This window comes from Erwinia sp. 009765445 (assembly GCF_058137865.1).
In genome coordinates this window covers 1-56,670 of the sequence record NZ_JBYUWC010000025.1, presented here as the reverse complement: position 1 = coordinate 56,670, position 56,670 = coordinate 1, and the positions used below count along the sequence as shown (strand labels likewise).

The window sequence follows — 56,670 nt, the reverse complement described above, 5'->3', positions numbered from 1 at the left end:
TGACAGACCCAATACCTTCACATCAGTTTCATTGGTCAAATAGGAAATTACTTCCAGAAGCTTTTTGCGCTTGAGGTGGGCCTCATCGATGATCAGCAGGTCGATGTTATCCGGGAATTTGCGGCGGATAAGCGTATCTGCTGATGCAATCTGGATCAGGCAATTAGGGTTGTATGATGGGTGATCGCACCAGACGTAACTGATTTCTTCAGCGGGCAGGCCGTACTCAATGAAACGCTTTGCGGTCTGGTCCAACAGGACGGTATACGGGGCAACAAACATTACGCGCATCTGCCGCGTGACAAATCCATGTGCTATCAGCGCTGCAATTGCAGTTTTCCCGAAACCAACCGGCGCATACATCATGAATGAACCGTATTGTTTCCAGGCCGCTCGTAACATGTTCAATGCGACGACCTGCTTTTCGCGTGGTTGAATACTGAGCATTGCCCCTCCTGAAATGATTATTTTTATTTAGCCGTCTAAACGTCTGTCGGCGGTCACTCAATGGTGATCCCTTTAAGATCACCTTCTCTGGAAAAGCTGTTCCTGCCCCCACACCCCAACCCGATCTCCCCCCTTACCCCCCTCTTACCCTTCCCCTCTCCCCCATTCAAAAAAACATCTGGCCGTCTAAACGTCTGGCCGTTTAAGTTCGAATTACCGTACTGTTGGCGGTTTTACTGTGTATCCCCGGATCGCCGGGCTGTAACGCTGGCAAAACTCCCGTAGCCGCTTGTTTGCCGTTCTCCGCGCTGCGTTCTCCTGTCGGAATGAAACCAGCTCTGCATCGAACGCCTCCTGGTACGCCTGCGCATACGCTGATGCGATTTTTCCCCGCATGCCCAGGGGGAGCTGTGCGAGTTGTTCCTGTATCCATGCCCTGTCCTCACGAGCAAATGCTGTGGGCATGACTGTGTTTGCATACTCTTCTGAATGCATGTGTAACCCTCATGGCACTTACGACACGTTATGGGCCTCCTGAGAACACTGGCTGCCGCGTCACTTGATGGGCTTCCGCGTACGTCCAAACACAGCCAGAATCGCCTTAACCTCTTCGTCACGTGCAGCAAGATGCTTGCGGTGATAACGAGCAATTTCACTGGCTTCAGCGTCGTCAATTACCCCATCTTCCATCGCCTGCTGAATGACCTGATCAACATGCCCACGCATCGCCGCTGTCTTCACGGCTTTGCTGAAAAGCTCGACTTGATCCAGGTCTTCGAATTTCGGTACATCCACCAGCAATGCACCGCGTCGACGGGCGAAGTAATCTGCCAACAGGTTTGTGTCAGAGAGGTCTTCCATCGCTTCAAGTTCATGGATTTCAAAGAACCGGCAGCCGTTTTTCTCGTACAGGTTGTTTCTGAATGTGGTAAGAGTCATTCCAAGCGCACCAGCCATCGCTCCCTGACCTCCGGGAATCGCCTTGCACATGGCGTTCACTACTGCTTTGATGTCTGTCATCACTTTGTAATCCTTGAGTTCAGGGCTATCATTTGCCGATTGGTGAGAACAGGAATTCCCGAACATGCAAAATCCACTTTCTAAGCTTGCTCTTGACCACTGGTACAAGGTTCTTATCGCCCTCGGCAGCTTCGTTTTCCTTCTCGCTGGCGCAGGCTTGTTTCCCGCTTACCCGGCTAAGGCAACAGGCCTCATCGCACTTGGATGTGTCTCTGTCGGAATAGGAGAGTGGATTAATCACCCTCTTAAAACGGCCATCTACCAAGAAAATGTGTTTAGGGAACGAGTTTTCACTTTCAGGATGAGAACAGTTAAACCCGCTGGTCGTTTCTTCAATCTGCTTGGCACTGTTCTGCTTCTGACCGGGTTCATTAAATTCTTCTAACGTCCAGCCAATTAGCGTCACCGTCGAATTATCGCGATCAATTTTCACTGACCCCGGAACCTGTCGGTTTAAACGCTCAAAAAACTCGTAATTCATGTACCTACCTCTTTGTTTTTTCTTTGGTAGTTTTGGTTACGCCTTAGAATGGGTATTCTTGGCGTAAATTTCGGGGCGGAATATCAATTTGCCATTTGTGCGTAATGCAGCCTCTGCTGCTTTACCTTTCGGGATTAGGCCACCAGGCCTTTTTCTCCATTGATAAAAAGCCTCCGGCGAAACGCCAAAAAATTCGGCGGCCTTATTCGGCGTACCAAAAAACTGTTCAAGCTCAGTCGTAGTCATGCACGTTTCTCCTAAATTTTTTTAGATACTATTACCTAACTTAATTTTGGTCAATAAAAACTAAAATAATTTAGGTTTATTACAAGGGAAGATGATTGTGGGTTCATTTGGTTCGCGCTTGCTGGCGCTGAGAAAAGAGCGAAAACTTACACAAGTTCAGTTGGCAAAACTGGTAGGTGTATCTGACGTAACGATCGGTTATTGGGAGAAGGATCAGAACAAACCTGGGGGATTGTCTCTCACTAAGCTTGCTCGATATTTCGGCGTAAGTGAAAACTACCTGCTCACTGGCAAAGAGGACGCTTCAAATGTGTCACCGTCTTCTTTAGGGGCAATGCAAGTGCCAATCATCAGTTGGGTGCAGGCAGGTTTATGGACCAGCGAAAGCGAGGCTCAGACGCCGGAAGGCACCACAGAATATCTTTTGACGACCGAACTTCATTCAATGGGTACTTTCGCTTTGAAAGTCAGAGGTAAATCTATGGAGCCTGAGTTCAAAGAAGGTGACACTATTGTTGTCGACCCTGACTTGGCACCTAACCCTGGCGATTTCGTAATAGCTTCGAACGGTTCAGATCAAGCAACATTCAAGAAATTTAGGTCACGAGGACGATCTCAGGAAGGTGAAGATGTTTTTGAATTAATCCCGTTGAACGCAGATTATGAAACGTTACATTCCGCACTTGAACCCATATCTATCATCGGTGTAGTTGTTGAACACCGCCGCAATATGCGTAACTAACCCACTCCTTCCTAACCCTCCTTTCGCGGAAAATCTAAAATTATTTAGGTTTTCTTCTTGATTATTATTCTAAGTTAATTTAGATTTTAACCATCAGTCGAACGGCGCGACTCTAAACCATGCGTCGGAACCGTGGCGGACCAGAACATCGGCAATACGGCATACGTAATGATTACGGAGGAAAAAACTATGTGTTTGGCGGTGTGCACATCAGAGAAGAATTTTGCGATGGCGCGAATTGCAGCGTGAAAAAGCGCAACTGCGGAGATCAGCGGCGCAGCGCGTCATCACCAAATTCCGTTTAAACAAAAGACAACCATTTACGAGGAAGTGAAGCATGAAAATTAGTCAAGAAGATGCCTCAGCGTTAGAGGGGAGGAAATTTGATAACCGCTTTGTTGAGCTCAGGGTTAACGGTGCTCTCATTCAATGCATGAATACCGACAGCGCCGTTGCAGCTGACTATTTAAATTTTGTCGTCGTAATCCTCATCTGGAAATTCTTCAGCGAAAGTTTGAATAATTCCATGCCGGATATCTTTTTCAGTAAGACCACAACCGGTATTTAAAAGGCACTGAGTTAATACTTCTGAGCGCGTCATGAAGCTCCATTTCCGTTTTGCTGTTGGGGTCACTCATATTAACCGAATCCTTGTTGTTGGGGAATAACAGGGGCCACCTCGCCTGATGTGGTTAAAAGCAGGCAGCAATCACTAAATCGATAATGATTGCGGCAACAGGAAGGGTTCTGTGTGCTGGCGAGGGTATAGCTCAGCAGCACGTTCAGGCAGTGCCCTTCTAATTGCCTCACCAGGGTAACGCTGGCCCGGCGTAATGGGCAATCATCCATGACTGTGTGTAGTTTTGGCGGTTATCCGGTCTTCAAACCAATCCAACAGGAGGAGTGAAGATAATGTTCTGACGGGTAACCGCCCTTTTTTATGTGTCCGATCAGGTGATGCGCTGGCCTCTCCAGCCCGTGTGCGGGTTCGATTCCTGCCGGACGCCTTTTTACGGAGACCTACCATGTTCAAATCAAACCCGACCTTTACCGACCTCATGCGCGTTACACGTGGTGTGCAGGCCGTTCGTAAACCCAAAATCATTACAGTTTTGCGTAAGAGCTGGATTGGCAGGCTCCTGACGCAGAAAGGTAATCCACTCTGAAAAGGAAACTCCATGTCTGAAAATAAATGCACTCCATTCAGCCAGCAACTGGCTTATATCAACCGTGGCACTCTTGACGCTGAATTAACTGAAGCTCTGGCAGAAGTAATTAAGGCCGTGCGTGAGACGGGTAAAAAAGGCGCGGTAACGTTAACGCTGAACTGCGCAATGCTGAATACACGTGATGAAAACACGATGAAGTTAACGCCGAAAGTTTCACGAACTATCCCGGAACTGGACCGCGCAGACACGATTATGTTTTCCAACGCTGACGGCGATTTGTTACGCGACGATCCGAGCCAGACTCAACTTGATTTGCGCGTTATCGATAAACCAGCCCAGGCAGCACCCATCAAATTGCAAACCAGCCAGTAATTCCCAAACAAAATTTTTTCAACAACCTGAAAGGAATATTCAATGAAAGATATTGAAAGCACTGTCGTGTCAGAAATTCGTGATCTGACAGCGATCAGCCTTGTGCCAAAAACAGAAATCCCTGCAATTGCTTTACCAGAAAACTATTGCGTTGAATCATTGGAGGGCCACCAGCTCTCGCCCTCCCGTATTCGTCAACGTGTGCGTCTTATCTCTCCATCTTCCCTGATCGCCTACATCACAAAATTCAAAGACGAGCGTTCAGTGGTCTTTGCTGACAAAGAAAACACCAAAATCGTCGCCGTTCTGGATTACCACGAATCAGCCGCAGCGGCGAACTGGGGAGATCATAAAGCTGTCTATGACTGCCCCTTATCCGAAGACTGGAAAGAGTGGGCTGGACGCGACAAAAAAGCGATGGGGCAGACTGACTTTGCTGAGTTTCTTGAAAACCATATCCAGAATATTGCACCTGTCAGCGACGATTACCCAGGTCCTTCTGGTACAGCGCTGCTTGAAATGGTCCTCGCGTTTCAGGAAACACGCAAAGCTGAGTTCAAATCAGTGCGTCGCCTGCAGGATGGTACTTTCCAGATGTCCTACAGCGACGAAAAATCAGGTGCGGGCAATACCTCCATGCCGGAAAAAATTAGCCTGGCAATTGCGCCATTCCATAACGGCGAACCCTATCAGGTTGATGCACGTATTCGATACCGCCTGCGTGATGGTCAGCTGGCGCTTTGGTTTGAGCTGATCGAACCATCAAAAATTGTTGAGCACGCATTTCAGGAAATCGTCACTGATTTAGAAAACCAGTTATCTGACGTTCCGGTCTTTGAAGGCTCAGTCTGATCCACCAGCTGAGTGTTGTTTTATGCGCCGCCTGAGGTGGCGCATAGCAAAGCATTTATTTTCAGGAGAAAGACAATGGCAAGCTTAGGCCAGCTTTATAACAATAAAGATTCAGGGCTCACGACTAAAAAAACATTCATGGTTCCCCTCGCGGAAATATATGCCGAGGAAGGTTACAACGTTCGTGAGTTAAACCAGCCCCACGTTGAAGAATTCCGCGACGCTTTTATCGCCGGAGAATATCTCCCCCCTTTAGCCGTTGAAGTTACGGAACGAGGGGTGAAAGTCATTGACGGACACCATCGTTATTATGGGGCGCTGGCGGCCGTTGAGATGGGGCACGAAATTATTCGACTTGAGTGTAAGGATTTTGTTGGTAGCGAAGCCGATAAAATCGCATTCATGATCACCAGCTCCCAGGGGCTTGCACTTACCCCGCTGGAGCGCGGCATGGGTTATATGCGCATGCAGAATCAGGGATTCACTAACGCGGAAATAGCCAAAAAGGTCAAACGCTCAGAATCCGATGTTCTCCAGCATATCCAGCTTAATGAGTGTTCTCCCTATCTAAAAAGCCTGGTGCGCTCTGGCTCACTGAATTATGCGCTGGCAATAAATATCTCACGCGAACACGGTGTTTATGCTGATCGCGAAGCCGCCCGGTTAATGAAAAAGGCTGAAGATGCCGGGAAAACGAAAATTACAAAGAGTATCGCTAAACCTCAGTTCAACGCAGGTAAAGCCCGGCGTGTGCTGGAACTGCTATGTGACTCGATTTTCAGCAGCAGCAACGGCGATTGCCTGATCCTGACAGCTGGCACCGCTGAAGAGATTAATCGCATCCTGGCCGAATACCGTCAGGGAATAAAAGCCGATACAGAGGTCAAATAAATGAGCTGGATCACCACAATCACAGGCAAACATTTTAATTTCCGCGACATTCAGCCGGAATCCATCTGCATCGAAGACATAGCCACCGCATTGTCGAATATTTGCCGCTTCACCGGCCATGTGCCGGAATTTTACAGCGTTGCTCAGCATTCAGTGCTGGTTAGTGAACTGGTGCCGCCTGAATATGCGCTGGAGGCCCTTCTCCATGACGCGGCTGAAGCATACTGCAGCGACATCAATTCACCGCTGAAATCTCTTCTGCCAGATTACCGGGCCATTATCAGCAACGTAGAGATGGTGATTGCCTGGAAGTTTAATCTTCCACCAGCTATGTCTGAACCTGTTAAGCATGCCGATCTGGTCATGCTGGCGACAGAACGCCGGGAATTTGGTCTTGATGATGGCACACCCTGGCCGATCCTTGATGGTATTGACCCAGCCCCAATGTTTATTGCCCCTCTTTCGCCACGTCAGGCGCTGGTCAGGTTCATGCAACGCTTTAACGAACTCCGCGCCGGTGAGGTGTCAAAATGAAAAAGTTTGAACTTGTAGCAGAATTATCAAAAGAGTTTTTCGGCAGAAAGTTATTCCGTATCCGTGCCCTTATTTCATTTGGTGATGTTTATACCGGCGATTTGGGTGGCTGGGTAGAGTCAGAGAAAAATCTGGATCAGTCCGGCAATGCATGGGTGTCCGGCAATGCGCGGGTGTACGGCGATGCATGGGTGTCCGGCAATGCGCGGGTGTACGGCAATGCGCGGGTGTCCGGCGATGCGCGGGTGTCCGGCAATGCGCGGGTGTACGGCAATGCGCGGGTGTACGGCGATGCGCGGGTGTCCGGCGATGCATGGGTGTACGCCGATGCATGGGTGTCCGGCGATGCATGGGTGTCCGGCAATGCGCGGGTGTACGGCAATGCGCGGGTGTACGCCGATGCATGGGTGTACGGCAATGCGCGGGTGTCCGGCGATGCGCGGGTGTACGGCAATGCGCGGGTGTACGGCAATGCGCGGGTGTCCGGCAATGCGCACTGGATCACTATTGGGCCAATCGGTTCAGAAAATGGTTTCCTGAGTGCATTTCGGCAAAAAGACAACACCATTATGGTTCGCCATGACTGCTTTTCAGGAACGATCGACGAGTTTGAATCAGCTGTTAGCAACACGCACAGCGACAACCAGCACGGTGATATTTACCGTGCGCTGATTCCTGTCATTAAGTTGAGATTGGCAGAAGTTGAAGTTGAAGGTGAGCAGGGAGGCGGCCATGCGTGAGCAATTAAAACCGTGCCCTTTCTGCGGTAGCAATCGTGTAGAGGTATTTGCTCAGTATGAGGACGACTGCACGGACAGATCCGCAATAGTTCGTTGCCATTCCTGTGATGCTCAATCAGCTCAGTTCATCGGAAGGGATAAGCTGGAGATGGCCTCAAGAGCCTGGAATAAGCGCATCGGAGGTGACGCATGAACCAGCGCCCTATTCTCGATATGTGCTGCGGCTCCAGAATGTTCTGGTTGAACAAGTCCGATCCGCGCGCTGTCTTTACTGACATCCGCAGTGAATCGCATACGCTCTGTGATGGCCGGGCGCTGCATATCGCGCCGGACATTATTTCAGATTTCCGCTATCTACCGTTCGCTGATAACTCATTTTCACAAGTTGTGTTTGACCCGCCTCATCTTGTCAATGTGGGCGAAAAGGCGTGGATGGGTAAAAAGTATGGACGGCTGAACCGCGATACGTGGCAAGACGACATCAGGCAAGGGTTTGCTGAAGCATTCCGCGTGCTGCGGACACAAGGCACCCTAATCTTCAAGTGGAATGAGACGCAGATACCCATCAGCCAGATAATCGCCCTCACAGACCAGGTTCCGACAATCTGGCAGCGCACTGGCAAGGCCGATAAAACCCACTGGATTGTGTTTATGAAGGAGGCCTCATGAACCAGCGCCCATACGATAAAACCAAACCGTTAAGCGTTCAGCCGTGGCTGTTCAGTAAGCCATTTAAACGGGAGCGAGTGCAATGATTGCATTAATTGGGTCAGTTCTGATCTGGATATTAATAGTACTGGGGTGCCTGGGGTTGGGGTTATGTGCTGTTTTCGGCTTTTTGTTCCTGCTTAATTTTCCAACCAAATTTCGCTGAGGAGCCAGCATGACAATTACATTAACAACTGAGCGCCTGCAGGAATTCGCTCTCAATAAGCGTCTGTGCAATGTCACCGAGGAGATTGTCTCAATGGCGCTGGAACTGATTGGCTCCCGTGAAACCATCGGCACACAGGCGGCGCGTATTGCTGAGTTGGACGCAGCATTGCGTGCAAGCTCTGAGTTGCAAACCGTTCACCGAGAGGATAAAGAAGTTGCAGAAAAAGAGCTGGCGGCGCTGCGGGAGCAGGTGCAGCAGCTGGCTGCTGAGAAAGAGAATGCACGTGATGTGATGTTGTACTCCGCAAATAACATTGCATACGCGATTTTCAATCTTTCCGATAAAAAGCTAAGCGATCTAAAGCGCGGCCTAAGAGACACGACTTGCCCCACGGATTCAGCTCTTTTAGCTGAGAGAGAGTTACGCAGCTTCGCCGCCAAACTTCGCGCGGGAGAGCAGCCATGAAACCATTAAGCGAAAGAATTAAAGATTTTCCGAACGATCAGTTCATTGATTGGCTGTGTTTGTCCTGTGTTGATGTTCGTGAAGTTAGATCGGAAGATGACGCGCAGGAAGAAATTAACAAAATTCGCGCAGCAGTTTCATACCGACTGGACGCGGCACAGCAGCGCGTTGCTGAGTTGCAATCCGAAGCAGAGCGCGAGGGTGGTATCACTATCGACGCGATGGACTCTATGCGTGAATGGCGGCTAAGAGCAGAGACAGCAGAGGCCGAAATCGCAAGGCGCGACAAAGCAGTGGGGGAGCCACCAAAAGAACTTGCTAACTTGGAACACTTTATTGCGTTCTGGCGAAAAGTTAAAGATGGTGCAATGAAGCCCTGCGCGAATGACATAGACCACACTGTGTGGTTCATGGAAGGTTTGTCCAATATCGACGCCCAGCCTGCTGTGTTGCCAACTGAACGAAAAATCCCAGATGTGTACATGGCTACATACCATGAAGCAATCGGATATAACCAGGCCATTGCTGACGCCAAAGCGCTTGGCTGCAAGGCGATTAAGCCAGTTGTTAAGCCTGACACCAAGTGCATAGGGTGGGTAAGAGACACCATACATGAGCATGATGAAAAGTGGATCGCTGCTGTAGTGGCGGCTGGTTTCAACGTGGAGGGCGAGTAGATGCCATTACTTGCCGCTATTTGTGCCACTGGACTGATGTTTTACTCTGGTCATGTATACGACCAGACAAAATCTGATGTCTCTTTCCTGGTAACTAACTTGTATATCATTGCTGCACTAATCCTGTGCGGCATGGTTAAGGGTAAAAAATGACTAACCCAATCACAACCCTGAGCCTGGAAAGGCTGGAAGAGATGTCTCAATGCAGCTATGTCACTACATTATCTGCGTATGAGATGCGTCACATGGCCCGCGCACTTCTGGCGGTAATGGATGCTAAGCCGATCGGTTATTTCCGTGATGATGCTCGAGCTGTTTTCCGCGTATGGCCGACTAAATCCGATGATTGTAACGTACCTGTCTACACCACCCCGACAGCACCCAGCGCCCCGGACGGGTGGCGACTGGTGCCGGTAGAGCCTACTGATGAAATGCTTACCGCTGGTGATGTATATATGGATGGTATTTCGCAATTGTTAGCCGCATGGGCAGCGATGCTTGAAGCAGCGCCAAAACAGGAGAAAGTGCATGAATAGCACAATGAACCATTTAATGATTGACCTTGAAACTATGAGCAATAAACCCGATGCGGCGATAGTGGCTATCGGTGCGGTTTTCTTTGAACCACGTACTGGCGAACTTGGCGCTGAACTTTCCGTTACCGTTAAGCTGGATAGCGATATGGCAGTTGGCGGTGGCGTAGATGGTAAAACTATTCTCTGGTGGATGCAGCAGAGCACAGAAGCCCGCGCAGCGATCACATCTGAAGATGCTATTCCAGTTAAAAAGGCTTTGAATGAGCTGATCAGCTTTGTAACCCAGAACGTTGAGAATACGCGCAAGTTGATGGTGTGGGGTAACGGAGCCAGTTTCGATAACGTGATCCTGCGCGGCGCGTTCGAGCGATGCAACATCAAGCCTTGCTGGGAGTGGTTTAACGATTTGGACGTCCGAACAATGGTACATCTGGGCCGACAGTTAGGTTTTGACCCCAAGCAAGCAATACCATTCGACGGCGAACGCCACAATGCATTGGCTGATGCTATCCATCAAGCCAGATACGTTTCAGCAATCCACCAGCGGTTGATGGCTCCTCACACAGCATAATAATGCTGCGACATCAGCGGGAGAATAGAATGAACACAGTATTTCTGCTTATGGCGGAGTTCGAGACATCAACGATCCCTCTCGCTGCTGTCGCTGAACGCTATCTGGGTATGCGCCCTTCTACTGCCGATAAAAAGGCTAACTGCGGTGAACTGCCGATACCAACGTTTCGGATCGGTGAGAGCCAGAAATCACCCAGGATGATCCATGTTACGGACCTGGCTGAATTTATAGACAAGCGAAGGAAGGAAGCCAAGGAAGAGTTGGAAAAAATGCTTTGAAAAGGGGTGGCCGAGAGGTCACCCCTTTTTTTTATGCCTGTCAAAAGGGGGCTGTTAGTTTACACCCCAATGAGGCTCTGAAGCGGAATACCAAACTGATTATGAAGATTACGGATCATCGCGAGGCTCAAGCCGCGTTTCCCTGACAGAACCTCATAAACCCGATTAGATTTACCAATTGCTGGTTCCAAATCCTTAACCGTAAGACCCTGCTGATCCATCCTGAATTTTATGGCTTCAATCGGGTCTGGCGGAGATATTGGATAATGCTCATTCTCGTATGCTTCGATAAGCAGCACCATAACTTCCATGTAATCAAATTCAGGGGAGCCAATTTCCGGTTGGTTATCGAACATAGGGGAAACGACATCAAGAGCCGCCTGGTAGTCTTCCTCAGTTCGGATTGGTTTGATGATCATCGTCTTAACTCCACAGTGTTTGCATCTACAGCGTCATATTCTTTGTGGGTCCCGATAAACTTTACGTAAACCCACCCAGGGGGATAGAAAATCGAAACGATCAACCTGTAATCATTCCCCTTAATGTTAAATACAACGCGGTTATTCTTGAGGATGCTGGCTGAGCCGTAGTGCACCTTAATCTCTGCTGGCGTCTTCCAGTTCGCTTTTTTAACCTCGTCAACCCAACTGGTTAGCGGTTGTTCTGCATCGGGATAAACCGCCCAAAATTCCCTTAATGGAGCAACTGAGATTATCTTCATGAGTTTTATCATAGTCCCATAGTGGGACTTTTGCAAGCATTTATCCCATTTGGGGACTATAGGAATCAGCAGGGGAAAGTGAGCATTATTTTCAGTATCGGGACACCAATAGGACACCATGAAATCATAACTCATTGTTTTTATATACTAGTGAGTCCTATCCAGCATAGGGGCAATGGAAAAGCGGTGGGCAGGTAAACTCTGGGTCATAAAGCGCGCAAACTCGGTGTGATTAACAAATGACGATATTGTGCGCAATGATAGCATGCCTGGCTTCAGCAATCACCCGCGGCAGAAACCAAAACCGGGCTGAAGGAGTGACCTGTCAGTCCGGTTTGAGCTTATCCCGTTAAACTACACCGTCCTTGCTCTGGAAGGCACGCGGCTCACTGCCTGCTTCTCAACAATCACCGGAGCCGTCTCATTCGTGCGGAACGCGCAGAGTGCAGAGATGACGCCAGGCATTGAGAACATCACCGCCGGCCCAATCCAGCCGACCATGCCGTACACGCCAGTGGCGATAAAGGGCAGTAAGCCAGCCACCACGGAAGCCCCGTTATAGCCCAGTGAAATACCTGAGGAACGGACATGGGCCGGGAACTGCTCGGAGAACCAGCTCGACTCGACGGCAAAGATCGGATCGTGGCTGAACAGCAGCGACAGAGAAACCGCCGTGACCACCATCAGCACCGCGCCAGTGTTGATCATCATAAACATCGGAATGCCAAACAGAATGGTGAAGATCGCGCCGATCAGGAAGATCGGACGGCGGCCCACTTTGTCGCTCAGCGAACCATAGATCAGATGCCTGACCAGGCCAATAGCGGAACCAATCAGCGTTCCCCACAGCACATGTTCTTTCGTGGTGATGCTTGCCAGCACTACATACGACAGCATAATCAGTGGAAGGGCTGGTTTGAAGCCAACGATTTGCTGCCACCGCGACAATATGGCCTGCGCTTCAATCGCAGCTTTATGGCGATTACCGCAGCGGTGGATGGTCTGGGCGTGGTACTGGAATCCAAGCTGCTGGCTGAGCGCGAGCTGCAGCGTGGCACGCTGGTCTGCCCGTTGGTCGACAGTACCCGGGAGATTCACTACATCGGGCACTATCTGGTTTACCCCCGTAATAAGCACCCTCATCCGGCGTTCGAGACTTTCAAAAGCCCGCGGGACTGGCTGCTGGCCGAACTGGGACTGGGTAAAGGGCAGAATTAGCGGTGATGAAGATCACGGTTACCTTCCCAGGTTCAGGCCCATGCCCGAAAAGAGAACGTCGGAAATGTGACCAGATTCACCTCATCCTGTCCCTGTTGAGAGATGGCTCACAGCGGGTTTATATTGTGTTATCCCGCCTGCTGAAGTCCCCTTTCCCAGGTGAGAAAGAACGTTCGTACTCAGTGAGAAAATGATGCTGAAGCAGAAAAAGAAAAGCGAGCGGCTGTCACAGGGGGAATTGGCCTGCTGAAGTGGCTGCGGCCCCGGCAGCAAAAGCAGGCGGTCGATACTGGAACCTGAGCGGTATAACTAGGGGCGGGGGAGCTGAACCAATCCTGATATGTCAGATGAATGTCCAACATTTCAGGACCAGTCCGGCCTTCCCGCCCGCTTACCGTCAGAAGGTAAAGTTCAGCTGGGCAACGGCACCCCAGGTGTTGTCATCTCCCTTCATACCGGCCAGATCCAGATGCACTTTGCCAAACGGTGACAGGCCAAAACCGGCTGTTGCCACGTTAGTATCGGTATTTTTCATGTCCGCACGGTAACCCGCACGCAGCTGCAACCAGCTCAACAGACGGTATTCCGCACCCACGCCAGCATACTGGCTTTCGCCCTGCGTTTTAAAGCGTTTGGTTGGCGTGACGTCCACATCCAGCGCGGCAGTAAAGCGTTCAGTGTGGAACGATACGCCAGGCGTGACGATTGGGCTGATCTGGTAGGTATCTTTGTAGCCACTGATTTCTTTGGTATCGATATCGCGGGAGATAAGGTTCTGCGCGCTTAATCCCAGCGTCCAGTTATCGCCCAAATCGGTTGCTGCACCGGCATCGATGTTGAAGCCGCTGTCGCTGTTTTTATAGCGCCCCTTGGTAAAGTCTGATTTGTCGTAGTTATAAACCGACGCGCTGTAGTTATACAGGTAGGCTTTCTGCAGCTTCGGGGTCACGCCGAATGAAACCGGATGACCGCCGATGTTGAACTCATGCGCGATGGCAATGCCGTAGTCATAGACAATTGCACCACGGCCAAGGCCCGCTGAGGTCAGCTTATTCTGGTCGCCAGGCAGTGGGAAGACGGTGCCGTCCGCCACGCCCTGCAGATAATCGATATCACTCTGGGTCACGTCCGCCGTGACGTGCGCCGTGCCGTAGGCTTTAGTCACGAAGGCAAAGGGCAGAACTGCGTTCGGGACCGTGACGGCAAAGGCTGCGCCCGCCGTGCCGGATGCCTGGTTACCTTTGATGCCGCGCAGCTGACCGGCCAGATCGCCTGCCGCAGACTGAATTTTTGGATAATCAGCAAAGCTAAACGATGAACTGTTGGCAATGTCCTGATAACGATCCACGCTGTCGGTCAGGTCATCGACCTTGTCGATCAGCTTGTTTTTATCCGTCATCTGCACGCCCACCGCTGGCAAAATAATGCTGACATCGTCATCGGGTTTCGCTTTGGTCATCAGCGCCGGGTTAGCCAGCACCGCAGTGCCGTAGGTTGAAGAGGCAACCCCTGTCCCACCCATTGCGTCGTTGCGTGCATCATAATAATTGCCTGCAGCCAGCGCGCTGAGCGGAGCAAGAAATAAGGCGGGGAACAAAACAGGCAGGGAAAACCTGCTTAACTTGCTGAATTTATATGCCATTTTACCTTAAACCCATCCAGAAAGAGGAGAAAGCGCTTATCAAAAGCGTGCACACTGCATCTGACTGCATAATGAACATACAGACGGCAATTCATTGCTGTGAATTAAGGGACAATGCAGGGGCTTTTCTGCTCATTGCTAATTTGTTTATCTGTTATCAGACTAATGTATAAGCCTGTTATCTCGGTTTTTTCTGTACAGAACTGTCTTAAACCCCCTTATCAAGGTAGTCAGTAACATTTCAGGCTGCAACTAACATTAATAGAGTTTTATTGAAATTTTATGGCACAACTAACAGAGTGAAAAAGTTTAATATCACTTCACAATTAACGCTTAATGCAAATACCAGTTATTTTCAGAGCGCATTCAGCCGGTTAAGCCTGATTAATCTGGTCAAAAGGCGCGATGGGGCGGGATTCGGCGTTTTGCAGCGGGCGTGATAACATAACAATCTGATCTGGCCCCGGGGAAAGTTATGAACGTAAGCAGTGCTGAAAAAATCCTGTCGCAGGCTGAGGCGCTCTGTCAGCAGCGCAATGTCCGGCTTACGCCGCAGCGTCTGGAAGTGCTGCGTCTGATGAGCCAGCACCATGGTGCCATCAGCGCCTATGACCTGCTTGACCTGCTGCGGGCCACTGAGCCACAGGCAAAACCGCCAACTATTTACCGTGCGCTGGATTTCCTGCTCGAACAGGGTTTTGTGCATCGTGTCGAGTCAACCAACAGCTATGTGGTCTGCCACCATTTCGAAGAGCCTTCGCACACGTCGGCGATGTTAATCTGCGATCGCTGTGGTGCCGTGGCGGAAAAGCATGCTGATGGCGTTGAAAAAATCTTAAAATCGCTGGCCCTGTCTTCAGGCTTTGCCCTGACCAATAGCGTTATCGAAGCGCATGGATTGTGTCGCGAGTGTGTGGAAGTGGAAGCCTGTACACATCAGGATGCGTGCCAGCATGACCATACCGTCAACACGAAAAAGCGCGGGCGTTAAACATAAATAGAGTGACTGATTGACTCTGGAGAGGAATTTTCGGGGGGAAATAAGGACTGGAAAGGTAAGTGGCACTTTCCGTGTGCCAGAGTAGGAGCATCGTCCTGAAACACTTACTTCATATCAGAGAACAGGTCAGAAGCGGTGGTTATTTTGGCTTTCCCAGTCGCTGACTTCTTTCTCAGCCTGGTCTTTCGCATAGCCATAACGCTCCTGAATTTTACCAACAAGCTGATCTCGTTTGCCTTCAGCGACGGTCATATCGTCATCAGTCAGCTTGCCCCATTTTTCTTTCACTTTACCTTTTAACTGCTTCCAGTTACCGCCGGCTTCGTCTTTATTCATCTTGTCACTCCTCGACCTTAGGTGCTAACAGTTTTAGTGGAATCGTCTCAGCAAAAGCTACAACAGCAATATAAGTCGCTACTTAACAGCTGAACTCACAGATAATAATAGTATATAATGGAGGTTTTGCCTGTCATGGCGAATTTCTGGCCCGAAAAAGGAACAGAAAAGAGATAAGAGATAGCGAAAAGTCAGGGAGATCATGAACTAACGAAGCGGCAAACTTAAGTAACTAAATATGTCAATCAGCGAACCAGCTGCTGTTCTGCCAGTGGCGTCGCCAGATAAACCAGAGGGTCACGCCACGCAACAGCAGGAACACCGTCACAGCCAGCCACAAGCCATGATTGCCCAGCAATGGCACGGTAAACAGCGTCAGCCCGTAGCCCAGTGCTGCAATCACCATGCCGTTGCGCATCTCGCTGGCACGAGTGGCACCAATGAACATCCCATCCAGCAGATAACACCACACGCCGCAGACAGGCAGAACTATCTGCCAGAACAGGTAAGCGTCCGCCTGCTGCCGCAGTTCAGGCAGTGAGGTGAGTAACTCAATAATACAGGGCCCGGAAAAGGCATAGAACAGCGAAAACAGCAGCGCAACCACCCCGGCTTGTCGGCACGCTGCGCGCCAAATCGACAGTAGCTTGCTGCCATCCCGCGCTCCGTATGCTTCACCCGAGCAGGCTTCCACCGCGTAGGCAAAGCCATCCAGCGCATAGGCAGTAAAGGTCAGGAACATCATCAGAACGGCATTCACCGCCACCACCTCAGCGCCAAGGCGTGCGCCAAAGATGGTCAACGAAACAAAGCACAACTGCAGCAGCAGCGAGCGCAGCATAATATCGCGGTTCAGACGCAGCAGCCTGGCAATGTTCCCCTGCCACGCCGTTTTCAGCATCGCCAGGGAAATGCCACGCAGCTTCATCACCCGCCAGACCATCAACAGCCCGATAATCAGCGTGACATATTCGGCAATGGCGGTGGCCGCAGCGGCACCTTCAACGCCCCACTTCAGACCGATCACCAGCCACAGGTCCAGCACGATATTCACCAGGTTGCCGACCACCAGCAGGATCACCGGGGCCCGGGCGTACTGCACGCCAAGCAGCCAGCCCAGCAACACCAGATTTGCCAGCGTGGCCGGGGCACTCAGCCAGCGAATATTCATAAACAACGCGGCCTGATGTAACACCGCAGGGTCGCCACCGACTATCGACAGCGCAAGATGGTTCAGAGGGGATTTCAGCAGGATAAAGGCCAGCCCGGCCAGCAGCGCAATCAGCAGGGGCTGCATCAGGGCCCTTGCCAGCGCGGGTTTGTCGCCTGCGCCAAAGGCCTGTGCGGTCAGCCCGGTGGTACTCATGCGCAGAAACAGCAGCAGCATAAACAGAAAGCTGGTTGCGGTGGTCCCCACCGCCACGCCGCCAAGATAGCTGGGGCTGTCGAGATGACCAATGACGGCGGTATCGACCAGCCCCAACAGCGGAACGCTGACGTTCGACAGGATCATCGGCAGCGCGAGCCGCCAGAGGTGTTTATCTGAAGAGGTCAGAAATCGCACGATAAATAGGGATTACAACCAGTTACCGTTGCGGATCACACCCACAGCCAATCCTTCAATCGACAGCGTCTGCTGACGAAGATCGACCACAATCGGCTGGAATTCGCTGTTTTCTGGCAGCAGCTGCACCACATTGCCCTGCTTCTTCAGGCGCTTCACGGTCACTTCATCATCAATACGTGCCACCACAACCTGGCCATTACGCACGTCCTGGGTTTTATGCACGGCCAGCAGGTCACCATCCATAATGCCGATATCTTTCATCGACATACCGCTGACGCGCAGCAGGAAATCCGCACTGGGTTTGAACAGGCCAGGGTCAACCTGATAGTGGCCTTCGATATGCTGCTCGGCCAGCAGCGGCTCACCGGCGGCGACGCGGCCAATCAGCGGCAGGCCTTCCACTTCTTCTATCATCAGACGGATTCCGCGTGATGCGCCGGAAACGATCTCAATCACCCCTTTACGCGCCAGTGCTTTAAGGTGTTCTTCAGCCGCATTGGGGGAACGGAAGCCAAGCTGCGTAGCGATTTCCGCCCGCGTTGGCGGCATGCCGGTCTGGTTAATATGGTCGCGTATCAGCTCATAAACCTGTTGCTGCCTTGCCGTTAATGCTTTCATCCCGCCCCCTGGTTGTTTATACAGTCGACTGTGAGTATATACAGGTATTTACGCGATGAAAACCTAAACATGGAGAAAAAACACTGAACCCGTCAGATTGAGCAAACCTTAGCCCAGATGCGCAAACAGGAGCGTTATCCAGGTAAATAGCGCCAGCAAAATAGCCAGCAGCACGGCGGCGGACCCCATATCCTTCGCCCGGCCAGATAAAGGATGAAAATCGCTGCCGATACGATCGACTACCGCTTCAATCGCGCTGTTGATGATCTCAATGATGATCACCAGCACCACAGAGCCAATCAGCAGCACGCGCGTGATCGCATCCACATCCAGCCAACAGGCCACCACAATCGCGACAATCACCGCAATCGCTTCCTGGCGGAAGGCCGCTTCGTTGTGCCAGGCGGCACGCAGGCCTTTCCATGAGTAGCCTGCGGCTTTTATGATTCGGGTCAATCCGGTGACGTTATTTGCCATAATGAGGGAACCCTTTGTGATCTTTAACGTCAATGTGTGAGTGGCGCACATTTTGCAACACCACAGATCTCGCAAGCGCTTTCTGGTATGCTTGCCGCGCTTTGCTAACAAGAGGCTTCATGTTGTCTATGTCAGGTTGGCGTAATTTATATTATAACTTATTGAATTTACCGGTTAAACTCCTGGTAAAAAGTAAAGCGATTCCTGCCGAGCCGGTCGCTGAGCTGGGGCTCGATACATCGCGCCCTATTATGTATGTGCTGCCGTACGATTCAAAGGCCGATCTTCTGGCGCTGCGAGAACAGTGTCGCAAACAGGATCTCCCCGATCCTCTCGATCCGCTGGAAATTGACGGTACCGTACTGCCACGCCATGTATTTATCCATGATGGCCCCCGCGTGTTCCCCTATTTCATGCCGAACGTGGAATCAGTAAAGCTGTTTCACGAGTATCTGGATCTGCACCGCAGTAACCCGCTGCTTGATGTGCAAATGGTGCCGGTATCGGTGATGTTTGGCCGCGCACCAGGCCGTGAAGTGCAGGGCGACGATCAGCCTCATCTGCGGGTGCTGAACGGTGTGCAGAAGTTCTTCGCCGTACTGTGGCTGGGCCGCGACAGCTTCGTGCGTTTTTCGCCGATTGTTTCGCTGCGCCGCATGGCTACTGAACACGGTACGGACAAAACCATTGCCCAGAAGCTGGCAAGAGTGGCCAGAATGCACTTTGCCCGCCAGCGTCTGGCCGCAATTGGCCCTCGTCTGCCGGTGCGTCAGGATCTGTTCAATAAGCTGCTGCAGTCCAAAGCTATCGCCAAGGCGGTAGAAGATGAGGCGCGCAGCAAGAAAATTTCCCATGAAAAAGCTCAGCAGAACGCCGTCGAGCTGATGGAAGAGATTGCCGCAGACTTCTCCTATGAAGCGATCCGCCTGACCGACCGCGTGATGGGCTGGACGTGGAGCAAGCTGTATCAGGGGATTAATGTGAATGGCGGCGAGCGCGTGCGTCAGCTGGCACAGGACGGCCATGAAATCGTCTACGTGCCCTGCCACCGCAGCCACATGGACTATCTGCTTCTCTCCTACGTGCTTTATCACCAGGGGCTGGTGCCGCCGCATATCGCCGCCGGTATCAACCTGAACTTCTGGCCAGCAGGCCCGATTTTCCGCCGTCTGGGCGCGTTCTTTATCCGTCGTACCTTTAAGGGCAACAAGCTCTATTCCACCGTGTTCCGTGAATACCTGGGTGAGTTGTTTACCCGTGGCTATTCGGTGGAATACTTTGTGGAAGGCGGCCGCTCCCGTACCGGTCGTTTGCTGGATCCGAAAACCGGCACGCTGTCAATGACCATCCAGGCTATGCTCCGTGGCGGCAACCGTCCTATCACGCTGGTGCCGATCTATATCGGTTACGAGCACGTGATGGAGGTGGGAACTTACGCCAAAGAGCTGCGCGGTGCGACTAAAGAGAAAGAAGGCTTTATGCAGATGGTCAACGGGTTGCGCAAGCTGCGTAACCTGGGCCAGGGCTACGTTAACTTTGGTGAACCGCTGCCGCTGGTTAACTACCTGAACAAGCACGTGCCGGAATGGCGTGACTCTATCGACCCTATCGAGGCACAGCGCCCGGCATGGCTGACGCCTGCGGTGAACGATATTGCTCAGCGCGTGATGGTGCGTATCAACAACGCCGGTGCAGCTAACGCCATGAACCTGTGCGTAACCGCCCTGCTGGCTTCACGTCAGCGTTCACTGACCCGTGAGCAGTTGACCGAACAGCTGGAATGTTACACGCAGCTGATGCGCAACGTGCCATATTCGCCGGACTCCACCGTGCCGGATATGACGCCAGAAGCGCTGTTGGATCATGCGCTGGGCATGAACAAGTTCGAGATTGAGCAGGATAATATCGGAGAAATCATCGTTCTGCCGCGTGAACAAGCGGTGTTGATGACCTATTACCGTAACAACATTCACCATATGCTGGTGATGCCGTCGGTGATTGCGGTAATCCTGATGCAGCATCGGGAACTGACACGTGCCGAGCTGCTGCGCCAGGTCAGCGTGATCTATCTAATGCTGAAAACCGAGCTGTTCCTGCGCTGGGATAAAGAGAACCTGCCGACCGTGCTGGACGCGCTGGTCAGCGAAATGGCCCGTCAGGGTCTGCTGACCGCTGATGAGCAGAAGTTACGCCTCAGCCCTGCCCGTTTCCATACTCTGCAACTGCTGGCTGCTGGCGTGCGTGAGACGCTGCAGCGTTATGCGATCACCTTCTCAATCCTCAGTGCTAATCCGTCGATTAACCGCGGTACGCTGGAGAAAGAGAGCCGGACGATGGCTCAGCGTCTGTCAGTGTTGCACGGTATCAATGCGCCGGAGTTCTTCGACAAGGCGGTATTCTCCACGCTGGTGCTGACGCTGCGCGACGAAGGCTATATCAGCGATACCGGCGATGCGCTGGTTGAGCAGACCCACAAGGTCTACCAGATGCTGGCAGATTTGATTACTCAGGAAGTCAGGATGACCATTGAAAGTGCGGTAGCGCACGAGTAAATCGGGGTTCTGAAATGAAAAGGCCGGTGATTGCTCACCGGCCTTTTTTTCTGCCTGCCGATCAGAGCCAGCTGTTCAGTGGCGCGCAGCTGAGCGCAATACCGACAAACAGGACCAGGCCGACATAGTTATTGTTCAGGAAGGCCTGGAAACACGCATCACGCTCACGGGTGGTAATCAGCCGCTGCTGATGCACAAACAGCGTGGCGGCCAGCAGGAGTGACCAGTAAAACGCGCCGCCCAACTGCATCATCCAGCCAATCAACGCCATCAGCACCAGCGTGGCGAACTGCAGCAGGCCAACGATCAGCTTATCAAAGCGACCGAACAGGATCGCCGTCGACTTCACTCCAATCCGCAGATCATCATCGCGATCCACCATCGCATACAGCGTATCGTAGGCCACCGTCCAGCAGATATTTGCAAGGAACAGCAGCCAGCAAGCCAGCGGCACGGTTTCACTCACCGCGGCCCAGCCCATCGGGATCGCCCAGCCAAAGGCCGCGCCCAGCACCACCTGGGGCAGATGGGTGTAGCGCTTCATAAACGGATAAACCCATGCCAGCGCCAGCCCGCCGAACGAAAGCCAGATGGTCATCGCATTCATGGTCAGCACCAGACAGAAAGAGACCAGCACCAGCCCGGCAAACAGCACCTTAGCTTCTTTTGTGGTCACCGCGCCGCTGGGCAGTGGACGGGACTGGGTACGCTTCACGTGGCCGTCGATTTTGCGGTCGGCGAAGTCATTCACCACGCATCCTGCGGCACGCATAAAGAACACGCCGATGATAAAGACTGCCAGCACGTTCAGCGGTGGAATGCGTATTCCGGCCAGCCACAGAGCCCACAGGGTCGGCCACAGCAGCAGCAGCGATCCAATCGGCTTGTCGATACGCATCAGGCGGCTGTATGCCTGGAATTTACTCATTGGCAAACTTCTTTCCACAGCTAACACCCTTCGGCCTGCACCGACCAGTAGAGCGGTGCGGGCGGTAAAAACAGTTCGGTCAGTAATAATGGTTTGCCGGAGAGACGCAGACGCGAGCGACGTCCCCACAATCCGTCCACCAGCCCTGGTTCGATAAAATCGCGCGTCAGGGTTGAAGAGGCAAACAGGTAACGGCCCAGCGGGCGCGTGCCCAGCTGCTGCAGCATTTGCTCCGGACCGTTCAGCGTCGACTCCGGCACAACGGTGCGGCCAGCCAGCCAGGGAACCCCGTCGCCGCACAGCAGGATTTCCCGCAGCCAGTAACGCGACTCCTGCGGTAATAAGGACGCTTCAGTCCCCACCTGTTCCACGTTGATAAATCCTTCCTGCAACACCTCAACCGTGACCCGACCACAATGGCGCTCAAAGCGCCGGGTCATGGAATCTTCTTCCATCAGCCAGTCAAGCTGCGGGGCCGTCAGTAAAGATGAGGAAGTGGGTAGCCATTCGAGGGCGCGCAGCTGTGTCAGCGCGTGATCGGTCATTGGCCTCTCCGGGCAAAAAATTTTGGAGGGATAGTGTAACGCAGACCCTGCCTGAGAACACAGAATATTAATACCCAGCCTGTGCTGGGAGCATTGGCCGTCAATAGCGCGAGACGCTTTACAGGCGGCCGGGCCTCCAGGATTTGCAGCTTATTCCCTTTTCAGTCGGTTGCTGTTCGCCAGCCACAGGGTGAACACCAGGATCAGGATCGCGATCGAGTAGGCCAGCGTATCAAACGGATTTTTATGGTCGACGATAATCAGACGGATAATCGCCGTGATACCGATATAGACAAAATAGCGCAGCGGGAAGTGATATCCCGACTGGAAGTATTTGACAATTAAGGCAATAAACTCGAAATAGAGGAAGTAGATAACAATCCCCTCGATCAACAGATAAGAGGAAGTCTGCTCGCCGGTGTTCAACAATACGTTGGCCAGGTGGAAGGTTTCCTTGCCCAAAAAAATCGCCAGAATACCGGCCAGAATAATCAGGCCAATATTCAGCACCATCTGTAGAACCCAGGCAATTCGTGTGGCGGTAATCATGCAAACATCCTCTGAAGTCACTGTTAACTGTCAGGATAATCCCGACATGCACAATATGCTTCAGCGTGACGAAGTTCACAAGTTTTTGCGCAGGGGCAGGCGGACAGAGAGGGGACGAAGCCATTCGCCCCTGAGATGTTCACTTCGCTGAATACAGCGGGCCAGGTGGAATCTGACCCACTGTCACTTAACGGAAGTTTTCGTCGCGATCGCTGGTCATATCATACAGCTGGTACTTACGACCCAGCATCTGACCGCCATCTCGCGTCAGCGGCGTCCAGTTAACCTGCGCACGGCCGCGGGTTGGCGTGGCGGTGAACAGATCCATCGGAATCGATATGTAGAAGCCTTTAGTGAAGTCGCCCTCACCGTATTCTTCTGCTGATACGTTGGTTTTGGTGGCGTAAGCCCCGACGATCACGCCGCTGTCGAACTGGCGAGAGACGTCAATCGTTGCCCCTTTATCTTCGGCCAGATACTGCCCGACGCTCGCCTTCACCAGCACCTGATGGTTGAAGAACGAAGGTCGCCAGTAAGCGGTCAGATTGCCGACTTTTGCGTTGTAGTCGGTGAACTGCATCATGTTGTCCCAGTCACGCTGCTTGACGTAGTTGGCATCCACGCCAAATGCCCAGTCAGAGTCGAGCGGACGGTACAACACTTCGCCCCCCACACCGCCGTACATCGTTTCCAGATAACCGCCATAAACCTGCCCATAGAAGCCATTTCCGAGGTAGTGCATGTAGTTGGCTTGCAGGTTATTCACATAGACGTTGTTTTCAACGTAGTCGCGAATATGGGTACGTACGCGCGGTAACGAGGAATCAGAAGGTGCGCCGTTGTAGTTGAACTTGTCGTAGTTGTTTGCCAGGTTGCCAAACACGCTGCCGTCAAGCAACAGGTGGTTAGTCAGCCAGTAGCTGGCGCTGCCCATCACCCCAACCTGATAAAGGTAGAAGCTTTCCGGTCCGCCAACAGACTGGTTCAGCACCGGCGCAATATTGTAGGTAAAGTCATCCGGATCGATATGGTAACCCTGTTCAGTACGGCCCGGATCAACCGGATTGACGCGCTGCTGATCCAGCGTTTTTTCCTGACCCAGTGGATAACCTTCCAGCTGCTGACGCAGGCTATCCACGCTGGTCCGGGTGGTCACCTGCGGCATCCGGTTGCGGGTTTCCGTGACGTCCACCGTATCCACATTCTGTGGCAGGTTGTTCATCACGATCACGTTCGCGCGGTCGATCCCTTCCTGGGTATTGCGGTACTTGGACTGCTGGCCGGTCACGTACAGGGTATTGCCCTTCACCTGCATGTTCGGCCCCGTCAGGCCGGCGTTGTATTTCAGATCGGTCAGCTGGTCTGCCGCCACGGTCAAATCAAGGAATTCGCCCTGTGGCTGCGGCTTGTAAGCCGGTTTGGGCACATCGACGGAGGCTGAATGCAGATCGTTAAAGTTGGTGCGCAGCGTGAAGCCCGCCATAAAGGTGTTGCCACGCTCATAGCTGACGTTAACATCGGCCCAGTCGGTAAGACGGTAAATTGCCCCGACGTTAACTTTGCTTTTCTGCTCCAGGCGCCCGGCGAAATCGTCCTGATAATTGTTGCCTTCGTACTCCACCTTCAGGCGCAACGGCTGCCACGGCGTCTGATATTCCACACCACCAAAGAGGGCCGCCGGGCCTTTGAACATGTCCTTGCCGCTGACTGAACCCGCGGTGCCATTGTTGTCTGAACGGTAGCAGTAGCTGCTGTCAGCTTCACAGAATGGGTTTTTCACCGTGCCGCTGTTGCCGAGGTAGCCGAAGCCCAGTCCCAGCGTAAAGTCGAATGGTCCCCAGGCTTTGGTCGCCACAAAATATTCACTGTCGAAAAGACCCGTACCGCCAAGGTCACGGGCGCCCACCGAGAATTCCGGCAGCCAGTAGCCTTCCTGCCACAAACGCGCTTTCAGGTCGAAGGCTTTGTCTTTATAAGACTGGTTACCACTGAAACTCTCTACCGCACTGTAACGACGGGTTTTCACATCGGTATAGCGGATCGTCGCTTCGAGCCAGGGAAACAGCTGTACCGACGAGGAGTAAAATCGATACTGATCGTTGTAGCGATAGTTCAGGCTGAACTCGCCGTCCTTTGCCATACGCGCGGTGGGCACCTGCAGCAGGCCCACACCGCCGAAGTCGGACTGAGAAGGACCTGGCGCATCGGGCCAGGTGGCCGCCTGGGCCTGGCTGGCGCAGGCAACGGAAACTGCCAGCAGGCTGAGAAGACAGGTTTTTTTCATCAGTCAGGGATCCGGTGCGTCAGAACAGAGATAATCTGCTGGTTAAGATCTGCATACTGGCCAGGCAGCGACCAGGAGGAGAAGCCAACGTAAATAATGCTGCCAGTCTCTGGCTCAACGTGGCGGCGATTCCAGTAAGCAATCGGCACTTCCGTTGTCTCGCCCGAAGGTGCAATCACCGTCGCAAAGTTACGTTCCGCACCGTCGAGACGGTCGTGGTCACCGAGGTAATCAACAACAGTCCGTCCGGGCAGCCACGGCGTTTTCCCGCTGCCGCTGACCAGGCCCGCCAGGGTCACATTGGTTGGCTCTCGCAGGGTATACACACTGTAATCGCCTTCCAGACGGCGGTTTTCCGCCGCACGCACACGTACCCAGTCAGGATCGAGATTGACGATCTGCCGTCCGGTCACTTTCACTGCGGCCACCTGCTGCAGGAGGTTATCCACTACCGCTGCTTTATCCGCATCATCATCCGCATGCAGCTCGTTGCTCCACGCCTTCAGCCGTGCCAGCAGCTGTTGTTGCTGTTGCAGCGCCACCGCCGTCGCCATTTTTTCGGCGATCACCGTACCCGGCCACCAGGTTTTGCCCTTCAGCTCCGGGCTGGTCACCAGCTGAGCCAGATTTTGCGCATGGCTGACCACTGCCGTCTGCGTCTGCCCCGGATAAAAGACCGTGACCTGGCTTTCCGCAGACACGCTCAGCGACACGCAGGCAGCCATCCCTGCGAGGAGAGAGGTTATTTTTTTCATGATTTCGCCGGCTTCAGGATGGTGGTTTCAATGGGGAAGTAATCGCCGCCCAGCATCTGCTGTGACTGGCGGACCTGACCAGTGGTAGTGTCGACCCAGAAGATGTTGGTCCAGGATTTACCGTCTGCGGCCAGCTCTACGTGCTCCTGCCAGACGCGGCAGGCAACTTTATTGCCCGCCAGATCCAGCACCTGATCGTTCCCTCGCGTGAAGTGAGAAACCGCCGTACCGGCGCGAAACTTCCCGGCCTCGGTCCAGCTCAGCGTCCGCGTCCAACTGGCCCCTTCCGTCAGGTGCAATGCATTGGCCAGCGGATCCTGCTGCAGATTGGTGACATCCACCAGATTGTTAGTCAGCCCAAGCGTTTTCACCACCCGCCCATGCTGAGTGACCACCACCGAGCGGTCGCGGGTGATCCACTTTTGCTGACCGTTTTCATCAAAACCCAGCACCACGAAGATCCTCTGCCCGTCATTCACGCGCAGATACATGCTGGCATAGGGCAGGCTTTCAACCTGTTCAGGGGTGACCTGAACATCGTCTGGCCCCAGCAGGGCGAGTTTTACCGAATCGGTCAGTCCTTTTTGTGTTTGTGTACAGGCCTGGAGCAACAGGCATAGAAGCAGCAGTGGTATATAGCGCACCTGTGTGAGTCCCTGAACAAAGTCTGACAATGTCAAAAAATAACCACACAGCCGTGTGGTTATGATTAATTTACCGAACTTAGCGAGTGGTCGCCGTGGTGGTCGTCGTCGTGGTGCCGGTGTTAGACCCGTTACCACCGCTGCTTGCTGCCAGCGCTACGCCAACCAGTGCGCCAAGCGCACCAATACCCACAGCCGTGGTGGTTCCTGCGGAGAGCGTTCCCGCAGTTGCACCCGCAGCCTCACCGGCTTCTTCAGGTGCGGCGAACGCGGCTGAAGCTGTGGCCAGATAAGCGATGGCTGCAGCAGCACATAAGGCTTTTTTCATATCATTTCCCTTCATTAAATGAATGGATACCCAACCTGAAGGGTTTCAGGCACGTTCAGTATAAGGCAATAAATTAACAGAATTGAGGGCTGATACGGCGTGGCTTACAGGGGATTTTGGCTGTTTAAAATAAACGCCATTTGGCAGGTTCAGGCAGTATTTAATCCATTAGTTCAGGTTGCTGGCATTAATAACTGTGATATGAAGCCATTTTAGTGCCATTAACTGGTAATCTGCTTTAACGGCGGGGATTAACACGAAATGGCGCGATCATCAAACCAGACTGATTTAAAATCATATTTATCAAATAGTTAATTGCCCCCCCCCCCGCCTTTGCCTGCAAAAAAGCCAGCTAAGGTTTTCAGAATTATCTTGGCGTAAAAGCCTCAACAATCAACGGTTTTAAGATTTTCCTTAGCCATGACGGGCTGAGTTGATCAAATTTTGGAGGTAATGACGGGGGAGGTTGTAATGACTTTCCTCTGCAGCCCCCGACACAGGCGGCGGGACAGGGAGTCGCCAACCTGTCAACCAGGACCAAAAAAAGATAAAGGCGGACCTGTGACGGAGGCTACGGGCAAAATAAAGGGCCGGAGCTTGCGCAACCGGCCCTGAAACTGTCAGCTAAAGAGATCAGCCACGCCAGTTTTTATAACGGTTAATCAGACCGTTGGTGGAGCTGTCGTGGCTGCTGACCTGCTCGCTGCCGGTCAGTTCCGGCAGGATGCGGTTTGCCAGCTGTTTGCCCAGCTCAACGCCCCACTGGTCGAAGGTGAAGATATTGAGGATTGCGCCCTGAGTGAAGATTTTGTGTTCATACAGCGCAATCAGCGCACCCAGGCTGAACGGCGTAATGTCGCGCAGCAGGATGGAGTTGGTTGGACGGTTACCTTCGAACACTTTGAACGGAACGATATGCTCAACAGACTTCGCGTCTTTGCCGGCATCGGTAAACTCTTTCTCTACCACTTCACGTGATTTACCGAACGCCAGCGCTTCAGTCTGCGCGAAGAAGTTCGACAGCAATTTCGCGTGATGGTCACCCAGCTTGTTGTGGCTGACGGCAGGCGCGATAAAGTCACAAGGGACCATTTTGGTGCCCTGATGGATCAGCTGATAAAACGCATGCTGCCCATTGGTGCCTGGCTCGCCCCAGATAATCGGGCCGGTTTCGTAAGTCACCGGAGTGCCGTTACGGTCAACATACTTGCCGTTGGATTCCATGTTGCCCTGTTGGAAATAGGCAGCAAAGCGGTGCATGTACTGATCGTAAGGCAGGATGGCTTCGGTTTCAGCACCAAAGAAATTGTTATACCAGATGCCGATCAGCGCCAGGATCACCGGCAGGTTTTTCTCAGCAGGCGTGGTGGAGAAGTGCTTGTCCATGGCATGCGCGCCGCTCAGCAGTTTCTCGAAGTTGTCGAAACCAACTGACAGGATGATCGACAAACCAATCGCTGACCACAGGGAATAACGGCCGCCGACCCAGTCCCAGAATTCGAACATGTTGGCGGTATCAATACCAAACTCGCCCACGGCTTTACCGTTGGTGGAAAGAGCCGCAAAGTGCTTCGCCACGTGCTTCTCATCACCCGCAGCCTTCAGGAACCAGTCACGCGCGCTGTGGGCGTTGGTCATGGTTTCCTGCGTGGTGAAGGTTTTGGAAGCGACCAGGAACAGCGTGGTTTCCGGGCTGAGATCTTTCACCGTTTCAGCAATGTGCGTGCCGTCAACGTTAGACACGAAATGCATGTTCAGGTGGTTCTTATACGGACGCAGTGCCTCGGTGACCATAAATGGCCCCAGGTCGGAACCGCCGATACCGATGTTCACTACATCCGTGATCGGTTTGCCGGTGTAGCCTTTCCACTCGCCGCTGATGATACGCTCAGAGAAAGATTTCATCTTCTCCAGCACCGCGTTCACTTCCGGCATCACGTCTTTGCCATCCACCACAATCGGGGTGTTGCTGCGGTTACGCAGGGCAACGTGCAGCACGGCACGATCTTCGGTACGGTTAATTTTTTCGCCGGAGAACATCGACTTGATGGCACCCTGCAGGTCGGTCTCTTTGGCCAGAGCCTGCAGCTTGCTGAGGGTTTCACTGGTGATGCGGTTTTTAGAGAAGTCCACCAGCATAAGGTCATCAAAGGTGGCAGAGAAGGTCGCAAAACGGTTGCCGTCTTTGGCAAACAGATCGGCGATCTCGACCTCTTTCATCTCTTCAAAATGCTGCTGAAGCGCCTGCCAGGCAGCGGTTTGTGTCGGATTGATATTTTTCATAGCAACACACTCTTGTTATTTAAGAACCGGAAATCAGACCGGACGCCATGTTACCTGTTACGAGCCGTCAGCTCCCCTTTTCCTGCAACAGGTTACAACTATCACGGGAGGCGCAGACCTCTCCTGTGTCCGGGGCTATTTATAATTCAGGCGACGGGGATGATGCCCGCTCAGCGTTTCAGTATGACTATCCTGCTGTCGAAAGGAAAAATTTTATCGTCGCATCCTCCCTCTTTCAGCCTTTGTAGGGTGAATCGTTAAGGCGGGATAAGTGACTGTAAGCCTTACCGTCCCGGCAAATTTGATTGCCGGTGCCTTTTCCCGGTTCCTGCAATAAAAGGTATACGGCGGCGCGTCAGGGCTGGCCCCCGCTGACAGCACCAGGGTAAAATGAGAATTCCTCAAACGGCAGTGATTGACAGCAAAGCCATAACCGGATATTTGTAGTCCGCTAGTTGCGCATCTTGATGCGCAAGCCAGAAGAGGCGCGTCGCCCAGGCAGTGTGTTGGAGGAACCGAATCCGGTGAAAACACATCAGGGGGAGCGACGCCGAGGTGCAAATCACGCGGAGTGGGGCGCATCGACCGCAGGGGCTGAATCCTCTGGGTTGTCACCAGGATCGTTCGCAGTCGAACGATCCATACTCAGATTCACTGCGTTGCGGCCGCACAGCTGCCACAGCGGGTCGGGTATACAAGGTGGGGCGCTTCTGGGTGACTCGTAGTAATCCCCTTTTCTACGTCTGCCCCGTTTCTGCTCTTCCCTTGTGCCAAGGCTGATGGAATCTAACCTGACACGAGGTATGTCAAGACATGTCCCAATCTTCATTGATCGTGGCGAAATTTGGCGGCACCAGTGTTGCCGACTTTACCGCGATGAATCGCAGCGCCGACGTGGTGCTGTCCGATCCGAATGTCCGTCTGGTGGTGCTTTCTGCCTCCGCGGGCGTTACCAACCTGCTGGTTTCCCTGGCTGATGGTCAGGAACAGGAACAGCGCGCTTACCTGTTGGATGAAATCCGCCGTATTCAGTACGCCATTGTCGACCAGCTCGACAAGCCGGAAGTGATCCGTGAAGAAGTCGATCGCATGCTGGAAAACATCACCATGCTGTCGGAAGCGGCAGCACTGGCCACCTCAACCGCCCTGACAGACGAGCTGGTCAGCCACGGTGAACTGATGTCCAGCCTGCTGTTTGTGGAGATCCTGCGTCAGCGTCAGGTGGCGTCAGAGTGGTTTGATGTGCGTAAAGTGATGCGCACCAGCGACCGCTTTGGCCGCGCAGAGCCTGACGTGGAGCTGCTGGCTGAGCTGTCACAGTCCCAGCTGGCTCCGCGTCTGCAGGAAGCCCTGATCGTGACCCAGGGCTTTATCGGCAGTGAGGCAAAAGGCCGCACCACCACGCTGGGCCGTGGCGGAAGCGACTACACCGCCGCCCTGCTTGGTGAGGCGCTGCACGCCAGCCGCATCGACATCTGGACCGACGTGGCGGGGATCTACACCACCGATCCGCGTGTGGTGCCAGCGGCCAAGCGCATTGATGAAATCACCTTCGAAGAAGCGGCCGAAATGGCGACCTTCGGGGCAAAAGTGCTGCACCCGGCCACGCTGCTGCCAGCGGTTCGCCGCGATATTCCGGTCTTCGTCGGCTCCAGCAGGGATCCTGCTGCAGGCGGCACCCGGGTCTGCAACCAGACGCAGAATCCACCGCTGTTCCGGGCGCTGGCCCTGCGCCGCAAGCAAACTCTGCTGACACTGCACAGTCTGAATATGCTGCACGCACGCGGCTTCCTGGCTGAGCTGTTCAACATTCTGGCGCGCCACAGTATTTCCGTGGATCTGATTACCACCTCAGAAGTCAGCGTGGCCCTGACTCTGGACACCACCGGCTCTTCCACCACCGGTGAAAGTCTGCTGACCCAGGCCCTGCTTACCGAGCTTTCTTCCCTGTGCCGTGTTGAAGTGGAAGAGAATCTGGCGCTGGTGGCCATAATTGGGAATAATCTGTCCCAGGCCTGTGGCGTGGGCAAAGAAGTGTTCGGCGTGCTGGAACCTTTCAACCTGCGCCTGATTTGCTACGGTGCCAGCAGCTATAACCTGTGCTTCCTGGTGCCGGGCAATGACGCTGAACGGGTAGTGCAGGCATTGCACCATAACCTGTTCGAATAAAAAGAAATGAAGTTATCTGACCGGGCCTGGCCCGGTTATTTTACGCCGCGATTATCCTGCCTTAGCTGCATCCATTCTGCTCTGCCAGAAACAAGTCCAATCTTTTTAATAACTTCCGACTTATTAACATCGAATTGATCTGAATTAACATTAGTGGTATTTTTACCGCATTAATCTCAAATTAATGAATTGAAATACTGTCGCTAATATTGATAATCCCGCTGATCAACAATAAAAACTTTGAGGTTATGATGAAAAAATTTGTGGCTGAATTTTTAGGGACATTTGTACTGGTGTTCGGTGGTTGTGGCAGCGCGGTACTGGCTGCAGGGTTTCCGGGCCTGGGTATTGGGTTTGCCGGGGTGGCGCTGGCATTTGGTCTGACCGTACTGACCATGGCTTACGCCGTCGGACACATTTCCGGCGGCCATTTTAACCCGGCGGTAACGCTGGGCCTGTGGGCTGGCGGCCGTTTCCCTGCCGCTCAGATCCCTGGCTATATTGTGGCTCAGGTGATCGGGGGTCTGGCTGCTGCTGGCGTGTTGTACGTGATTGCCAGCGGTCATGCTGGTTTTGATGCGGCGGCCAGCGGCTTCGCTTCCAATGGCTACGGCGAACACTCCCCGGGTGGTTTCTCGATGCTTTCCGCCATGGTGATTGAAGTGGTACTGACCGCTGTCTTCCTGGTGATCATCCACGGTGCGACCGATAAACGCGCTCCGGCTGGCTTCGCCCCGATTGCGATTGGTCTGGCGCTGACGCTGATCCACCTGATCAGCATCCCGGTAACCAATACCTCTGTTAACCCGGCTCGCAGCACCGCCGTGGCGATTTTCCAGGGGGGCTGGGCCATTGATCAGCTGTGGCTGTTCTGGGTAATGCCGATTGTGGGTGGTGTTATCGGTGGCCTGATTTATCGCGGCCTGCTGGAAACCAAAGAGTAATTTTCTGCTTTGCTGGCGGGTGGATCACAATTACCCCGCCTTCCTCTCTTTTCCCCTTCTTTCCCCTTTCCGTTTTAATGCTATGATTCGGCGTTCACTTTTCCCCTGTTCCGGGCAAAGCGAATCACCTATGGCAAAACCTGCTCTGAAAAATACCCACTTTAAAGTGGTATAAATACAACATATAAAAAGGAAGTCTGGCTATGCTCGCCACCGTTACCCGACTGTTTCCGTTATGGGCAGTCCTGCTCTCTGTCGCCGCTTATTACTCCCCCACCACCTTCCTGGGCATCGGCCCGTGGGTCACTTATCTGCTAATGCTGATTATGTTTGGCATGGGCGTAACGCTGAACATTAATGATTTCAAACGGGTGCTGACCCGCCCCGCACCGGTGCTGGCCGGGACGTTCCTGCACTATCTGGTAATGCCGCTGGCCGCCTGGGGACTGGCTAAGCTATTCCATATGCCGCCAGACCTGGCCGCCGGAATGATCCTGGTGGGCAGCGTGGCCAGTGGCACCGCCTCAAACGTGATGATCTATCTGGCGAAAGGCGATGTCGCTCTGTCAGTGACCATCTCTTCCGTTTCTGCGCTGGTCGGCGTTTTCGCCACGCCACTGCTGACTAAACTGTATGTCGATACCCATATTCAGGTCGACGTGGTAGGCATGCTGCTCAGCATCGTGAAAATCGTGGTAGTCCCCATTGGTATCGGCCTGATCGTGCACCACACCATGAATGGCCTGGTGAAGCGCGTGGAGCCTTATCTGCCTGCATTTTCCATGGTCTGCATTCTGCTGATCATCAGCGCGGTGGTGGCAGGCAGTCAGGGCTTTATCGGCTCGGTCGGCCTGATGGTGATTGCGGCAGTGATCCTGCACAACGCCATTGGCCTGCTTGGCGGCTACTGGGGCGGCAAGCTGTTTGGCTTTGATGAATCAACCTGCCGTACGCTGGCGCTGGAAGTGGGCATGCAGAACTCCGGCCTGGCGGCCACGCTGGGTAAACTGTACTTTTCCCCGCTGGCGGCCCTGCCAGGTGCCCTGTTCTCCGTCTGGCATAACCTTTCCGGCTCCCTTCTGGCGGGTTACTGGTCCGGCAAGCCTGTCGATAAGAAGAAGTAACTTCTGCACGCTCCCCTGCCTGCTGCGGGGGAACGGTTATCACTCCTCGTCACGTTCGTCATCCGGCTGTTCCAGCACGCTGTAGGCCACCGCACAAAATAACGAGTTCAGGCGCTTCATATCCCCCAGCAGACCGAGGTGCAGCGAACTGGTCTCAATGCTCTGGACGTTATGCTGATGCAGGCGGTCCACATGCTTATGCGAATAGCGGCGGTTGGTGATGCGAAAACGATGCTTGGAGCGGCGCAGGCGTTTGGCGCTGGTAATATCGCGTGATAAAAACACCGACAGGCTGAGGCGCAGATTGGCGGTAAGCTGCTCCAGCAATGCATCCAGTTCGCCCATACCCTCAACGGAAAATGCCCGCCGGGCCGCCAGCGATTTATCCGCCACGTCGCCACTCATCCGCTCCAGAATATCACCTGCCATTTCCAGGTTCAGCGCCATCTCGATGATTTCGGCCCAACGCCGCGAATCCTCTTCCGGCAGGTCTTCTTTCGGCATCTGCGCCAGGTAGAGCTTGATGGCTGTGTACAACACGTCCACGTCGTCATCCAGTCTGCGGATCTCACGGTCTTCGCGCAACTCCCCATGCACTACCTTGCTGAAAGTCACCAGCATCTGCTCCAGTACATCGCCCATGCGCAGCGTCTCCCGCGAGGCATTGGCCAGCGCCAGCGCCGGGGTATCCAGCGCACTGGCATCCAGATGCCGTGGTTTAAGCCGCAAATCGGTTTCCGGCTCGACGCGAATCAGACGCTCACACAGCCGCGCCATTGCCCCGGCAAAAGGCACCATCGTCAGGCAGCGGATCAGGTTGTAGAAAACGTGGAAGAAAATCACCAGTTCTTCATCGTTGACCGGCAATTTATGCAACAGTGCGGCCAGCGGATCGATAAAGGGCAGCACGATCAGCGAGCCGATAAATTTGAACAGCAGGCTGCCAAGCGCCACCCGCTTTCCGGCGGCGTTCGAGGCGCTGTTGTTCAGCATTGCCAGCAGCCCGCTACCCAGGTTTGCGCCTATTACCAGACACAGCGCCACCTTGAAAGAGATCACCCCAGTGGCGGTCAGCGTGGCGGTGATCAGCACTGCGGCCAGGCTGGAGTAGCTGATGATAGCGAACACTGCGCCAATCAGCGCATCCAGCATCACATCGCCGGTCAGCGAGGAGAACAGCACTTTCACTCCCGCCGCCTGGGTAATTGGCGTTGCGGCGGCCACAATCAGCTGCAGCGCCAGCAGGATCAGCCCCAGACCTATGCTGGCCCGGCCCAGCTGCCCGGCACGGGTCTGCTTGCGGCCAAGGAAGAACACCACGCCAAAGAAGATAAACAGCGGCGAAAGCCAGGAGAGATCGAACGTCAGAATACGCGCCATCAGCGCCGTACCCACATCGGCGCCCAGGATAATCACCAGCGCGGGCGTCAGCCCCACCAGATCCTGAGCGACAAAAGAAGTGACCAGCAGCGTGGTGGCATTGCTGCTCTGCACCAGTGCGGTTACACCAATGCCGGAGATAAAGGCCATCGGTTTTTTGGAGACACTGCGGCTGAGCACGCGCCGTAAATCAGCGCCGTACACGCGCATAATGCCGGTACGCACGATATGCGTTCCCCAGACCAGCAGCGCCACGGCAGAAAGAAGGTTAAGCAGGGTTAGCACCGATATCGACCTCACAGCTTTGCAAAAGTAACGGATTCAGGACGGGAACTCGTCCTGATGAGTACGTTAAGTTTAGCTGATACGCTGAAAAAATCTTTTTAATCAGCGTGATAGTTGATCTGGTCTGTTAAAGCCTGAACGCGGCGGGATCAGGCCACCTCACGCAGGGTCAGCTTATCCAGCTGCAGGCCAACCTGGTAGCCTTCCGGGTGCAGATCGTCCGGCGAGCGGTTAAGGACATCCACCCACAGCTCCACATCCCGGGCTTTCACGCGGTAGCGGATAACGTTACCCAGCAAGCTGTGGCTGAGGATTTCCGCCGGGATCCCCTGTTGTGGCGAGCAGAACTGCACCGACTCAGGACGCAGCGCCACCTGACCGCTGTAGCTTTCACCGGTCAGACGGGATGCCTGCTCCGCCGTCAGCAAGTTGTAATTCCCGATAAACCCGGCGGCAAACAGGTCTGCCGGTTGGGTATACAGCGATTCTGCGTTACCGTTCTGTACAATTTTCCCTTTGTTCATCAGCACGATACGGTCGGAAAGGGTCAGCGCCTCTTCCTGATCGTGCGTCACGAACAGCGTGGTCAGGTTCAGCTCTTTCTGAATACGCCGGATCTGGTCACGCAGGTGGCGACGAATGCGGGCGTCGAGCGCGGACAACGGCTCATCCAGCAGCAGCAAACGAGGCTGGGTAACCAGCGAACGGGCCAGCGCCACACGCTGACACTGCCCGCCGGAGAGCTGATGCGGATAGCGTTTTGCGTAGTCGTTCAACTCCACCAGCTCCAGCACTTCCCCGACGCGGCGCTGAATCTCAGCAACATTAAGCTTCTGCATTTTCAGGCCAAAGGCCACGTTGCGCTCCACGGTCATGTTTGGGAACAGCGCGTAGCTCTGGAATACCATGCCAATCGAGCGCTTCTGCGGAGTCAGCGGCACAATGTCCTGCCCCTGTAGCAAAATCTGCCCGCTGTCGACCGAAGTCAGCCCGGCCAGGCAGCGCAGCAGCGTGGATTTTCCGCAGCCGCTCGGCCCCAGCAGCGTGACAAATTCCCCTTCGCTGGCGCTGAAGTCGATATCCTGGAAAATTGTCGTCGGGCCATAGCTTTTATTCAGTCGGGTGACATTCAGGTAGGAAGACATCTTCAGCCTCTCTCGCGGTTCAGGACGTTTGCCAGCCAGGTCACCAGCAGGACAACAAAGAAATAGGAGACAACCAGCGCACTGCTGAAATGACCGCTGGCATTGCGCACGTTGTAAAGATAAACCTGCAGCGTTTCATAGCTGGTGCCGACCAGCATGTTAGCAAACACAAACTCACCGATCAGGAACGAGAACGAGAGCAGTACTGCAATAAACGCCCCTTTACGCAGGTTAGGCAGCACCACCAGCAGCGCGGCCTGCCAGGTGCTGGCACCCAGCAGATGCGCGGCATCGATCAACTCACGCATATTGATCGCCTGCATATTGTTGGAGATAGCGCGATAGATAAACGGCAACGCGATAGTGAAGTAGCAGCCGATAAGGATCCACGGCGTGCCCGTCAGCATCAGCGGCGGCGCGGAATAGAGCTGCAGCAGCCCCACCGAAGAAACTACCGGCGGCACGGCAAACGGCAGCAGGATCAGCACGTTCATCACCGCATCCAGTTTCGGGAAGTAGTAAGCGATCACAAACATGGTCGGCAAGACCAGCGCCAGCGAAAACAGCAGCGCTCCGAAGCAAATCAGCAGGGAATGCCACAACGCTATCAGGAAGCGCGGGTCGCTCCACAGCTGTGTCATCCACTTCAGCGTGAAGCCTTCCGGCAGGATAGTGGCGCCCCATTCGGTAGCCAACGCATACAGCAGCGTCGCCAGCAGCGGCAGCGCCAGGATCAGGAACACCAGCCAGACAATCACCCGATGGTAAATATATTCACTTCGCGACATCGTCACAGTCTCCTTCTGGGTTAGCGCGCGTTCTGGTAGCTGCGACGAACCAGCCACTGATGGACCACGGTGATCGCCGACATCAGGATCACCAGCAGCATCGCCAGTGCACTGCCCATATTTGGATCGAGCGAAATATCCCCCGACACCAGCGCCGCAATCCGCACCGGGATCACATTGAAGTTGCCGGTGGTCAGGGCATAAATCGTGGCGTAAGCCCCCAGCGCATTCGCCAGCAGGATGACGAAAGTTCCGAGCAGCGCAGGCGTCAGAATGGGCAAGCCAATATGCCACCAGTAGCGCCAGCGGCTGGCTCCCAGCAGCGCTGCCGACTCTTGCCAGTCCTTTTTCAGCCCGTCAAACGCCGGATAGAGCAGCAGAATGCCGAGCGGGATCTGGAACCAGGTGTAAACCACAATCAGCCCGTCAGTGGAATAGAGCCTGAAGGTCTCCATCAGCTGGTATTTACGCATCAACAGCGTCAGGCAGCCGTTCAGCCCCAGCAGGATCACAAAGGCAAACGCCAGAGGTACCCCGGCAAAGTTGCTGGTCATGTTGGTGAAGGACATAAAGAAGCGGTGGAGTTTGCCGCCACCCAGCTGATGCAGCGAGTAGCCCCCCAGTAAGGCGATAATCAGGCCGTAAACACTGGACCAGAATGAGATATCCAGCGAGAAGCGGATCGCCTGCTGATAAAACGTCGAGGTGAGGATATCGCTGTAGTTGCCCCAGCCCCACGCCTCGTTCATTTCGCTGTAGAAGCTGTTGATCGCAATCCACACCAGCGGGGCGATTTGAAAAGCGAGATAGAACACCACAAAAGGCAGCAGGCACAGCAGCGCTATTCCTTTGCCCCTCATCACGCCATCTCCTGTCTGAGCAGCGCCGGACAAACCGGCTTGTCGTGATCGACGCCGAGGAGCTCGCACAGTGTGCCACAAAGATCGGTCTGCAGCGGTGCCGCATCGTTTTGCAGTGAGAATGCTTCGCCAAAGACAAACAGCGGCACCTGAGTTTCTTCCGGCAGAGTACCGCCGTGGCTGCGGTCATCATTCATGCCGTGATCGGCAGTGACCACTACCTGATACCCTTCGGCCAGCCATTGAGGCATCCAGTGCGACAGGTAGCCATCGGCTATGCGGGCACGGTTGCGATACTGCGGCGTGGAGAGGCCGAATTTATGGCCCGCATCGTCGATGTTCATCGGGTGGATCAGCAGGAAGTCCGGGTTGTAACGCAGACGCAGGCTCTCGGCATCCTCAAACAGGTGAGAATCCGGATAGCCGTCGTCGTAGTAAAAGTGGCCGTACTGAATCGGCAGGGCTGCGTCTTCAGTGTGGCGATCGCGGGCGGCCTGCCACGGCGAGCTGTTATATAACTCGCTCACCCAGTGATAGGCCGCTGCCGCCGTGGTCAGCCCGGCATCGCGCGCATAGTGGAAAATACTGCGCTCTTTGCTCAGACGGCTGACCCCGTTGTGGATAATTCCGCTTTTCACCGGCGTGATGCCGGTGAGAATGCACTCGTACAACGGACGTGAGAGCGAGGGCAGCTCACACGTCATCTGGTAGAGCTGCCCGTTCCCCTGGGCGCACTCTGCCTGCAAATAGCCCATCGCATGTTGCGCCACCTCATAACTCAGGCCGTCCAGCACTACCAGAATTGTTTTCATGCCGAATCCTTATTGTTTCATATTCACGATAACGTTTTCCTGCCACAGACGAGGCAGCATTTTAGAGGCTTTGTCCCAGGCTTCCGGATCGGCAATCGGATGAGCATTTTTATACTCAGAGTTCGGCAGCAGCTTGGCCTGAACGTCCGCAGGCAGCGTCAGATGCTCAGCACGGATCGGACGGGCATAACCGCGGGCAAGGTTGATCTGACCGGCATCAGAGAAAATATATTCACGGGCCAGTTTGGCGGCGTTCGGATGTTTGGCGTATTTGTTGATAATGGTGGTATAGCCTGACGTGATACTGCCGTCAGAGGGGATCACCACTTCAAATTTGCTCTTATCGATCTGATCGCGGTAGTTCAGGCCGTTGAAGTCCCAGACCACGGCAACCTGGATTTCACCCTTCTCGATGTTGGCAATCACCGGATCGGTCACGCCCAGGCGGCCTTCCTTTGCCAGGTCGCTGAAGAAGCTCAGCGCAGGCTTAAGGTTTTTCTCGCTGCCACCCATCGCGTAAGCCGCCGCCAGCACGCCGTTCGCTGCCTGAGCCGCCACGCCAACGTCACCGATGGTCACCACGTATTTGCCTTTTTTCAGGTCTGCCCAGCTGTGCGGCACGTCTTTCACCTGATCTTTATTGACGATAAACGCGATGGTGCCTGTATAGGCCAGCATCCAGTTACCGTCTTTGTCTTTCGCCCATGCCGGAACCTGATCCCAGGTACTCGGTTTGTAAGGTTGCGCCAGACCTTTCTGCACGGCTACCGGGCCGAAGGCCGCGCCGACGTCACCGATATCCGCCGTGGCATTACTCTTCTCAGCGGCAAATTTCGCCAGTTCCTGAGCAGAAGACATATCGGTATCACCATGCTGAATACCGTATTTACTGGTGATATCAGCCCAGGTTTCTTTCCAGTTAGCCCAGCTGTCAGGCATGCCGACGCTGTTCACTTGCCCTTCGCTTTTGGCCGCTTTTTCCAGAGCGGCCGTGTCGGCAGCATGCGCGCCCGGCAGGGCAAGGAAAATGGCACTGGCTAACACAGATGCGAACAAAGATTTCATAACTGCTGCTCCGGATGATAAGTTGAATGGCCTTCTGGACTAGTCCAGCAAGATCCGAGCCAATCTAGCCTGGCGATATGACAGATTTATGTCAGGCCAGCGGGGTACTGGACTAGTCCAACATTTCTGATAGCAGTGGTTTGGGGTTTACGCGCCACTGTCGTTCGAATTCTGTGCAGCTTCGCACCAAATTGAGGCTTTGATGTGATGAAAGCATTAACTGTGGATGTCATTTGTCAGACCCTGGGAGAGCGAATCCGCGCGGGCGATTTCGCTGCCAACGGTCGCCTGCCTTCCGAGCGCAGCCTCAGTGAGCAGTTCTCCACGACACGCATTACGCTACGCGAGGCGCTGGGCCAGCTGGAGTCTCAGGGGATGATTTATCGTGAGCTGCGTCGTGGCTGGTTTATCGCCCCACCACGGCTGGCTTACGATCCGCTGTTGCGCAGCCACTTTCACGCCATGGCAGAGCAGCAGGGGCGCACCGCGCAGACCGAAGTGCTCAACGCGCTGACGGTGAAGGTCAGCCGGGAGCTGGCCGAGAAACTGGAAATGCGTGAAGGGGATGACGTTTACCGTATCTGCCGCCTGCGGCGGATTGATAATCGTGCCGTGCTGTATGTTGAGCATTACCTCAACCCGGTCTATTTTCCTGACCTGCTGAGCTTTGATCTCACCCGTTCGCTGACCAATCTCTACCAGGAGGAATACGGTATCCGCTATGGCCGCGTGGGGTTCAATATGCTGCCCACTCCGCTGCCGAAGCTGGCTGCTCCGGCCTTAAAAGTCGCGGCTGGCAGCCCGGCTTTGTTCATTACCCGCATCAACCGGGACCAGCACGACCGTATTATCGACTGTGACTACGAGTACTGGCGCTATGACGCTTTGTATATTGCCGTAGAGGTCAGAGAGGGACGGAGCTGACGGCAGGACTCGTTGAACAAATCCTGCAGGTCTGAAAACCGGTCTCAGTCCGCGTCATACCCCAGGTTAGGTGCCAGCCAGCGCTCGACCTCACTGACCGGCAACCCTTTACGGCGGGCGTAATCTTCAATCTGATCGCGCTGCAGCTGCGCCACCGCGAAGTACTTACTCTCCGGATGGCTGAAATACCAGCCGGAAACCGCCGCGCCCGGCCACATGGCGAAAGACTCCGTCAGCTTCATCCCGGTATGGGATTCCACATCCAGCAGTTGCCAGATCGTCTCTTTCTCGGTGTGTTCCGGGCAGGCAGGGTAGCCGGGTGCCGGGCGGATGCCCTGATAGTTTTCGCGGATCAGCTCTTCGTTGCTGAGGTTTTCCGTGGCGGCAAAGCCCCAAATCACCTTACGCACCCGCTCATGCAGATACTCCGCAAAGCCCTCGGCCAGCCGGTCAGCCAGCGCCTTCACCATGATCTTGTTGTAATCATCGTGCTGCGCATCGTACACCTCAGCCAGCGCATCCTCTTCCAGTCCGCCAGTCACGGCAAACGCGCCGAGGTAGTCAGCCTTTCCGCTGGATTTCGGGGCGACAAAATCGGCGAGACAGTAGTTCGCAAAGCCCGTTTTGTCTGTCTGCTGACGTAAGTGATGACTCACTTGCAAAACGTGGGAACGGGATTCGTCCTGATAGATTTCAATGTCGTCGCCCACGCGGTTAGCCGGGAAAATCCCCACCACGCCACGCGGATTAAGCGATTTTTTGGCGCTCAGCTCATCCAGCATCGCATTGGCATCGGCAAACAGGCGTTTCGCCTCTTCGCCCACCACTTCATCTTCCAGAATGCGGGGATATTTGCCAGCCAGCGACCAGGTCATAAAGAATGGCGTCCAGTCGATGTAGTTGCGCAGCGTTTCAATGTTAGCGCTCACTTCGCTCACACCCAGCCTGTGCGCTACCGGAGGTGTATAGTTCTCCCAGTCCAGCGCCAGATAGTTATCTCTGGCAACCAGCAAACTGACCGGCGGCGTACGCGGCTTTTTACGGCCATGCTGAATGCGGACGGTTTCGTACTCTTTCCGCGTGCGGGCAACAAAATCATCGTACTGAGCGGCCGAAAGCAGTGACGACACCACGCCCACGGTACGCGAGGCATTCTGCACGTAAACCGTCGGGCCACTGTAGTTCTGCTCGATTTTTACGGCGGTATGCGCTTTAGAGGTGGTTGCTCCACCAATCAGTAGCGGCACGGTAAAACCCTGGCGCTCCATCTCTTTGGCAACGTTGACCATCTCATCCAGCGACGGCGTGATCAGGCCGGATAACCCGATAATATCGGCATTGTGCTCACGGGCCGTCTTCAGGATTTTGTCGCCCGGTACCATCACGCCAAGGTCGATAATTTCGTAGTTATTACACTGCAGTACCACGCCGACGATGTTCTTGCCGATGTCGTGCACATCCCCCTTCACCGTTGCCAGCACAATCTTGCCGTTGGTACTGCCCTTCTCTTTGCTGGCCTCAATATAGGGTTCCAGATAGGCCACAGCCTGCTTCATTACGCGCGCCGATTTCACCACCTGAGGCAGGAACATTTTGCCCTCACCGAACAGGTCACCGACCACGTTCATCCCGGCCATCAGCGGCCCTTCGATCACTTCGATCGGGCGGCTGGCGTTCTGCCGTGCGGCCTCAGTATCCACTTCGATAAACTCGGTAATGCCCTTAACCAGCGAGTATTCCAGACGTTTTTCCACTTCCCAGCTGCGCCATTCTGCCAGCTGTTTGTTGCTTTCATCGTCGGATTTACTGCCACGGTATTTTTCTGCCAGCTCCAGCAGCCGCTCGGTGCCATCATCGCGGCGGTTGAGCACCACATCCTCGACCGCATCACGCAGTTCAGCAGGCAGGTCATCGTAGATCGCCAGCTGTCCGGCGTTGACGATGCCCATATCCATACCGTTGCGGATGGCGTAGTAAAGGAACACCGCGTGGATCGCTTCACGCACCGGATCATTCCCACGGAAGGAGAATGACACGTTGGAGACACCGCCAGAGATCATCGCATGAGGCAGCTCGCGCTTGATGTCTTCACAGGCACCGATAAAGTCCATCGCGTAGTTATTATGTTCTTCAATCCCGGTGGCAACGGCGAAGATATTGGGGTCGAAAATGATGTCTTCAGGCGGGAAACCGACTTCTTCTGTCAGAATCTTGTAGGCCCGGCGGCAGATTTCTATTTTACGTTCGCGGGTGTCGGCCTGACCCACTTCGTCAAAGGCCATCACCACCATCGCCGCGCCATAACGCCGGACCAGCCGCGCATGATGCACGAAGACCTCAACGCCTTCTTTCATTGAAATGGAGTTAACGATGCCTTTGCCCTGGATGCACTGCAGGCCTTTTTCAATCACCTCCCATTTCGAAGAGTCGATCATGATCGGCACCCGGGCGATATCTGGCTCACCGGCAATCAGGTTGAGGAAGCGCATCATCGCCGCTTCCGCATCCAGCATCCCTTCATCCATGTTGATATCGATAATCTGCGCGCCGCTGGCAACCTGCTGCAGGGCAACGTCCAGCGCCTCGTTATACTTCTCTTCTTTAATCAGACGCTTAAATTTAGCCGAGCCGGTCACATTGGTCCGTTCGCCGACGTTAACAAACAGCGAGTCGGCGCTGATGGTCAGCGGCTCCAGGCCGGAAAGTCGACAGGCAACCGGGAGCTCAGGTAGCGGACGGGGAGCCACACCCTCTACGGCTTTCGCCATCGCCGCAATGTGATCAGGAGTGGTACCACAGCAGCCACCCACGATATTCAGGAAGCCGGACTGCGCCCATTCACCAATCTGCTCCGCCATGATCTTCGCGTCTAAATCATATTCCCCGAAGGCATTAGGCAGACCTGCATTCGGGTGCGCGGTCACGTAGCCTTCCGCAATTCGCGACAGCTCCGCCACATACTGGCGCAGCTCATCCGGCCCGAGGGCACAGTTCAGACCAAAAGAGAGCGGCTCTGCGTGACGCAGGGAGTTATAGAAGGCTTCGGTAGTCTGCCCTGAGAGCGTGCGCCCGGAGGCATCGGTGATGGTGCCGGAAATCATCAGCGGCAGCTTCACGCCAAGCGCTTCAAACTCAGTCTGCACGGCGAAAATCGCCGCTTTGGCGTTGAGGGTGTCGAACACCGTCTCAATCATGATGATGTCCGCCCCGCCTTCCACCAGCGCCCGCGTGGATTCGCGGTAGGCATCCACCAGCTGGTTAAAGGTGACGTTACGGAAAGCTGGATCGTTAACGTCCGGGGAAATTGAACAGGTGCGGTTTGTCGGACCAAGCACTCCGGCCACATAGCGCGGCTTATCCGGCGTGCGTGCAGTCCATTCATCGGCGCAGGCCCGCGCCAGCTTTGCCGCAGCAAAGTTAATTTCTGCCGACAGCGATTCCATATGGTAATCGGCCATGGCGATGGTGGTGGAGTTGAAGGTATTGGTTTCGAGAATGTCGGCTCCGGCTTCCAGATAGCCGTTATGAATGGCACCGATCACGTCCGGACGGGTGAGGACCAGCAGATCGTTGTTGCCCTTCAGGTCGCTCTGCCAGTCGGCAAACCGCTCGCCGCGAAAGTCCTCTTCTTCCAGACGATAGCTCTGGATCATGGTGCCCATGCCGCCGTCCAGCACCATGATGCGCTTTGCCAGCTGCTGACGCAGCTCTTCTGTTTTGTCTGTCACTCTCAACCTCTTCCACGTCACCCTGCGGCAAATCTGCCAGCAGAACATACTGGCATAACTTTCCGGCAGGACAAAGTCAGCGATCTTGAGAGATTTTCAGCTTGTGGAGGAAACTGCTCCGACCAGTCAGACTGACGTTGCATTATTGACCAATAAAACGAAAATGATTTCCACATGGTGAAAACTAAGGAGCCTGCTATGGCTACCCCCGCAGTGGTGAAACGCGGCAAGAAACCCCGCGCTGCCGCTCAATCCGTTCAGCCAGCCGGTCAGGTACAGTCGCTGACCCGCGGTCTTAAATTACTGGAATTTATCGCCGAATCGCACGGCAGCGTGGCACTGACCGAGCTTGCCCAGCAGGCCGGGCTGCCAAACTCCACCACCCACCGTTTACTGACCACCATGCAACAGCAGGGCTTTGTTCGCCAGGTGGGCGATCTTGGCCTGTGGACCATTGGCGCACACGCTTTCGTGGTTGGCAGCAGCTTTCTGCAAAGCCGTAACCTGCTGGCGCTGGTGCATCCGATGCTGCGCAAGCTGATGGAAGATTCTGGCGAAACGGTCAATCTGGCAGTGCTGGATCTCAGCGACCGTCAGGCGGTGATCATTGACCAGGTGCAATGCACCCAGTTGATGCGCATGTCCGCTCCTATTGGTGGCAAGCTGCCAATGCACGCTTCCGGCGCGGGTAAAGCCTTCCTCGCCAATCTGGATGATGCGCAGGTCAGCGAATTGCTGCATCGCCAGGGGTTGCACCACTACACGCCACAGACGCTGATGTCGCCGCACAGCCTGAAAGAGAACCTCGCGCTGGTGCGTAAGATGGGTTACGCCTTTGATGACGAAGAACATGCGCTGGGGCTGCGCTGCTTGGCGGCGTGCATATACGACGAGCATCACGAACCCTTTGCAGCCATCTCCATCTCCGGCCCGATTTCCCGCGTAACCGACGATCGTGTGACCGAGCTGGGTGCGCTGGTGATCAAGGCAGCGAAGGAAGTGACCCGCGAGTACGGTGGCATTCGCTAGTCTCTGTCAGGGCGGAAAGCCGGATGCTGGACGCCCTTTGCTCTGACCCGTAGCGCTGGCAGAAGCGCTGACGGCGGCGGTAGGCGTAAACATCCTCAATATGCCCGGCACGGATGCGCGCCTGCAGGCTTTGCCAGTAGCGGGCGCTGAACAGCTCGCTGTGCATCTCTTCAAACAGCGTGGCAATCGCCGGATCGGCGCAGAGATAGTTGCGAAACTCCTCGGGGAAAATATCTTCCGGGGCCACGCTGTACCAGGGCTCAAAGCTCAGCTCATCCTCCGGGTAGCGCGGAGCCGGGATCTCACGGAAATTCACTTCAGTCATATAGCTGATTTCATCGTAGTCATAGAATACCACCCGGCCGTGGCGCGTGACGCCAAAGTTTTTATACAGCAGGTCTCCGGGGAAGATGTTTGCCGCTGCCAGTTGCCTGACCGCATTGCCGTACTCCTCAATCGCTTCGCGCCGTTGCTGTGCATCTGCCTGTTCCAGCCAGATATTCAGCGGCGTCATCCGGCGTTCCAGGTAGAGGTGGCTGATCACCAGCTTATCCCCCTCCTCACACAGTTTTTCCGGGATCTCGCGCTGTAATTCAGCCAGCAACTGTTCGCCGATGCGGGCTTTATCGATAGCGAAATTTTCAAATTCCTGGGTGTCGGCCATCCTGCCCACACGATCGTGCTCTTTAACCAGCTGATAGCATTGCCGGACCCGTTCCGGCGTAACCTCTTTCTGCGGCGCAAAGCGATCTTTGATCACCTTGAATACCCGATCGAAACCAGGCAGGGTGAACACCACCATCACCAGCCCCCGCACGCCGGGCGCAATCACAAACTGCTCCTGCGTTTCTGCCATGTAAGTCAGGTATTCGCGGTAACACTCTGTTTTTCCATGCTTCTGGCAGCCAATTGCCATATACAGTTCGGCCGTGGTTTTACCGGGCAGGATTTCACGCAGCCACTCCACCAGCGCGGCGGGCAGCGGTGCATACACCATAAAATAGGCACGGGCGAAGCCAAACACGATGCTGGCCTCGCGCCTGCGCGTCAGGCAGGTATCCACATACAGCTCGCCCTGTTCACTGCGATGGATCGGCAGCAGAAAAGCGTAAACACCGGATGGCAGGCGCAATTTAGCCACCAGCCATGCTGCTTTATTGCGATAAAACAGTTCGTTAGCCACCTGCAGCGATCCCTGTGCGAGGTCGTCCTCAGCAAAGTTTTCCTGCAGGTGGGCAATGATAAAACGGATGTCCCGCGCCAGATCCTGCCACGGCAGCCGCAGCGGCAAATCTTTGAGCACGCTGCTCAGCAGTGCATACCAGCCTGCAGCGGCTAAGAACTCTTTTGCCAGCGGGCGGGGAATGGAGCGGAAACGCCTCTCCGGCTGAGAGCTGAAGATAAACAACCTTTCCGGCGTCAGCAGCTGATGGCCGAACAGGCGACAATAGACTGAGTTAAAAAAACTTTCGGCGATTTCAAAGCGGGGATAGTCCGGCAACAAATCCGTGTAAATTGCCTTCACCCTCAGCAGGAAATCCCCGCCGTGAACCTGCTGGCCGGTGATGCAGCGCAACTGCTCCACCACCAGCCCGACATGACGATCGTAAAGGTGAATGCGCTCCTTCATGGCTTCCTGCACGGCGTGCCAGTCCGCCTGCTCAAAACGCTGCTGAGCCCCAGCCGTTACTTCCAGAAACCGGCCATATTGCGCATCGAATCCCTGCAGGATGGTCCGGGCGATCAGCGTTTCCAGTTGTGGCATGGGGCCTCCTGTCAGACAATCAGAACTGCTGTTCTTCAGTCGAGCCGGTCAGCGCCGTTACCGACGATACGCCCCCCTGAATAATGGTGGTGACGCTGTCGAAATAGCCGGTCCCCACTTCCTGCTGATGCGAAGAGAAGGTGTAGCCCTGCTCCCGCGCGGCAAATTCAGGCTGCTGCACTTTTTCCACGTAGTGCCTCATACCTTCCCCCTGGGCGTAAGCCTGTGCCAGGTCGAACATGTTGAACCACATACTGTGGATACCGGCCAGGGTGATGAACTGGAAGCGGTAACCCATGTCCGCCAGCGACTGCTGGAAGTGAGCGATGGTGCGGTCATCAAGGTTCTTCTTCCAGTTAAACGACGGCGAGCAGTTATAGGCCAGCAGTTTGCCGGGGAAGCGGGTATGGATTACTTCGGCAAAGCGGCGGGCAAGCTCCAGATCGGGCGTTGAGGTTTCGCACCACAGCACGTCGGCATAAGGCGCATAGGCCAGCCCGCGGCTGATGGCCTGTTCCACCCCGGCGCGGGTGCGGAAGAAGCCTTCCGCCGTACGTTCACTGGTGATAAATTCCCGGTCATATTCGTCGCAGTCTGAAGTGATCAAATCCGCCGCATCCGCATCGGTTCTGGCGATCAGCACGGTCGGTACGTCCATCACATCGGCTGCCAGGCGGGCCGCTGCCAGCTTCTGAATCGCTTCCTGAGTGGGGACCAGCACCTTGCCGCCCATATGCCCGCACTTTTTCACCGAGGCCAGCTGGTCTTCAAAATGTACGCCGCCCGCCCCCGCCTGGATCATCGCCTTCATCAGTTCAAAAGCATTCAGCACGCCGCCGAAACCGGCTTCCGCATCCGCAATGATCGGCAGGAAGTAGTCTACATAGCGCGGGTCGCCCGGCTCAATCTGGCTCGCCCACTGGATCTGGTCAGCGCGCTGGAAAGTGTTATTGATCTTCTCCACCACCGACGGCACCGAGTTCGCCGGATACAATGACTGGTCGGGATACATGCTACCGGCCAGGTTTGCATCTGCTGCCACCTGCCAGCCAGAGAGGTAGATCGCCTCAATACCGGCTTTGGCCTGCTGCAGCGCCTGGCCTCCGGTCAGCGCTCCGAGGCTGTTGATATAGCCTTTTTTGGCCCCGCCATTAAGCAGGTGCCAGAGCTTTTCCGCACCGTGCTGCGCCAGCGTACATGCCGGGTTCACTGAGCCACGCAACTTCACTACTTCGGCCGCCGTGTACGGGCGGGTGATGCCTTCCCAGCGTGCATTGCGCCAGGCCTGTTCTGTTTGCTGAATCTGTTGGGCACGAGAAGTCATAGCGGTAATCCCCTGTTATCAGTGAAGTAAGCGGTAGCCCGGCAGAGTCAGGAACTCGACCAGTTCGGCTTCGGTAGTAATGCGCTCCATCAACTCTGCGGCTTCGGTAAAACGGCCCTGGCAGTAGCGCTGTTCGCCCAGTTCCTGCTGGATAACCAGCATTTCCTCCGCCAGCATCTGGCGGAACAAGTCTGCGGTGACGGTCTGGCCGTTCTCCAGCGTTTTACCGTGGCGTATCCATTGCCAGATTGAGGTGCGGGAAATCTCAGCCGTGGCGGCATCTTCCATCAGTCCGTAAACCGGTACGCAGCCGTTGCCGGATATCCACGCCTCGATGTACTGGGCAGCAACGCGAATGTTGGCGCGCATTCCTGCTTCGGTACGCTCACCGGCATAAGGTTCGAGCAGCTGCTCTGCGGTCACTGGCGCATCGTCTTCACGCAGGATATTGAGCTGATTTGTCCGTTCGCCCAGCGCCTCGTTAAAGACCGCCATCACCGTATCAGCAAGGCCCGGATGGGCAATCCAGGTGCCATCATGACCATTTGCCGCTTCGCGCTCTTTGTCCGCCTTCACCCGGTTAAGGACCCACTGATTGCGTTCCGTCTCTTTACTGGGGATAAACGCCGCCATGCCGCCCATCGCAAAAGCGCCGCGACGATGGCAGGTTTTGATCAACAGTCGGGAGTAGGCATCCAGAAAGCCCTTTTCCATGGTGACGGACTGCCGGTCAGGCAGAACGCGATCCTGATGATTTTTCAGAGTTTTGATATAGCTGAAGATGTAGTCCCAGCGGCCGCAGTTCAGGCCAACGATATGATCTCGCAGGCTGAACAGGATCTCGTCCATCTGAAAGACTGCAGGCAGCGTTTCGATCAGCAGCGTGGCTTTAATCGTGCCGCGTTGCAGATCAAAACGATCCTCTGCATAACTGAAAACGTCGCTCCACCAGGCTGCTTCCTGCCAACTTTGTGTTTTCGGCAGGTAGAAATAGGGACCACTGCCTTTCGCCAGCAGAGCATCCACGTTGTGGAAGAAGTACAGGGCAAAATCGAACAGGCTGCCGGGGATCGCTTCGCCGCGCCAGGTGACATGCTTCTCCGGTAAATGCAGACCGCGTACGCGGCAAACCAGTACCGCAGGATCGGGCTTAAGCTGGTAGATCTTCCCCGCTTCATTGCTGTAGCTGATGGTGCCGTTTACCGCATCGCGCAGGTTGATCTGGCCGTCGATCACTTTATCCCAGCTGGGTGCCAGCGAGTCTTCAAAATCCGCCATAAAAACATTCACATTGGCATTCAGCGCGTTGATCACCATCTTGCGTTCGACCGGTCCGGTGATCTCCACACGGCGATTCTGCAAATCTTCCGGGATCCCACGAATTTTCCACTCGCTGTTTTTAATGGAATCCATTTCCGTAATGAATCCTGGCAACTCGCCAGCATCAAATTTTTGCTGCTGCCTGACTCTGGCGTCCATTAAATCCGCACGACGCGGAGCGAATTTCGCCACCAGTTCGCCAAGGAAATCCACTGCAGCATCGGTCAGAATTTGCCGTTCTGCCTTACCAAAAGGGCGCTGGAACGCCAGTTCCGTGCTGATAACCTGTTGTGTCATAACTCACTCCCGTCATCGATCCTGTCTGGTAACCGTCCCTGCTGAGAGGACGATCCTGCCGCTGGGTGTTTTTTAACCCGCAGGATCAAAATATAAACAACCAAATAACAAAATCAAAAACTATTTCCATTTATTACTTAAATTCACAACAACATATTGATTAATAGATGATTAAATTTATCTTCAGGAAAGAAGGCATTTTCGTGTTCTATTTATCAGGTAGAGGCAAGGTGTGGGAAACAGGTCGGCAGAAGGGCTACGGAGGAGCGACAGGAGATCGATAAAGCAGTCAATCAGGGGGAAATGGCAGAGTAAGAGGCAATAAAAAAGCCGATCTTTAGGTGCGATCGGCGCTGTTCTCTGCGTTAACTGATCCAGAGGATCCGCTATTCCAGTGTCGGATTCATATGCCGCAGATCGAATGGGGTGATCTGATAGACGTAATAGTTCAGCCAGTTAGAAAACAGCAGGTTACCATGGCTGCGCCAGCTGGCACGTGGTGGCAGCTCAGGATTATTCTGCGGGAAATAATTAAATGGAATTTCCGGGTTCAGTCCGGCTTCATAGTCGCGATGATATTCCCCCGACAGCGTCAGCGCATCGTACTCCGGATGGCCGGTAACAAAGGCCAGCCGTTTGTCCTTACTGGCGAACAGATAGGCTCCGGTTTGATCCGATTCAGCAAAGATCTCTAAATCGGTGTAATCGCGCAGCAGCTGGCTGGGGAAATCGGCATAGCGTGAATGCGGTGCCAGGAAGCTGTCGTCAAAGCCACGGGTGAGTAAAGCATGAGGATGCAGGATTTGGTGTTCATACACACCAGACAGCTTGTTCTCGCGGGTTTGCTTCGGAATGCCATAAAGAATATTCAGTGCGGCCTGCACGGCCCAGCAGACAAACAGCGTGGAGGTCACATGCTCCTTCGCCCAGTGCAGTACACGCTGGATCTGCGGCCAGTAGGCCACATCATTAAAATCAACCAACCCCAGCGGCGCGCCGGTGACGATCAGTCCGTCAAAGTTATCATGCTGAATATCTTCGAAATTACAGTAGAAGTTATTCAGGTGATCCATTGGCGTATTACGCGATTCACGGCTGTCGATGCGCAGCAGCTGAATATCAATCTGTAATGGCGAGTAGGAGAGCAGACGGAGAAACTGGTTTTCTGTCTCAATCTTTTTCGGCATCAGATTCAGCACCAGCACCTTCAATGGACGGATTTCCTGAGTGCTGGCGCGTGAGGAAGTCATCACAAAGACGTTCTCGTTGCGCAGGAAATTCACGGCTGGTAACTCATCGGGTACCCTGATTGGCATAACCTCTCCCTCAACTAACCATTTAAACGTTTAGACATCCAGATAGCCAAAGATAACGTGCGCACCGGTAAATGTCGAGGTTTCATCTGATAGTTGAAAATGTTTCATCTGTGGTCGCTGAACAGCTCGACGAAAGGCAGCGTCACGGCAGCATCGGCGCTGGCATGGCGATATAACAGCCAGGTGCGGCTTTTCACCGGTTCATTGCCCACTACAATCGGCGTGCGAAACAGCGACTCCGCCAGCGGTTGATAGCTGGAGACAATGGCATAGCCCATCCCCCTTTCGACCATGGCCAGGCACACTTCCAGTTTGTCCACGCCCATCGCCACGCGAGGTGCCAGTGAATAATTGGCATTCCACCACCGTTCAATCAGCCGCGTGATATGGCCGCCATGGTTGATTTTAATCTGCGGCAGATGGGGCAGTAGCGCCAGGTCAATTGGCTGCCGACTGATCAGATAGTAGTTATCTTCATCGATCAGCCTTTTGCCCTCTTTCCAGCCGTAATCGTCCTTCACCAGCGCCAGATGCACATCGCCACGCTGGAGTTTCAGGTACATCTCTTCACTGAGGCCGCTGACCAGATTGATGTTGATACCGGGGTGCTGCTGACTGAATTCGGCCAGCAGATCGGGCAGACGATAGGCGGCGAAATTGCTGGAAACGCCCATGCGCAATTCCCCCTGTTGCGGGCCATTCAGGCTTTGCAGAGTGGTTTTCAACAGATGCAATTCGTCCAGTACGGTTTCCGCATGCTGCGCCAGATAGCGTCCCTGAGCGGAAAATGTCAGCCCGCGCCCACTCTCCTCAAACAGCTGGATCGACAACTTGCGCTCGATCTGCTTTAACCGGTAGCTCAGCGCAGGCTGAGAGGTAAACAGCTGTTCGGCAGCGCGGGTGATGTTTTTGTACTGCCAAACGGTCCGGATAATTAACCAGTCTTTTTCATTCATCTCGCTCTCTGCCATGCCAGAAACCCTACCTCCATAAAATATTTTTTGGGCAGACTTTGCAAGCCATAAAAAAGCTCAATTGGGAATTGTGCAGAAAAAAGCCTATATCTGTTTAACACTCTAATTTAACAGAAATTAACTGCACCTGATTGGGGAGCCAACATGTCTGTACGCACCAAAAACGCGCAGAAAGATAAAATTATTTATGCCGTAGAGGCAATCAGCCCGGCGATGCAGGAGCTGGCGCTGAACCTGCACCAGAATCCAGAACTGAGCTTTGAAGAGCACCGTTCGGCGGCGGCACTGATTGCCCCACTACGCAACGCGGGTTTTACCATTGAAACCGGCACCGGTGGGCTGGAAACAGCCTTCCGGGCGACCTGGCGTAAAGGCACAGGCGGCCCGACCATTGCTTTTCTGGCCGAATATGATGCCCTGCCTGAGCTTGGACATGCCTGTGGCCATAACCTGATAGGCAGCGCTTCAGTGACGGCTGCCCTGGCGTTGAAGGCAGCAGAGCTGGATTTTGATGGCTGCATTGAAGTGATTGGTACTCCGGCAGAGGAAGACGGCGGCGGCAAAATTATCATGGTTGAAAAAGGTGTTTTCAACGATGTGGATGCGGCAATGATGTTCCATCCACGGGAGAAGAATATGGTGGTGCGCGGCGCTCTGGCCTGCCATGACTCGACGTTTAAGTTTTACGGTAAATCGTCTCATGCCGCCTCCGCTCCCCAGCTTGGCATCAGCGCCCTGGATGCGGTGATCCACACCTTCAACGGTATCAATGCCCTGCGTCAGTTCTTCACCGACGATGTGCGTGTTCATGGCGTAATCACTAACGGTGGTAGCGCAGCCAATATTGTCCCGGCCTATGCCGAAGCCAAATTTATCCTCCGCGCAGCTACCGTGGGTGGTCTGAGTGAGGTTCGCCGTAAGGTTTATGCCGCAGCGAAAGGGGCAGCAGAGATGACCGGGGCTCGTGTGGAGATTGAAGAAGGCCTGATCTACGCCGAGCGGAACAACAATCTGGCCCTGGCAGAGAGCTTTACCCGCAACCTGACGCTGATGGGCGTGGAGAGTTATGACCCGCCAAAAAGTGGCGGCGTCGGCTCTTCCGATATTGGCAACGTCAGCCAGATCACTGCGGCTATCCATCCCTATCTGCGCATTGGCGATGTAACGCCCCACACGCCGGAGTTTGCCGCAGCGGCAGGCTCCCCGGCAGGATTAACCGCCATGCTGACCGCCGCAAAAGCGCTGGCGATGACGGCTTATGACTTATGCCACGATGAGGCCCGGCTGATGGCCGTCAGGAGCGAGTTTATCGAGTGGCAATCACAAACGATTACGGCAGGAGCAAAATAATGAAAACCCGTATTCTGACGCTGGCGATGCTGGCCCTCTGTTGTTCTTCCGCCCTGGCAGCAGGCGAAACCCTGCGTGTCGGTGCCGATCTGACTTATCCACCGTTCCAGTTCCGGGATGTTAACGGCACGCCGACCGGCTTCGAAATCGATATCACCAATGCCGTCTGCAAAGCAGTGGCGGTGAAATGTGAGTATGTCGTCAGCAGCTTTGATGCCGAGATCCCGTCGCTGATGGCGAAGAAAGTGGATTTCATCTCGCCGCTGGGTGCGACAACTAAACGTAAAAAGTCGATAGATTTCAGCAACTTTATCTATCACGTTCCTTCACAACTGGTGGCGCAAAAAGGTTCGACTTTGCAGCCTACGCCAGAATCCCTGCAGGGTAAAAATATCGCCGTGCAGCAGGGATCTATTCAGGAGATGTACGCCAATAAGTATTGGGCACCAAAAGGCGTCAGCGTGAAAACCTATCCCGACCAGGACGTGATTTATCAGGATTTGGCGGCCGGCCGTCTTGATGGTGCGCTCAGCCCGGCCGTTGCCGTCACCTTTGGCTTCTTACAGAAGCCGGAAGGCAAAGACTTTGCGCTGACCGGCCCCGAAGTGCGTGACGATGTGTTGTTCAGCATCGGTTCAGCCTATGGCGTGCGCAAGGGCGACGAGAAGACGCAGAAACTGCTGAATGAGGGGTTGGCTAAGATCATGGCCGATGGCACCTGGCAGAAGATTAAGCAGCACTACTTTGGTGATATCGAGATGAAAGTGACCAGGACGGCCACGCCTGAAGCGGCGAAATGAGTCGGGAGGCTGCTTGCAGCAGAGAACATCAGATGAAGAGCGCACACCGTATGCAGCAGAGAAAATCTGATAAAGAGGGAGATCCATATGCGACTTAATGAGCCAGACCGGACTGAGCTTGCGCCACTGATGGATGCTTTGCTGGATCGGTGGATGCATCTGGACCGCCTCTCGGGGAGTGAAGAGGCAGAACGCTCAGTGGATCTGCTGATGCAACAGCTTAGCGCCGTGGGCCTCTCTCCCGTGCGTGAAACCTGCCAGCTGTATCTCAGCGATCCGCTGTCGGCTTCGCTGACTTTGCCGGATTTTCCACAATGGCAGGGGGAGGCGAAAACCCGTTCTTTTTCAGCAAACTGCCCGGATGGGGTGACAGGAACGCTGGTTTATGACCGGCGTTCCCTTCAGCAGGTCGCTGACCTGGAGCGGGCAGGCTGGGAAGCTTCAGTGCGTGGTAAGATTGTGATTGCCGATCAGGCTTTTGAAGATTATGTTCAGCGCCTGGTCCGGGCCGGGGCGGTTGGCTTGATCCATATCTGGGGATCGGCTGAAGAAGCGCTGCATGAAGAGACGGTGGGGCCGGTCTGGGGCACGCCGGTTCCTGATGATATGCAGCTCTATCCTGCCCTTCCCGTTATTTCAGTTAACCATCAACTTGGCCGTCAGTTGCTGGAGATTGTACGCCGCAATCAGGGGTCTGTTGCTGCCAGGCTGACCACAACGCTGAATGAGCATGTTGCTCACTGTAGCCTGCCCGTTGTGGATATTCCTGGTGAGATCGACGAATTTGTCCTGCTCTCCAGCCACTATGATTCCTGGCATCAGGGTCTGACGGATAATGCCACCGGCAATGCACTCTGCCTGGCCGTTGCAGCATACTTCCATCAGCAGCAGCCTCTGTTAAAGCGTGGATTACGCATTGCCTGGTGGCCCGGACATTCCAATGCCCGTTATGGCGGATCGACCTGGTACGCCGACCTTTATCGCCGTGAACTTCAACAGCGCTGCGTGGCGCATCTCAATGTAGATTCACCCGGTTGCAAAGACGCAACTGAAGTGGTGGTCAATGCCAGCGGCGCGGAGAAGACCGGTTACCTGAATCAGATAATCAATGAGGTGACAGGCAAGCCCGCGCGTCGCATCACCCCGCTGGGAAAAGGTGGCGATCAGTCTTTCTGGGGCTGTGGTATTCCACTGCATTTTGCCTTCCGCGAGGAGCCGGAAACCCGCATCAGCCAGTCACCAGGCAGCGGTGGGGGCTGGTGGTGGCATACTGAGGAAGATACCCGTGACAAAGTCGACGATGCCATTCTCTGGCGCGACTGCCGAATCCACATTGGCTGGCTGACACAATTACTCTGTGACGAAGCATTACCCGTGGATCCTGCCGGCTATCTGACGTTGTTGGTTCAGGAGCTGGATCAGTTACAACACTCTCTTGACCCGCAGTTTGATCTTGCGCCGATCGGAAGCGAACTGCTGCAACTAATGAAACAACTTGCTGATATTGAGGGATTTCAGGAAGACCAAAGTAAGAGGCAAGCTGTTTGCCAGGCCGTGGCCTTATGGCACCGCGTCCGTTACAGCTCAACTGATGATTACCATTATGATCTGAGCTACCATGGGGGAGCTTTCCCCGGTCTGCAGCTCTTACGCGAGCAGCGGCAGCAGACCACAACGCCGCTCACTTTTCTCACCATGATGACACAGTTTATTCGCCAGCGAGATCGGGCAGTGAGTTTGCTGCGGCAAAGTGGCGAGCTGCTGGAAAAGATTTCCGGATCGTAAACGCAAAAAACCCCGGCCGTCAGGCCGGGGTTCCTGTCTGAAAGCAAAAAGGCCACCCGTAAGGGTGGCCTTTCTGTTTTATTTGATGCCTGGCAGTTCCCTACTCTCGCATGGGGAGACCCCACACTACCATCGGCG

57 protein-coding genes and 1 riboswitch (1 of these 58 only partly in view) are annotated in these 56,670 nt (G+C 54.3%); of the genes, 25 read left to right on the top strand and 32 right to left on the bottom strand.

Annotated elements, in window-relative coordinates:
- The 4 genes from AC3Y5R_RS21980 to AC3Y5R_RS21965 form a co-directional block, all read right to left on the bottom strand.
- Positions 1-447, bottom strand: the beginning of a protein-coding gene (locus AC3Y5R_RS21980; protein WP_489923100.1) for a DEAD/DEAH box helicase. 1,086 nt of this gene lie to the left of the window's left edge; 447 of the gene's 1,533 nt are visible here — the first part of the coding sequence; it begins with the start codon at positions 445-447; its stop codon lies off the left edge, out of view.
- Between the two features lie 555 nt (positions 448-1,002).
- Entirely contained in the window at positions 1,003-1,467 is a 465-nt protein-coding gene (locus tag AC3Y5R_RS21975; protein WP_489923099.1) for a YmfL family putative regulatory protein, read from the bottom strand.
- A gap of 28 nt (positions 1,468-1,495) precedes the next feature.
- The gene (locus tag AC3Y5R_RS21970; RefSeq protein ID WP_489923098.1) at positions 1,496-1,948 is read right to left on the bottom strand and encodes a hypothetical protein; all 453 of its coding nucleotides are present in this window, start codon (positions 1,946-1,948) and stop codon (positions 1,496-1,498) included.
- Between the two features lie 36 nt (positions 1,949-1,984).
- Complete coding sequence (locus tag AC3Y5R_RS21965) at positions 1,985-2,194, bottom strand: Cro/CI family transcriptional regulator (protein ID WP_489923097.1); 210 nt, start codon at positions 2,192-2,194, stop codon at positions 1,985-1,987.
- Positions 2,195-2,291: 97 nt separating this feature from the next.
- Here AC3Y5R_RS21965 and AC3Y5R_RS21960 point away from each other — a divergent pair, with 97 nt between their 5' ends.
- The 14 genes from AC3Y5R_RS21960 to AC3Y5R_RS21895 all read left to right on the top strand — a co-directional run bounded on the left by AC3Y5R_RS21960 (position 2,292) and on the right by AC3Y5R_RS21895 (position 10,901).
- On the top strand, positions 2,292-2,936 hold the full coding sequence (locus AC3Y5R_RS21960) for a LexA family protein (RefSeq protein WP_489923096.1): 645 nt from the start codon (positions 2,292-2,294) through the stop codon (positions 2,934-2,936).
- Positions 2,937-3,273: 337 nt separating this feature from the next.
- Positions 3,274-3,504, top strand: coding sequence for a hypothetical protein (locus AC3Y5R_RS21955; protein ID WP_489923095.1), 231 nt, complete (start codon positions 3,274-3,276; stop codon positions 3,502-3,504).
- A 610-nt stretch (positions 3,505-4,114) separates the two neighbouring features.
- Positions 4,115-4,477 (top strand): YfdP family phage-associated protein, encoded by a 363-nt coding sequence (locus AC3Y5R_RS21950; RefSeq protein WP_489923094.1) that lies wholly within the window; start codon positions 4,115-4,117, stop codon positions 4,475-4,477.
- Between the two features lie 42 nt (positions 4,478-4,519).
- Positions 4,520-5,329, top strand: a complete 810-nt coding sequence (locus AC3Y5R_RS21945; RefSeq protein ID WP_489923093.1) for a YfdQ family protein — start codon at positions 4,520-4,522, stop codon at positions 5,327-5,329.
- 75 nt (positions 5,330-5,404) lie between these two features.
- Entirely contained in the window at positions 5,405-6,220 is an 816-nt protein-coding gene (locus tag AC3Y5R_RS21940; protein ID WP_489923092.1) for a ParB/RepB/Spo0J family partition protein, read from the top strand.
- Positions 6,221-6,754 carry an HD family hydrolase gene (locus tag AC3Y5R_RS21935; RefSeq protein ID WP_489923091.1) on the top strand — a complete coding sequence of 178 codons (534 nt, stop codon included), beginning with the start codon at positions 6,221-6,223 and terminating at the stop codon, positions 6,752-6,754.
- Positions 6,751-7,494: a hypothetical protein gene (locus AC3Y5R_RS21930; RefSeq protein WP_489923090.1), complete on the top strand. Its 744-nt coding sequence runs from the start codon at positions 6,751-6,753 to the stop codon at positions 7,492-7,494. Before AC3Y5R_RS21935 ends, AC3Y5R_RS21930 begins: the two co-directional genes overlap by 4 nt.
- Complete coding sequence (locus tag AC3Y5R_RS21925; RefSeq protein ID WP_489923089.1) at positions 7,487-7,687, top strand: Lar family restriction alleviation protein; 201 nt, start codon at positions 7,487-7,489, stop codon at positions 7,685-7,687. Before AC3Y5R_RS21930 ends, AC3Y5R_RS21925 begins: the two co-directional genes overlap by 8 nt.
- Positions 7,684-8,163 (top strand): class I SAM-dependent methyltransferase, encoded by a 480-nt coding sequence (locus AC3Y5R_RS21920; RefSeq protein ID WP_489923088.1) that lies wholly within the window; start codon positions 7,684-7,686, stop codon positions 8,161-8,163. The genes AC3Y5R_RS21925 and AC3Y5R_RS21920 overlap by 4 nt, the downstream gene beginning before the upstream one ends.
- Positions 8,164-8,377: 214 nt before the next feature.
- A complete protein-coding gene (locus AC3Y5R_RS21915) occupies positions 8,378-8,836 on the top strand; it encodes a hypothetical protein (protein ID WP_489923087.1) in 459 nt (152 codons plus the stop codon).
- Positions 8,833-9,513, top strand: a complete 681-nt coding sequence (locus AC3Y5R_RS21910) for a hypothetical protein (protein WP_489923086.1) — start codon at positions 8,833-8,835, stop codon at positions 9,511-9,513. Before AC3Y5R_RS21915 ends, AC3Y5R_RS21910 begins: the two co-directional genes overlap by 4 nt.
- 149 nt (positions 9,514-9,662) lie before the next feature.
- Positions 9,663-10,049, top strand: coding sequence for a hypothetical protein (locus tag AC3Y5R_RS21905; protein WP_489923085.1), 387 nt, complete (start codon positions 9,663-9,665; stop codon positions 10,047-10,049).
- 4 nt (positions 10,050-10,053) lie between these two features.
- Positions 10,054-10,620 carry a 3'-5' exonuclease gene (locus AC3Y5R_RS21900; protein WP_489923116.1) on the top strand — a complete coding sequence of 189 codons (567 nt, stop codon included), beginning with the start codon at positions 10,054-10,056 and terminating at the stop codon, positions 10,618-10,620.
- 29 nt (positions 10,621-10,649) lie between these two features.
- Positions 10,650-10,901 (top strand): pyocin activator PrtN family protein, encoded by a 252-nt coding sequence (locus AC3Y5R_RS21895; protein ID WP_489923084.1) that lies wholly within the window; start codon positions 10,650-10,652, stop codon positions 10,899-10,901.
- A gap of 59 nt (positions 10,902-10,960) precedes the next feature.
- Here the strand turns inward: AC3Y5R_RS21895 and AC3Y5R_RS21890 are convergent, their stop codons facing one another.
- The 3 genes from AC3Y5R_RS21890 to AC3Y5R_RS21880 form a co-directional block, all read right to left on the bottom strand.
- The gene (locus AC3Y5R_RS21890) at positions 10,961-11,320 is read right to left on the bottom strand and encodes a helix-turn-helix domain-containing protein (RefSeq protein WP_489923083.1); all 360 of its coding nucleotides are present in this window, start codon (positions 11,318-11,320) and stop codon (positions 10,961-10,963) included.
- Entirely contained in the window at positions 11,317-11,622 is a 306-nt protein-coding gene (locus AC3Y5R_RS21885) for a type II toxin-antitoxin system HigB family toxin (RefSeq protein ID WP_489923115.1), read from the bottom strand. The genes AC3Y5R_RS21890 and AC3Y5R_RS21885 overlap by 4 nt, the downstream gene beginning before the upstream one ends.
- Positions 11,623-11,976: 354 nt before the next feature.
- Positions 11,977-12,570 (bottom strand): MFS transporter, encoded by a 594-nt coding sequence (locus tag AC3Y5R_RS21880; RefSeq protein WP_489923082.1) that lies wholly within the window; start codon positions 12,568-12,570, stop codon positions 11,977-11,979.
- Here AC3Y5R_RS21880 and AC3Y5R_RS21875 point away from each other — a divergent pair.
- A complete protein-coding gene (locus AC3Y5R_RS21875; RefSeq protein WP_489923081.1) occupies positions 12,553-12,840 on the top strand; it encodes a LysR substrate-binding domain-containing protein in 288 nt (95 codons plus the stop codon). The two genes, AC3Y5R_RS21880 and AC3Y5R_RS21875, sit on opposite strands and share 18 nt — an antisense overlap.
- Positions 12,841-13,237: 397 nt before the next feature.
- Here the strand turns inward: AC3Y5R_RS21875 and AC3Y5R_RS21870 are convergent, their stop codons facing one another.
- Positions 13,238-14,482: a conjugal transfer protein TraF gene (locus AC3Y5R_RS21870; RefSeq protein WP_489923080.1), complete on the bottom strand. Its 1,245-nt coding sequence runs from the start codon at positions 14,480-14,482 to the stop codon at positions 13,238-13,240.
- Positions 14,483-14,957: 475 nt separating this feature from the next.
- Between AC3Y5R_RS21870 and zur the strand changes: the two genes are divergently transcribed.
- Positions 14,958-15,473 carry a zinc uptake transcriptional repressor Zur gene (zur, locus tag AC3Y5R_RS21865; RefSeq protein WP_489923079.1) on the top strand — a complete coding sequence of 172 codons (516 nt, stop codon included), beginning with the start codon at positions 14,958-14,960 and terminating at the stop codon, positions 15,471-15,473.
- Between the two features lie 135 nt (positions 15,474-15,608).
- Here zur and AC3Y5R_RS21860 read toward each other — a convergent pair whose 3' ends face one another.
- The 4 genes from AC3Y5R_RS21860 to AC3Y5R_RS21845 all read right to left on the bottom strand — a co-directional run bounded on the left by AC3Y5R_RS21860 (position 15,609) and on the right by AC3Y5R_RS21845 (position 18,480).
- Entirely contained in the window at positions 15,609-15,818 is a 210-nt protein-coding gene (locus AC3Y5R_RS21860) for a CsbD family protein (protein WP_489923078.1), read from the bottom strand.
- Between the two features lie 241 nt (positions 15,819-16,059).
- Positions 16,060-17,382 (bottom strand): MATE family efflux transporter DinF, encoded by a 1,323-nt coding sequence (gene dinF / locus AC3Y5R_RS21855; protein ID WP_489923077.1) that lies wholly within the window; start codon positions 17,380-17,382, stop codon positions 16,060-16,062.
- A gap of 12 nt (positions 17,383-17,394) precedes the next feature.
- A complete protein-coding gene (gene lexA, locus AC3Y5R_RS21850; protein WP_489923076.1) occupies positions 17,395-18,003 on the bottom strand; it encodes a transcriptional repressor LexA in 609 nt (202 codons plus the stop codon).
- Between the two features lie 108 nt (positions 18,004-18,111).
- Positions 18,112-18,480 (bottom strand): diacylglycerol kinase, encoded by a 369-nt coding sequence (locus tag AC3Y5R_RS21845; protein WP_489923075.1) that lies wholly within the window; start codon positions 18,478-18,480, stop codon positions 18,112-18,114.
- A gap of 128 nt (positions 18,481-18,608) precedes the next feature.
- Here AC3Y5R_RS21845 and plsB point away from each other — a divergent pair, with 128 nt between their 5' ends.
- Positions 18,609-21,032 (top strand): glycerol-3-phosphate 1-O-acyltransferase PlsB, encoded by a 2,424-nt coding sequence (gene plsB, locus AC3Y5R_RS21840; RefSeq protein ID WP_489923114.1) that lies wholly within the window; start codon positions 18,609-18,611, stop codon positions 21,030-21,032.
- 61 nt (positions 21,033-21,093) lie between these two features.
- On the opposite strand, the gene ubiA is transcribed toward plsB, so the two are convergent.
- From ubiA to pgi, 8 genes are all read right to left on the bottom strand, one after another.
- Positions 21,094-21,978: a 4-hydroxybenzoate octaprenyltransferase gene (gene ubiA / locus AC3Y5R_RS21835; RefSeq protein WP_489923074.1), complete on the bottom strand. Its 885-nt coding sequence runs from the start codon at positions 21,976-21,978 to the stop codon at positions 21,094-21,096.
- Between the two features lie 2 nt (positions 21,979-21,980).
- Positions 21,981-22,505 carry a chorismate lyase gene (gene ubiC / locus AC3Y5R_RS21830; RefSeq protein WP_489923073.1) on the bottom strand — a complete coding sequence of 175 codons (525 nt, stop codon included), beginning with the start codon at positions 22,503-22,505 and terminating at the stop codon, positions 21,981-21,983.
- 150 nt (positions 22,506-22,655) lie between these two features.
- On the bottom strand, positions 22,656-23,054 hold the full coding sequence (gene psiE / locus AC3Y5R_RS21825) for a phosphate-starvation-inducible protein PsiE (protein ID WP_158781692.1): 399 nt from the start codon (positions 23,052-23,054) through the stop codon (positions 22,656-22,658).
- 187 nt (positions 23,055-23,241) lie between these two features.
- Positions 23,242-25,338, bottom strand: coding sequence for a YjbH domain-containing protein (locus tag AC3Y5R_RS21820; protein WP_489923072.1), 2,097 nt, complete (start codon positions 25,336-25,338; stop codon positions 23,242-23,244).
- Positions 25,338-26,093 carry a capsule biosynthesis GfcC D2 domain-containing protein gene (locus AC3Y5R_RS21815; RefSeq protein ID WP_489923071.1) on the bottom strand — a complete coding sequence of 252 codons (756 nt, stop codon included), beginning with the start codon at positions 26,091-26,093 and terminating at the stop codon, positions 25,338-25,340. The genes AC3Y5R_RS21820 and AC3Y5R_RS21815 overlap by 1 nt, the downstream gene beginning before the upstream one ends.
- A complete protein-coding gene (locus AC3Y5R_RS21810) occupies positions 26,090-26,737 on the bottom strand; it encodes a YjbF family lipoprotein (RefSeq protein ID WP_489923070.1) in 648 nt (215 codons plus the stop codon). The genes AC3Y5R_RS21815 and AC3Y5R_RS21810 overlap by 4 nt, the downstream gene beginning before the upstream one ends.
- A 79-nt stretch (positions 26,738-26,816) precedes the next feature.
- Complete coding sequence (gene yjbE / locus AC3Y5R_RS21805; RefSeq protein WP_489923069.1) at positions 26,817-27,065, bottom strand: exopolysaccharide production protein YjbE; 249 nt, start codon at positions 27,063-27,065, stop codon at positions 26,817-26,819.
- A gap of 633 nt (positions 27,066-27,698) precedes the next feature.
- Positions 27,699-29,348 (bottom strand): glucose-6-phosphate isomerase, encoded by a 1,650-nt coding sequence (pgi, locus tag AC3Y5R_RS21800; RefSeq protein ID WP_489923068.1) that lies wholly within the window; start codon positions 29,346-29,348, stop codon positions 27,699-27,701.
- A 472-nt stretch (positions 29,349-29,820) separates the two neighbouring features.
- Positions 29,821-30,066, top strand: a riboswitch (Lysine riboswitch).
- Positions 30,067-30,161: 95 nt separating this feature from the next.
- On the opposite strand from pgi, the gene lysC reads away from it, so the two are divergent.
- The 3 genes from lysC to panS all read left to right on the top strand — a co-directional run bounded on the left by lysC (position 30,162) and on the right by panS (position 33,585).
- On the top strand, positions 30,162-31,517 hold the full coding sequence (gene lysC, locus AC3Y5R_RS21795; RefSeq protein ID WP_489923067.1) for a lysine-sensitive aspartokinase 3: 1,356 nt from the start codon (positions 30,162-30,164) through the stop codon (positions 31,515-31,517).
- A gap of 248 nt (positions 31,518-31,765) precedes the next feature.
- A complete protein-coding gene (gene aqpZ, locus AC3Y5R_RS21790; protein ID WP_158785239.1) occupies positions 31,766-32,461 on the top strand; it encodes an aquaporin Z in 696 nt (231 codons plus the stop codon).
- Between the two features lie 203 nt (positions 32,462-32,664).
- Entirely contained in the window at positions 32,665-33,585 is a 921-nt protein-coding gene (gene panS / locus AC3Y5R_RS21785) for a ketopantoate/pantoate/pantothenate transporter PanS (RefSeq protein ID WP_158781699.1), read from the top strand.
- A gap of 39 nt (positions 33,586-33,624) precedes the next feature.
- On the opposite strand, the gene AC3Y5R_RS21780 is transcribed toward panS, so the two are convergent.
- The 6 genes from AC3Y5R_RS21780 to AC3Y5R_RS21755 form a co-directional block, all read right to left on the bottom strand.
- Positions 33,625-35,250 carry a Na/Pi cotransporter family protein gene (locus AC3Y5R_RS21780; RefSeq protein ID WP_158781700.1) on the bottom strand — a complete coding sequence of 542 codons (1,626 nt, stop codon included), beginning with the start codon at positions 35,248-35,250 and terminating at the stop codon, positions 33,625-33,627.
- A 149-nt stretch (positions 35,251-35,399) separates the two neighbouring features.
- Complete coding sequence (locus tag AC3Y5R_RS21775) at positions 35,400-36,395, bottom strand: ABC transporter ATP-binding protein (RefSeq protein ID WP_489923066.1); 996 nt, start codon at positions 36,393-36,395, stop codon at positions 35,400-35,402.
- A gap of 2 nt (positions 36,396-36,397) precedes the next feature.
- On the bottom strand, positions 36,398-37,183 hold the full coding sequence (locus AC3Y5R_RS21770) for an ABC transporter permease (protein ID WP_489923065.1): 786 nt from the start codon (positions 37,181-37,183) through the stop codon (positions 36,398-36,400).
- 20 nt (positions 37,184-37,203) lie between these two features.
- A complete protein-coding gene (locus AC3Y5R_RS21765; RefSeq protein WP_489923113.1) occupies positions 37,204-38,043 on the bottom strand; it encodes an ABC transporter permease in 840 nt (279 codons plus the stop codon).
- On the bottom strand, positions 38,043-38,855 hold the full coding sequence (locus tag AC3Y5R_RS21760) for an alkaline phosphatase family protein (protein WP_489923064.1): 813 nt from the start codon (positions 38,853-38,855) through the stop codon (positions 38,043-38,045). Before AC3Y5R_RS21760 ends, AC3Y5R_RS21765 begins: the two co-directional genes overlap by 1 nt.
- A gap of 9 nt (positions 38,856-38,864) precedes the next feature.
- Positions 38,865-39,920 carry an ABC transporter substrate-binding protein gene (locus AC3Y5R_RS21755; RefSeq protein WP_158781704.1) on the bottom strand — a complete coding sequence of 352 codons (1,056 nt, stop codon included), beginning with the start codon at positions 39,918-39,920 and terminating at the stop codon, positions 38,865-38,867.
- A gap of 207 nt (positions 39,921-40,127) precedes the next feature.
- On the opposite strand from AC3Y5R_RS21755, the gene AC3Y5R_RS21750 reads away from it, so the two are divergent.
- Entirely contained in the window at positions 40,128-40,844 is a 717-nt protein-coding gene (locus AC3Y5R_RS21750) for a UTRA domain-containing protein (protein ID WP_489923063.1), read from the top strand.
- A 44-nt stretch (positions 40,845-40,888) separates the two neighbouring features.
- Here the strand turns inward: AC3Y5R_RS21750 and metH are convergent, their stop codons facing one another.
- A complete protein-coding gene (gene metH / locus AC3Y5R_RS21745) occupies positions 40,889-44,572 on the bottom strand; it encodes a methionine synthase (protein ID WP_489923062.1) in 3,684 nt (1,227 codons plus the stop codon).
- A gap of 198 nt (positions 44,573-44,770) precedes the next feature.
- On the opposite strand from metH, the gene iclR reads away from it, so the two are divergent.
- Positions 44,771-45,601 carry a glyoxylate bypass operon transcriptional repressor IclR gene (iclR, locus tag AC3Y5R_RS21740; protein WP_489923061.1) on the top strand — a complete coding sequence of 277 codons (831 nt, stop codon included), beginning with the start codon at positions 44,771-44,773 and terminating at the stop codon, positions 45,599-45,601.
- On the opposite strand, the gene aceK is transcribed toward iclR, so the two are convergent.
- From aceK to AC3Y5R_RS21715, 5 genes are all read right to left on the bottom strand, one after another.
- Positions 45,555-47,366 (bottom strand): bifunctional isocitrate dehydrogenase kinase/phosphatase, encoded by a 1,812-nt coding sequence (gene aceK, locus AC3Y5R_RS21735; RefSeq protein ID WP_489923060.1) that lies wholly within the window; start codon positions 47,364-47,366, stop codon positions 45,555-45,557. The genes iclR and aceK overlap by 47 nt on opposite strands.
- Before the next feature lie 19 nt (positions 47,367-47,385).
- Positions 47,386-48,690 (bottom strand): isocitrate lyase, encoded by a 1,305-nt coding sequence (gene aceA, locus AC3Y5R_RS21730; protein WP_489923059.1) that lies wholly within the window; start codon positions 48,688-48,690, stop codon positions 47,386-47,388.
- A gap of 18 nt (positions 48,691-48,708) precedes the next feature.
- Positions 48,709-50,307 carry a malate synthase A gene (gene aceB / locus AC3Y5R_RS21725; RefSeq protein WP_489923058.1) on the bottom strand — a complete coding sequence of 533 codons (1,599 nt, stop codon included), beginning with the start codon at positions 50,305-50,307 and terminating at the stop codon, positions 48,709-48,711.
- A gap of 386 nt (positions 50,308-50,693) precedes the next feature.
- On the bottom strand, positions 50,694-51,623 hold the full coding sequence (gene metA, locus AC3Y5R_RS21720; protein ID WP_158781711.1) for a homoserine O-acetyltransferase MetA: 930 nt from the start codon (positions 51,621-51,623) through the stop codon (positions 50,694-50,696).
- Between the two features lie 104 nt (positions 51,624-51,727).
- Positions 51,728-52,594: a LysR family transcriptional regulator gene (locus AC3Y5R_RS21715; protein ID WP_489923057.1), complete on the bottom strand. Its 867-nt coding sequence runs from the start codon at positions 52,592-52,594 to the stop codon at positions 51,728-51,730.
- 147 nt (positions 52,595-52,741) lie between these two features.
- Between AC3Y5R_RS21715 and AC3Y5R_RS21710 the strand changes: the two genes are divergently transcribed.
- The 3 genes from AC3Y5R_RS21710 to AC3Y5R_RS21700 all read left to right on the top strand — a co-directional run bounded on the left by AC3Y5R_RS21710 (position 52,742) and on the right by AC3Y5R_RS21700 (position 56,532).
- On the top strand, positions 52,742-53,947 hold the full coding sequence (locus AC3Y5R_RS21710; protein WP_489923056.1) for a M20 family metallopeptidase: 1,206 nt from the start codon (positions 52,742-52,744) through the stop codon (positions 53,945-53,947).
- Entirely contained in the window at positions 53,947-54,747 is an 801-nt protein-coding gene (locus AC3Y5R_RS21705; RefSeq protein WP_489923055.1) for a transporter substrate-binding domain-containing protein, read from the top strand. The genes AC3Y5R_RS21710 and AC3Y5R_RS21705 overlap by 1 nt, the downstream gene beginning before the upstream one ends.
- Before the next feature lie 87 nt (positions 54,748-54,834).
- A complete protein-coding gene (locus tag AC3Y5R_RS21700) occupies positions 54,835-56,532 on the top strand; it encodes a M28 family peptidase (RefSeq protein ID WP_489923054.1) in 1,698 nt (565 codons plus the stop codon).
- Positions 56,533-56,670: the final 138 nt, after the last annotated feature.

Coding starts and splice junctions, on each gene's coding strand:
- AC3Y5R_RS21975 (WP_489923099.1), bottom strand. CDS start 1,467: ATGACAGACATCAAAGCAGTAGTGAACGCCATGTGCAAGGCGATTCCC.
- AC3Y5R_RS21945 (WP_489923093.1), top strand. CDS start 4,520: ATGAAAGATATTGAAAGCACTGTCGTGTCAGAAATTCGTGATCTGACA.
- lysC (WP_489923067.1), top strand. CDS start 30,162: ATGTCCCAATCTTCATTGATCGTGGCGAAATTTGGCGGCACCAGTGTT.
- panS (WP_158781699.1), top strand. CDS start 32,665: ATGCTCGCCACCGTTACCCGACTGTTTCCGTTATGGGCAGTCCTGCTC.
- AC3Y5R_RS21700 (WP_489923054.1), top strand. CDS start 54,835: ATGCGACTTAATGAGCCAGACCGGACTGAGCTTGCGCCACTGATGGAT.
- AC3Y5R_RS21895 (WP_489923084.1), top strand. CDS start 10,650: ATGAACACAGTATTTCTGCTTATGGCGGAGTTCGAGACATCAACGATC.
- AC3Y5R_RS21845 (WP_489923075.1), bottom strand. CDS start 18,480: ATGGCAAATAACGTCACCGGATTGACCCGAATCATAAAAGCCGCAGGC.
- aceK (WP_489923060.1), bottom strand. CDS start 47,366: ATGCCACAACTGGAAACGCTGATCGCCCGGACCATCCTGCAGGGATTC.
- AC3Y5R_RS21930 (WP_489923090.1), top strand. CDS start 6,751: ATGAAAAAGTTTGAACTTGTAGCAGAATTATCAAAAGAGTTTTTCGGC.
- AC3Y5R_RS21820 (WP_489923072.1), bottom strand. CDS start 25,338: ATGAAAAAAACCTGTCTTCTCAGCCTGCTGGCAGTTTCCGTTGCCTGC.
- yjbE (WP_489923069.1), bottom strand. CDS start 27,065: ATGAAAAAAGCCTTATGTGCTGCTGCAGCCATCGCTTATCTGGCCACA.
- AC3Y5R_RS21890 (WP_489923083.1), bottom strand. CDS start 11,320: ATGATCATCAAACCAATCCGAACTGAGGAAGACTACCAGGCGGCTCTT.
- AC3Y5R_RS21935 (WP_489923091.1), top strand. CDS start 6,221: ATGAGCTGGATCACCACAATCACAGGCAAACATTTTAATTTCCGCGAC.
- AC3Y5R_RS21770 (WP_489923065.1), bottom strand. CDS start 37,183: ATGTCGCGAAGTGAATATATTTACCATCGGGTGATTGTCTGGCTGGTG.
- lexA (WP_489923076.1), bottom strand. CDS start 18,003: ATGAAAGCATTAACGGCAAGGCAGCAACAGGTTTATGAGCTGATACGC.
- AC3Y5R_RS21705 (WP_489923055.1), top strand. CDS start 53,947: ATGAAAACCCGTATTCTGACGCTGGCGATGCTGGCCCTCTGTTGTTCT.
- AC3Y5R_RS21860 (WP_489923078.1), bottom strand. CDS start 15,818: ATGAATAAAGACGAAGCCGGCGGTAACTGGAAGCAGTTAAAAGGTAAA.
- AC3Y5R_RS21760 (WP_489923064.1), bottom strand. CDS start 38,855: ATGAAAACAATTCTGGTAGTGCTGGACGGCCTGAGTTATGAGGTGGCG.
- pgi (WP_489923068.1), bottom strand. CDS start 29,348: ATGAAAAATATCAATCCGACACAAACCGCTGCCTGGCAGGCGCTTCAG.
- AC3Y5R_RS21900 (WP_489923116.1), top strand. CDS start 10,054: ATGAACCATTTAATGATTGACCTTGAAACTATGAGCAATAAACCCGAT.
- AC3Y5R_RS21755 (WP_158781704.1), bottom strand. CDS start 39,920: ATGAAATCTTTGTTCGCATCTGTGTTAGCCAGTGCCATTTTCCTTGCC.
- psiE (WP_158781692.1), bottom strand. CDS start 23,054: ATGATTACCGCCACACGAATTGCCTGGGTTCTACAGATGGTGCTGAAT.
- plsB (WP_489923114.1), top strand. CDS start 18,609: ATGTCAGGTTGGCGTAATTTATATTATAACTTATTGAATTTACCGGTT.
- AC3Y5R_RS21885 (WP_489923115.1), bottom strand. CDS start 11,622: ATGAAGATAATCTCAGTTGCTCCATTAAGGGAATTTTGGGCGGTTTAT.
- AC3Y5R_RS21710 (WP_489923056.1), top strand. CDS start 52,742: ATGTCTGTACGCACCAAAAACGCGCAGAAAGATAAAATTATTTATGCC.
- aqpZ (WP_158785239.1), top strand. CDS start 31,766: ATGATGAAAAAATTTGTGGCTGAATTTTTAGGGACATTTGTACTGGTG.
- AC3Y5R_RS21965 (WP_489923097.1), bottom strand. CDS start 2,194: ATGACTACGACTGAGCTTGAACAGTTTTTTGGTACGCCGAATAAGGCC.
- AC3Y5R_RS21765 (WP_489923113.1), bottom strand. CDS start 38,043: ATGAGGGGCAAAGGAATAGCGCTGCTGTGCCTGCTGCCTTTTGTGGTG.
- iclR (WP_489923061.1), top strand. CDS start 44,771: ATGGCTACCCCCGCAGTGGTGAAACGCGGCAAGAAACCCCGCGCTGCC.
- AC3Y5R_RS21750 (WP_489923063.1), top strand. CDS start 40,128: ATGAAAGCATTAACTGTGGATGTCATTTGTCAGACCCTGGGAGAGCGA.
- aceA (WP_489923059.1), bottom strand. CDS start 48,690: ATGACTTCTCGTGCCCAACAGATTCAGCAAACAGAACAGGCCTGGCGC.
- AC3Y5R_RS21920 (WP_489923088.1), top strand. CDS start 7,684: ATGAACCAGCGCCCTATTCTCGATATGTGCTGCGGCTCCAGAATGTTC.
- ubiC (WP_489923073.1), bottom strand. CDS start 22,505: ATGACCGATCACGCGCTGACACAGCTGCGCGCCCTCGAATGGCTACCC.
- AC3Y5R_RS21775 (WP_489923066.1), bottom strand. CDS start 36,395: ATGTCTTCCTACCTGAATGTCACCCGACTGAATAAAAGCTATGGCCCG.
- AC3Y5R_RS21950 (WP_489923094.1), top strand. CDS start 4,115: ATGTCTGAAAATAAATGCACTCCATTCAGCCAGCAACTGGCTTATATC.
- AC3Y5R_RS21955 (WP_489923095.1), top strand. CDS start 3,274: ATGAAAATTAGTCAAGAAGATGCCTCAGCGTTAGAGGGGAGGAAATTT.
- AC3Y5R_RS21815 (WP_489923071.1), bottom strand. CDS start 26,093: ATGAAAAAAATAACCTCTCTCCTCGCAGGGATGGCTGCCTGCGTGTCG.
- AC3Y5R_RS21905 (WP_489923085.1), top strand. CDS start 9,663: ATGACTAACCCAATCACAACCCTGAGCCTGGAAAGGCTGGAAGAGATG.
- AC3Y5R_RS21925 (WP_489923089.1), top strand. CDS start 7,487: ATGCGTGAGCAATTAAAACCGTGCCCTTTCTGCGGTAGCAATCGTGTA.
- metA (WP_158781711.1), bottom strand. CDS start 51,623: ATGCCAATCAGGGTACCCGATGAGTTACCAGCCGTGAATTTCCTGCGC.
- AC3Y5R_RS21940 (WP_489923092.1), top strand. CDS start 5,405: ATGGCAAGCTTAGGCCAGCTTTATAACAATAAAGATTCAGGGCTCACG.
- AC3Y5R_RS21870 (WP_489923080.1), bottom strand. CDS start 14,482: ATGGCATATAAATTCAGCAAGTTAAGCAGGTTTTCCCTGCCTGTTTTG.
- AC3Y5R_RS21910 (WP_489923086.1), top strand. CDS start 8,833: ATGAAACCATTAAGCGAAAGAATTAAAGATTTTCCGAACGATCAGTTC.
- AC3Y5R_RS21970 (WP_489923098.1), bottom strand. CDS start 1,948: ATGAATTACGAGTTTTTTGAGCGTTTAAACCGACAGGTTCCGGGGTCA.
- aceB (WP_489923058.1), bottom strand. CDS start 50,307: ATGACACAACAGGTTATCAGCACGGAACTGGCGTTCCAGCGCCCTTTT.
- AC3Y5R_RS21715 (WP_489923057.1), bottom strand. CDS start 52,594: ATGGCAGAGAGCGAGATGAATGAAAAAGACTGGTTAATTATCCGGACC.
- zur (WP_489923079.1), top strand. CDS start 14,958: ATGAACGTAAGCAGTGCTGAAAAAATCCTGTCGCAGGCTGAGGCGCTC.
- AC3Y5R_RS21915 (WP_489923087.1), top strand. CDS start 8,378: ATGACAATTACATTAACAACTGAGCGCCTGCAGGAATTCGCTCTCAAT.